The 57184-nt window shown below is 64.9% G+C and carries 50 protein-coding genes and 2 pseudogenes (2 of these 52 running past the window's edge); 26 read left to right on the top strand and 26 right to left on the bottom strand.

Annotated elements, in window-relative coordinates; translation table 11 throughout:
* The 7 genes and pseudogenes from AB4850_RS07630 to AB4850_RS07600 all read left to right on the top strand — a co-directional run.
* Positions 1 to 1380 (top strand): annotated as a pseudogene (locus tag AB4850_RS07630) (DddA-like double-stranded DNA deaminase toxin) (it extends 2903 nt beyond the left edge of the window).
* A gap of 1 nt (position 1381) precedes the next feature.
* Positions 1382 to 1753 (top strand): hypothetical protein, encoded by a 372-nt coding sequence (locus tag AB4850_RS07625; protein ID WP_414439214.1) that lies wholly within the window; start codon positions 1382 to 1384, stop codon positions 1751 to 1753.
* A gap of 48 nt (positions 1754 to 1801) precedes the next feature.
* Entirely contained in the window at positions 1802 to 2800 is a 999-nt protein-coding gene (locus AB4850_RS07620) for a hypothetical protein (protein WP_414439213.1), read from the top strand.
* Positions 2801 to 3023: 223 nt separating this feature from the next.
* Entirely contained in the window at positions 3024 to 3371 is a 348-nt protein-coding gene (locus tag AB4850_RS07615; RefSeq protein WP_414439212.1) for a hypothetical protein, read from the top strand.
* A gap of 259 nt (positions 3372 to 3630) precedes the next feature.
* Entirely contained in the window at positions 3631 to 5589 is a 1959-nt protein-coding gene (locus tag AB4850_RS07610; protein WP_414441983.1) for a Xaa-Pro dipeptidyl-peptidase, read from the top strand.
* A gap of 123 nt (positions 5590 to 5712) precedes the next feature.
* Complete coding sequence (locus AB4850_RS07605) at positions 5713 to 7452, top strand: S10 family serine carboxypeptidase-like protein (RefSeq protein WP_414439211.1); 1740 nt, start codon at positions 5713 to 5715, stop codon at positions 7450 to 7452.
* Between the two features lie 17 nt (positions 7453 to 7469).
* The gene (locus tag AB4850_RS07600; RefSeq protein ID WP_414439210.1) at positions 7470 to 7871 is read left to right on the top strand and encodes a hypothetical protein; all 402 of its coding nucleotides are present in this window, start codon (positions 7470 to 7472) and stop codon (positions 7869 to 7871) included.
* Between the two features lie 176 nt (positions 7872 to 8047).
* Here AB4850_RS07600 and AB4850_RS07595 read toward each other — a convergent pair whose 3' ends face one another.
* Positions 8048 to 8590, bottom strand: coding sequence for a cysteine hydrolase family protein (locus tag AB4850_RS07595; protein WP_414439209.1), 543 nt, complete (start codon positions 8588 to 8590; stop codon positions 8048 to 8050).
* A gap of 123 nt (positions 8591 to 8713) precedes the next feature.
* Here AB4850_RS07595 and AB4850_RS07590 point away from each other — a divergent pair, with 123 nt between their 5' ends.
* The 4 genes and pseudogenes from AB4850_RS07590 to AB4850_RS07575 all read left to right on the top strand — a co-directional run bounded on the left by AB4850_RS07590 (position 8714) and on the right by AB4850_RS07575 (position 13288).
* Positions 8714 to 9682 (top strand): helix-turn-helix domain-containing protein, encoded by a 969-nt coding sequence (locus tag AB4850_RS07590; RefSeq protein WP_414439208.1) that lies wholly within the window; start codon positions 8714 to 8716, stop codon positions 9680 to 9682.
* A 991-nt stretch (positions 9683 to 10673) separates the two neighbouring features.
* A pseudogene (locus tag AB4850_RS07585) lies at positions 10674 to 11035 on the top strand (Xaa-Pro dipeptidyl-peptidase); the annotation flags it as partial.
* 94 nt (positions 11036 to 11129) lie between these two features.
* Positions 11130 to 12869 carry a S10 family serine carboxypeptidase-like protein gene (locus AB4850_RS07580; protein WP_414439207.1) on the top strand — a complete coding sequence of 580 codons (1740 nt, stop codon included), beginning with the start codon at positions 11130 to 11132 and terminating at the stop codon, positions 12867 to 12869.
* A 17-nt stretch (positions 12870 to 12886) separates the two neighbouring features.
* The gene (locus AB4850_RS07575) at positions 12887 to 13288 is read left to right on the top strand and encodes a hypothetical protein (RefSeq protein WP_414439206.1); all 402 of its coding nucleotides are present in this window, start codon (positions 12887 to 12889) and stop codon (positions 13286 to 13288) included.
* 121 nt (positions 13289 to 13409) lie between these two features.
* On the opposite strand, the gene AB4850_RS07570 is transcribed toward AB4850_RS07575, so the two are convergent.
* The 4 genes from AB4850_RS07570 to AB4850_RS07555 form a co-directional block, all read right to left on the bottom strand.
* Positions 13410 to 13796 (bottom strand): hypothetical protein, encoded by a 387-nt coding sequence (locus AB4850_RS07570; protein WP_414439205.1) that lies wholly within the window; start codon positions 13794 to 13796, stop codon positions 13410 to 13412.
* 278 nt (positions 13797 to 14074) lie between these two features.
* The gene (locus tag AB4850_RS07565; protein WP_414439204.1) at positions 14075 to 14299 is read right to left on the bottom strand and encodes a hypothetical protein; all 225 of its coding nucleotides are present in this window, start codon (positions 14297 to 14299) and stop codon (positions 14075 to 14077) included.
* Positions 14300 to 14463: 164 nt separating this feature from the next.
* Positions 14464 to 14730 (bottom strand): translation initiation factor IF-1, encoded by a 267-nt coding sequence (gene infA / locus AB4850_RS07560; RefSeq protein WP_414439203.1) that lies wholly within the window; start codon positions 14728 to 14730, stop codon positions 14464 to 14466.
* Positions 14731 to 15076: 346 nt separating this feature from the next.
* Positions 15077 to 15829: a TetR/AcrR family transcriptional regulator gene (locus AB4850_RS07555; protein WP_414439202.1), complete on the bottom strand. Its 753-nt coding sequence runs from the start codon at positions 15827 to 15829 to the stop codon at positions 15077 to 15079.
* 224 nt (positions 15830 to 16053) lie between these two features.
* On the opposite strand from AB4850_RS07555, the gene AB4850_RS07550 reads away from it, so the two are divergent.
* The 4 genes from AB4850_RS07550 (at position 16054) to AB4850_RS07535 (ending at position 21760) form a co-directional block, all read left to right on the top strand.
* Positions 16054 to 17235: an isovaleryl-CoA dehydrogenase gene (locus tag AB4850_RS07550; protein WP_414439201.1), complete on the top strand. Its 1182-nt coding sequence runs from the start codon at positions 16054 to 16056 to the stop codon at positions 17233 to 17235.
* A gap of 20 nt (positions 17236 to 17255) precedes the next feature.
* The gene (locus AB4850_RS07545) at positions 17256 to 18872 is read left to right on the top strand and encodes a carboxyl transferase domain-containing protein (protein WP_414439200.1); all 1617 of its coding nucleotides are present in this window, start codon (positions 17256 to 17258) and stop codon (positions 18870 to 18872) included.
* Between the two features lie 10 nt (positions 18873 to 18882).
* Positions 18883 to 19671, top strand: coding sequence for an enoyl-CoA hydratase/isomerase family protein (locus AB4850_RS07540; protein ID WP_414439199.1), 789 nt, complete (start codon positions 18883 to 18885; stop codon positions 19669 to 19671).
* A 67-nt stretch (positions 19672 to 19738) separates the two neighbouring features.
* Positions 19739 to 21760 (top strand): acetyl-CoA carboxylase biotin carboxylase subunit, encoded by a 2022-nt coding sequence (locus tag AB4850_RS07535; protein WP_414439198.1) that lies wholly within the window; start codon positions 19739 to 19741, stop codon positions 21758 to 21760.
* Positions 21761 to 21779: 19 nt separating this feature from the next.
* Here AB4850_RS07535 and AB4850_RS07530 read toward each other — a convergent pair whose 3' ends face one another.
* The 10 genes from AB4850_RS07530 to AB4850_RS07485 all read right to left on the bottom strand — a co-directional run bounded on the left by AB4850_RS07530 (position 21780) and on the right by AB4850_RS07485 (position 32511).
* Complete coding sequence (locus AB4850_RS07530) at positions 21780 to 22337, bottom strand: chalcone isomerase family protein (RefSeq protein ID WP_414439197.1); 558 nt, start codon at positions 22335 to 22337, stop codon at positions 21780 to 21782.
* Position 22338: 1 nt separating this feature from the next.
* The gene (locus AB4850_RS07525; RefSeq protein WP_414439196.1) at positions 22339 to 23550 is read right to left on the bottom strand and encodes a class I SAM-dependent methyltransferase; all 1212 of its coding nucleotides are present in this window, start codon (positions 23548 to 23550) and stop codon (positions 22339 to 22341) included.
* Positions 23547 to 24359 carry a DUF1365 domain-containing protein gene (locus AB4850_RS07520; RefSeq protein ID WP_414439195.1) on the bottom strand — a complete coding sequence of 271 codons (813 nt, stop codon included), beginning with the start codon at positions 24357 to 24359 and terminating at the stop codon, positions 23547 to 23549. The genes AB4850_RS07525 and AB4850_RS07520 overlap by 4 nt, the downstream gene beginning before the upstream one ends.
* A complete protein-coding gene (locus AB4850_RS07515) occupies positions 24356 to 25654 on the bottom strand; it encodes an NAD(P)/FAD-dependent oxidoreductase (protein WP_414439194.1) in 1299 nt (432 codons plus the stop codon). The genes AB4850_RS07520 and AB4850_RS07515 overlap by 4 nt, the downstream gene beginning before the upstream one ends.
* A 91-nt stretch (positions 25655 to 25745) precedes the next feature.
* The gene (locus tag AB4850_RS07510; protein WP_414439193.1) at positions 25746 to 26369 is read right to left on the bottom strand and encodes a lipocalin family protein; all 624 of its coding nucleotides are present in this window, start codon (positions 26367 to 26369) and stop codon (positions 25746 to 25748) included.
* Positions 26366 to 27460 carry a class I SAM-dependent methyltransferase gene (locus tag AB4850_RS07505; RefSeq protein WP_414439192.1) on the bottom strand — a complete coding sequence of 365 codons (1095 nt, stop codon included), beginning with the start codon at positions 27458 to 27460 and terminating at the stop codon, positions 26366 to 26368. Before AB4850_RS07505 ends, AB4850_RS07510 begins: the two co-directional genes overlap by 4 nt.
* Positions 27461 to 27485: 25 nt before the next feature.
* Positions 27486 to 28283 (bottom strand): DUF1295 domain-containing protein, encoded by a 798-nt coding sequence (locus tag AB4850_RS07500; protein WP_414439191.1) that lies wholly within the window; start codon positions 28281 to 28283, stop codon positions 27486 to 27488.
* A gap of 310 nt (positions 28284 to 28593) precedes the next feature.
* Positions 28594 to 30918 (bottom strand): P-loop ATPase, Sll1717 family, encoded by a 2325-nt coding sequence (locus AB4850_RS07495; RefSeq protein ID WP_414439190.1) that lies wholly within the window; start codon positions 30916 to 30918, stop codon positions 28594 to 28596.
* A 259-nt stretch (positions 30919 to 31177) separates the two neighbouring features.
* Complete coding sequence (locus tag AB4850_RS07490) at positions 31178 to 31948, bottom strand: anti-sigma factor domain-containing protein (RefSeq protein ID WP_414439189.1); 771 nt, start codon at positions 31946 to 31948, stop codon at positions 31178 to 31180.
* Positions 31945 to 32511 carry a sigma-70 family RNA polymerase sigma factor gene (locus tag AB4850_RS07485; protein ID WP_414441982.1) on the bottom strand — a complete coding sequence of 189 codons (567 nt, stop codon included), beginning with the start codon at positions 32509 to 32511 and terminating at the stop codon, positions 31945 to 31947. The genes AB4850_RS07490 and AB4850_RS07485 overlap by 4 nt, the downstream gene beginning before the upstream one ends.
* Before the next feature lie 364 nt (positions 32512 to 32875).
* Between AB4850_RS07485 and AB4850_RS07480 the strand changes: the two genes are divergently transcribed.
* The 3 genes from AB4850_RS07480 (at position 32876) to AB4850_RS07470 (ending at position 37244) form a co-directional block, all read left to right on the top strand.
* Complete coding sequence (locus AB4850_RS07480; protein WP_414441981.1) at positions 32876 to 35131, top strand: TonB-dependent siderophore receptor; 2256 nt, start codon at positions 32876 to 32878, stop codon at positions 35129 to 35131.
* A 24-nt stretch (positions 35132 to 35155) separates the two neighbouring features.
* Positions 35156 to 35782: a nicotinamide riboside transporter PnuC gene (gene pnuC, locus AB4850_RS07475; protein WP_414439188.1), complete on the top strand. Its 627-nt coding sequence runs from the start codon at positions 35156 to 35158 to the stop codon at positions 35780 to 35782.
* Between the two features lie 283 nt (positions 35783 to 36065).
* Positions 36066 to 37244 carry a phosphotransferase enzyme family protein gene (locus AB4850_RS07470; RefSeq protein WP_414439187.1) on the top strand — a complete coding sequence of 393 codons (1179 nt, stop codon included), beginning with the start codon at positions 36066 to 36068 and terminating at the stop codon, positions 37242 to 37244.
* 24 nt (positions 37245 to 37268) lie between these two features.
* Here AB4850_RS07470 and AB4850_RS07465 read toward each other — a convergent pair whose 3' ends face one another.
* Together AB4850_RS07465 and AB4850_RS07460 are read right to left on the bottom strand one after the other, a co-directional pair.
* Positions 37269 to 38360 (bottom strand): S1 family peptidase, encoded by a 1092-nt coding sequence (locus AB4850_RS07465; RefSeq protein WP_414439186.1) that lies wholly within the window; start codon positions 38358 to 38360, stop codon positions 37269 to 37271.
* A gap of 142 nt (positions 38361 to 38502) precedes the next feature.
* Complete coding sequence (locus AB4850_RS07460; RefSeq protein WP_414439185.1) at positions 38503 to 39468, bottom strand: hypothetical protein; 966 nt, start codon at positions 39466 to 39468, stop codon at positions 38503 to 38505.
* A gap of 493 nt (positions 39469 to 39961) precedes the next feature.
* On the opposite strand from AB4850_RS07460, the gene AB4850_RS07455 reads away from it, so the two are divergent.
* A complete protein-coding gene (locus tag AB4850_RS07455) occupies positions 39962 to 40930 on the top strand; it encodes a DUF3472 domain-containing protein (RefSeq protein WP_414439184.1) in 969 nt (322 codons plus the stop codon).
* Positions 40931 to 41059: 129 nt separating this feature from the next.
* Here the strand turns inward: AB4850_RS07455 and AB4850_RS07450 are convergent, their stop codons facing one another.
* From AB4850_RS07450 to AB4850_RS07430, 5 genes are all read right to left on the bottom strand, one after another.
* Complete coding sequence (locus AB4850_RS07450) at positions 41060 to 41917, bottom strand: putative DNA-binding domain-containing protein (protein ID WP_414439183.1); 858 nt, start codon at positions 41915 to 41917, stop codon at positions 41060 to 41062.
* Positions 41910 to 42932, bottom strand: coding sequence for a DUF692 domain-containing protein (locus AB4850_RS07445; RefSeq protein ID WP_414439182.1), 1023 nt, complete (start codon positions 42930 to 42932; stop codon positions 41910 to 41912). The genes AB4850_RS07450 and AB4850_RS07445 overlap by 8 nt, the downstream gene beginning before the upstream one ends.
* Before the next feature lie 14 nt (positions 42933 to 42946).
* Positions 42947 to 45037: a ferritin-like domain-containing protein gene (locus tag AB4850_RS07440; RefSeq protein ID WP_414439181.1), complete on the bottom strand. Its 2091-nt coding sequence runs from the start codon at positions 45035 to 45037 to the stop codon at positions 42947 to 42949.
* Positions 45038 to 45564: 527 nt separating this feature from the next.
* Positions 45565 to 46038 carry a hypothetical protein gene (locus tag AB4850_RS07435; protein ID WP_414439180.1) on the bottom strand — a complete coding sequence of 158 codons (474 nt, stop codon included), beginning with the start codon at positions 46036 to 46038 and terminating at the stop codon, positions 45565 to 45567.
* 207 nt (positions 46039 to 46245) lie between these two features.
* Positions 46246 to 46488, bottom strand: coding sequence for a hypothetical protein (locus AB4850_RS07430; protein ID WP_414439179.1), 243 nt, complete (start codon positions 46486 to 46488; stop codon positions 46246 to 46248).
* 290 nt (positions 46489 to 46778) lie between these two features.
* Between AB4850_RS07430 and AB4850_RS07425 the strand changes: the two genes are divergently transcribed.
* The 7 genes from AB4850_RS07425 (at position 46779) to AB4850_RS07395 (ending at position 51939) form a co-directional block, all read left to right on the top strand.
* Complete coding sequence (locus AB4850_RS07425) at positions 46779 to 47912, top strand: ABC transporter substrate-binding protein (RefSeq protein WP_414439178.1); 1134 nt, start codon at positions 46779 to 46781, stop codon at positions 47910 to 47912.
* Between the two features lie 29 nt (positions 47913 to 47941).
* Positions 47942 to 48901, top strand: a complete 960-nt coding sequence (locus tag AB4850_RS07420) for an ABC transporter permease (protein WP_414439177.1) — start codon at positions 47942 to 47944, stop codon at positions 48899 to 48901.
* Between the two features lie 25 nt (positions 48902 to 48926).
* A complete protein-coding gene (locus tag AB4850_RS07415) occupies positions 48927 to 49727 on the top strand; it encodes an ABC transporter ATP-binding protein (protein WP_414439176.1) in 801 nt (266 codons plus the stop codon).
* A 174-nt stretch (positions 49728 to 49901) separates the two neighbouring features.
* The gene (locus tag AB4850_RS07410; protein WP_414439175.1) at positions 49902 to 50216 is read left to right on the top strand and encodes a DUF4148 domain-containing protein; all 315 of its coding nucleotides are present in this window, start codon (positions 49902 to 49904) and stop codon (positions 50214 to 50216) included.
* Between the two features lie 14 nt (positions 50217 to 50230).
* Positions 50231 to 50785, top strand: a complete 555-nt coding sequence (locus AB4850_RS07405) for a c-type cytochrome (protein WP_414439174.1) — start codon at positions 50231 to 50233, stop codon at positions 50783 to 50785.
* Between the two features lie 132 nt (positions 50786 to 50917).
* The gene (locus AB4850_RS07400) at positions 50918 to 51346 is read left to right on the top strand and encodes a hypothetical protein (RefSeq protein ID WP_414439173.1); all 429 of its coding nucleotides are present in this window, start codon (positions 50918 to 50920) and stop codon (positions 51344 to 51346) included.
* Positions 51343 to 51939: a hypothetical protein gene (locus AB4850_RS07395; protein WP_414439172.1), complete on the top strand. Its 597-nt coding sequence runs from the start codon at positions 51343 to 51345 to the stop codon at positions 51937 to 51939. Before AB4850_RS07400 ends, AB4850_RS07395 begins: the two co-directional genes overlap by 4 nt.
* Before the next feature lie 135 nt (positions 51940 to 52074).
* On the opposite strand, the gene AB4850_RS07390 is transcribed toward AB4850_RS07395, so the two are convergent.
* The 4 genes from AB4850_RS07390 to AB4850_RS07375 form a co-directional block, all read right to left on the bottom strand.
* Entirely contained in the window at positions 52075 to 53181 is a 1107-nt protein-coding gene (locus tag AB4850_RS07390; protein WP_414439171.1) for a porin, read from the bottom strand.
* A gap of 149 nt (positions 53182 to 53330) precedes the next feature.
* Positions 53331 to 55265 carry a CocE/NonD family hydrolase gene (locus tag AB4850_RS07385; RefSeq protein WP_414439170.1) on the bottom strand — a complete coding sequence of 645 codons (1935 nt, stop codon included), beginning with the start codon at positions 55263 to 55265 and terminating at the stop codon, positions 53331 to 53333.
* On the bottom strand, positions 55262 to 56902 hold the full coding sequence (locus AB4850_RS07380; RefSeq protein WP_414439169.1) for an ABC transporter substrate-binding protein: 1641 nt from the start codon (positions 56900 to 56902) through the stop codon (positions 55262 to 55264). The genes AB4850_RS07385 and AB4850_RS07380 overlap by 4 nt, the downstream gene beginning before the upstream one ends.
* Positions 56899 to 57184, bottom strand: partial view of an ABC transporter ATP-binding protein gene (locus AB4850_RS07375; protein ID WP_414439168.1) — the final stretch only. It continues 728 nt past the right edge of the window; the window shows 286 of its 1014 coding nt (coding positions 729-1014); its start codon lies off the right edge, out of view — the gene reads right to left on this strand; its stop codon occupies positions 56899 to 56901. The genes AB4850_RS07380 and AB4850_RS07375 overlap by 4 nt, the downstream gene beginning before the upstream one ends.

Raw genomic sequence — 57184 nt, 5'->3', positions numbered from 1 at the left:
GGGGCAGGTCTGGCGCAACTACGGCTACGACGCCGCCGGCGAACTGGCCGAGAGCAACGACGGCCTGCGCGGCAGCACGCAGTACAGCTACGATCCGGCCGGCTACCTCACGCGCCGCGTGAATACCGCCGATCGCCAACTCGAATCGTTCGCCTGGGACGCCGCCGGCAACCTGCTCGACGATGCGCAACGCAGCAGCCGCGGCTATGTCGAGGGCAACCGGCTGCGCATGTGGCAGAACCTGCGCTTCGAGTACGACCCGTTCGGCAATCTGGCCACCAAGCTGCGCGGCGCGAACCAGCGCCAGCAGTTCACGTACGACGGGCAGGACCGCCTCGTGGCGGTGCGCACGCAGGACGCGCGCGGCGTGGTGGAGACGCGGTTTGCCTACGATCCGCTTGGGCGGCGTATCGCCAGAACGGATGTCGTTTTCGATATCAGCGGCACAAGGTTGCGCGCCGAGGCAACGGGGTTTGTGTGGGAAGGGTTGAGGCTCGCGCAGGAGGTTCGCGAAACCGGCGTGAGCAGCTATATATATAACCCCGATGCACCTTACGAACCCGCTGCGCGGGTTGATGCGGTGCGAGCCGAAGCACTCGCGAATGCCGCAATCGACAAGGCCAAGCATGCCGCGCGTATCTTTCACTTTCATACCGATCAGGCGGGTGCCCCCCAGGAAGCAACGAACGAGGCGGGCGATATCGTCTGGGCCGGACGCTATTCCGCTTGGGGCAAGGTCGTGCCGAACCAGGCACAGCCGGCTCCTGCACGGATCGATCAGCCACTCCGTTACGCCGGGCAATATGCTGATGAGCGTACCGGGTTGCATTACAACACGTTCCGTTTCTATGATCCGGATGTCGGACGGTTTATCAATCAGGATCCGATAGGCTTGATGGGGGGCTGAACCTCTACCAGTACGCACCCAATTCAAATGCATGGACCGATTGGTGGGGGCTGGCCGGGAGCTATACTCTCGGCTCCTATCAGATTTCTGCGCCACAACTGCCGGCTTACAACGGGCAGACCGTCGGGACCTTCTATTATGTCAGTGACACGGGCGGGCTTGAATCCAGAACATTTTCGTCCGGAGGCCCTACCCCGTATCCGAATTACGCCAATGCCGGGCATGTGGAGGGCCAATCTGCTTTGTTCATGAGGGATAACGGGATTGCGGATGCTTTGGTGTTTCATAACAACCCGGAAGGGACATGCGGGTTTTGCGTCAACATGACCGAAACGTTGTTGCCAGAAAATTCAAAACTTACCGTTGTCCCGCCCGAAGGAGCGATACCGGTCAAGCGAGGCGCCACCGGCGAGCCTAGAACATTCACGGGAAACAGCAAATCTCCCAAGTCCCCCACCAAAGGAGCATGTTGATATGTATGCAGACGATTTTGATGGCGAAATTGAAATCGATAATTTGAATGAATTGGTTGAATTTCTCCACAAGAAACCAGCCTTCGATTCGAACAACTTTACGCTGACATTCGAGGATGATGGGTTTCCCCAGTTGAATATTTTCACCAAGAATGAAATTGCCGTCGTGTATTACATGGACGCTGGTGAAAATTTTGTATCGCAAGGTGAATCCCTGGTAGATGGAGTCGAGACATTCTATGAAAACAAGCTCGGGGGCGAAGTCCAACTCTCGAAAAGCTGCGTGGTGAGCAAAAAGGCAATGATTGAAGGGGCAACGCAATTTTTCTCTACAAAGCAACGCCCAGACTCCTTATCGTGGGACGAACTCTGAAATGGCATGTCATTGGTCTTGCAGCCCTGGTCATCGCGCTCGTGAAGTATGAAACAGCAAGATTTCGAGGTGCTCCAGACGGCGCGACGCCTGCACGACGTCGGCTTGAAGATCAGCGATTCGAATGGCGACACAACGTTGCCGGTATTCGATTTCGTGAAGCGGATGAACTACGAGAATCGCACCGTCCTGACGGTGGAGTGCGTGACGTCGCTTGCGGAAAGCAGCATCGGGAATTATGCGTTCGATAAATCGCATGGCGAACGTCATCGAATCTCGATCGATGCAGCAGGCAGCATCGGCTTCGACGAACAGGGCATGCAGATCGCCATACCGGCTGAGGTCGTCGGCACGGGCGAGTGGGAACTGAACGTCATCGCGTTCCTGCAAACCCCGGCGATCGGCAAGCAGGTCGGCTTGGACGAAGGGCGTCAGCGCTTGATCAAGTCGTCGGAGCTGCTGGTCGTCTACGTGGTGTTTTGCAAGATTCCGGGTACGCGGATTCAGCCCGCCGCGAATCGATATCTTTTCGACAGTTACGGGAATCTGGGGTTTGTCGCCGTTGATATACCGCGTTTCAATGCGTTCGTTCGCGACACGCTGGGCGCCGGGCGCCACAATATCGTCGACGCGCTCACCACGACGGAACTGGCCGGCGATTTGTTCGACCGCGGGTTGATGGTGCTGTGCTGGGGCATCACGCCGTGGCTGTACATGATCACGTCCCATGGTCCGGACGAATCGGTGATGTTCTTTCTCGACAACATCGCGCCTGCGTGTCGGGGAGCGTATTTTCTTGACGGAGCAATCGAGCGGGTGTCGGTTATTCCGGGGAATGCCTTGACTGATTGGGATACCGAATCGCCGGGCGGATGGCCGAGTTTGACGGTCGAGGGAGAGGGCGATGTCGTTCGGCTCGATCTTTATATCGCAAAGACGGTGGATGCCGCGACGGGTGGGTTTGTTCCGGTGCCTTACTTCAATTTGGTCAGAACGAGTGGCGAGAAGCGTTCGGAGCCGATTTTGAGTTTCGATGCCCTGGCCTGAGGGTGACGGGTTTGGCCATGCCTTTGATGTCCGTCTACCCGGAGCGAGCGATCGCGGCCGTGATTCGCTTACGCTGCGGTGACAAAGTATGTTCGCAATTCCTTTCCGCTAGCGCGAATTCGCGCGTCTAACTCTGCAACGTTCAAGTCGATATTGCCGGCGAAATGAGCGCGCGATTTTTCCAGAATCGAGCGATTGAAAATCGTCAAACGAGTATCTGTAAATGACGATGCGCCTCGGCAGATTTAGAAAATTTGAAATTCGATGTCATTGCCACCGGTCGGTGGGCGGATCGGCAACCTGGAATGCCAATGCGCCCGGCTCGTTTTCATTCGAGACCGGGCGTGTCGATGGCAGCACCTACACGGTCGTCTACGCCACCGGTAGGCCGCTCGCATCTCGGGACCATTGCGCGCCGGCAAGGGCTACCGCTGCCAGCGATGCCGCATCGTTCCGCAACGACATGGCATGGCTTGGGCAAACGTCGCATCCGTTTTTGAATGTCGGCGCGACCTCCATGCACACGGCCCAAGTTCGCCGCGGCGATTGTCTCCCCATGATTGGCAATTGATTTTTTAAACTGATTTAAGTCCGATACGCCAATAAATGGATGGGTGACGCGGAGGTTGCGGCCGCAACGGTCTGACAAATTGCGTGATCGTGATCTTTAATGCGGATCTCGTCATCTTGCCTGACGATTTGTCGACTTTTGTCTTGGAGCATTGCGTCGTTGATTCTGATGCTATTTCATTACGTTTTTATTACTTCTGATTGCTAAGTGCTTTCATGAAGTTTGTTTGTCCATACTAAAAAAGACGATCATGAAAAATGTGGAGACAAGGCTGCGAACGGGGATTGCTTTCGCCTTTAAATCCGGCATCCGGTTTGGGATTTTGCTCGTGCCGGCGGCAGTCCAACTGGCTGGGTGCGGCGATGACGAGACCTCGTCGTCACGCACGCACGGAGTCGCTCAGCCCGGGGCGTCGGGCCAGACGACACCGCCCATGACCGTGACGACGGCACCCGCGCCGGCGCCCTTTGCTCCGCCGACTCCGGTGGCGGCAGTGGGTGCGCAATATGAACGCTCACCCACCGATTTGCCCTATCCGAAGCTGGCCACGCTGTATCCGGGACATGACGGCCCCACCGTCGGCGACGGCATGGTTTTACCGTGGCTGTCGATGCGCTCGCCGCTGAAGCTGAACGTGAGGGTGCAAACGCCGTTTGACACCGATCAGGACGGTAAGCCAGACCAAATTGCACTGCGCATCGTGCAGCCTGCAGAAGTGGCGGAGGGGCTCAAGACCCCTGTCATCGTGCGTCCATCGGTGTATTACGCCGATCCGGATTACGCGGCAAAACAGCGTGCGCCATTTCTCGGCGAAGCGGACTACTTGCGGATGGGATTCACGATCATCTATGTCGATTCGATCGGCACCAATCAGTCGGACGGTTGCTGGTCGGTAATGGACCGGACCGAGCGCGAAGCGATGGCGAGTGTGGTGCGCTGGCTGACCGGCGATCCCGTTGCGCCGGGCTACGACGAGCAAGGCAAACCGGTCGCGGCGTCCTGGTCGACCAAACACGTTGCAATGGAGGGGATCTCGTACGGTGGCACCTTGCCGACAATGGTGGCCGCCACCGGCGTGCCGGGCCTCGAGGCAATCGTACCGGTGGCCGGTATCAGCAGCGGCTACGACTATTTCCGTTACAACGGTGTCGATCCGGCAGACCGAATCAAGCTCGGCCCTTACATGCAATGGGAACAGTCTGCCGCGCGCGCCTCGCTTTGCGAACCCGCGCGATTGAAGGCGGTGGTCGATTCCGACAACAAGACTTACGCGTACAACGATTTCTGGAAGGCACGCAATATCGTGTCGCGCGTCGACCAGATCCGGGCAGCCACGCTGATTGCGCAGGGGCAGGCCGACAACAACGTGAAGACGAAGAACGCGACTCAGTTGTACGACGCGCTCTATCGGGCCAGGAAACCGGTTCAGCTCTGGCTGCATAGCCGCGATCACAATGATCCTGCCTGGCAAAAGGAATGGCAAAAACAGATCTTGATGTGGTATTCGCGCTATCTGTTCGGCGTGAACAACGGCGTCGAGAAGCAACCCACCTATGTGCGCGAAACGCCTGCGGGCGACATTCCCTCCGGCACGACGCTGAACCCTCAACGAGACGACACGAGCAATTCGCTGGTTGGGCACTGTGACAACCCGGCTCACAGCACGAGAGACTGCATTCCGACGGGCGAACTTTTCATCAAGGAAGACGCGTGGCCAAAGACGGTCGATACGTCCTATTACCTACGCGACAACGGCCGCACGGGCGGATTGCTGACGCCCGGCACGACAGACGGAGCGCGGCTTGCCTCGGTCGATTTCAGCGAGACATCGGCCGTGACTTACGAGACGAAACCCCTTGCGAACGCGACCCGCTACGCCGGTGCGATTCGGGTAGCGATGCGCGCTCGCTTCGTGCCTGCCGTCACCAACATCAAGGCGACGCTGTCGGTGGACGGGAACGACGTCACGTGGGGTTGGGCGAATCCGCGCTTCTACAAGGGGCTGGACGTCGAGCAGGCGATCGCAGCGAACGCCGACTACGACTTCTCGTTGGAGATGATGCCGCGTGATTTCACGGTGCTGCCGGGTAGCAAGGTCAAGTTGAAAATCGAAGGCTATCAAGGCACCGCACTCGTCACGCTCGATTTGTTGCATACCACGCTCGAGATGCCGGTTGTACCGAAGGCACATGTTGCGGCAGTCATGATGGTGCAGTAGCGCAAGATTCGGCGCCGTTGCCGCCGGAAGGCTCGAATCGATCGGTTGCGTGATGGTTCGGGCCGGATCGTTGTAGTTGGCATTGCTAACTAATCGTAGTTGAATAATTACGGAGATTGACTGATGAATAAAAGGATGCCGGCATGGAGTGTGATCGCAACGCTTGCAGCCGCAACACTGGCCGCGTGCGGTGGCGATGACACATCGTCCACGACGCTGGGGCGCACCACGAGCGCACCGGCTGTCGCCCCGTCGAGCTCGGGCGCCACGTTGGTCGCATCGGAGCGGGATAGATTTGAAAAAATCGCCCCCGCCGACAAGGTGCTGAACGACGGCAACATCTACGATACGAAAAAAGACGGGTCGATCGCGCTATCCAAGGTCAATGAGGACTCCTCCGTCAAGCGGCACACCATTACGATCAACGGCAAGGTTCTGCCGTATGTCGCCCGAGCCGGGCATCTGGTCGCCTATCGCGGAAATGGAACCGGCAAGAAAGCCGAAGCGGCGATCTTTTACACCTCGTACACCCGAGATGGGCTGCCCAAGGAGAATCGCCCGGTCACGTTCTTATGGAACGGCGGCCCTGGCTCATCCTCCATTTGGCTGCACATGGGTTCGTGGGGGCCGAAACGTTTGAAGTCCGATGCGCCGACCATAGCCGACTCCACAAGGCAACCCGTCAGTTTCCCGTTCGAGGACAATGCGATTTCCATGCTCGATCAGTCGGACATCGTTTTCGTCGATCCGCCGGGTACGGGTCTTTCCACGGCGATCAGCCCGCTCAAGAACGGCGATCTGTGGGGGACCGACAGCGATGCCCAGGTGGTCGCGGATTTCATTGTTAGTTATACGAACAAATACAATCGGCAGAGCTCGCCGAAGTATTTGTACGGCGAATCCTATGGCGGTATCCGCACGCCGATCGTCGCCAACCTGCTGGAGCAGGCGGGTACCAGCGGCTACGCTGCCGATCCATCAGGAAAACCGGCCAAGGTCCTGGCGGGATTCATCCTCAACTCGCCACTCGTCGACTACAACTCCAATTGCGACATAGTTGATGGCGTGAGCTGTGAGGGATTTATTCCGTCCTACGCAATGACGGCGGATTACTTTAAAACGTCCACGAAGCGCGGCACGCAAACCCAGGAGCAGTATCTCGGCGAGTTGCGCACGCTGGCGAAAACCACGTTCCGGCCCACATCCGGCACGTATTTCGATTCAACAGGGAGGCCAAACAGCCAATGGAAGACGTACTCGGCAAGCGCGGAGGGGCAGGCGCGCCTGAACCGGTTGGCGGACTATACCGGCATTCCTGCCGAAACCTGGAAAAACAGCTTTAACTACAAACCGCGTTCATTCAGATCGGCGCAGGTTCCCGGATATACCCTGGGCCGCTATGACGCGCGCATGAAGGTGCCGAACGGAAACAGCTTCCAGGCGGACGAATACATCAACGTGGCGTTCCTCAACCAGGTCAAGACGTACTTCCCTGATTTCGTGAACTACAAGAGCACGTCAAGCTACGAACCGTCGAACAAAGCAACGATCCGCAACTGGGAATGGGAGCGAGCCGGTAGCAAACGCCATTATCCGCAGAGCATCACCGACATTCAGGCGGTCTTGACTGCCAACCCGGACGCCAAGCTGCTGATTCTCCATGGCTATCAGGACATAGCAACGCCGGGTTTTCAAACCGAGCTCGACCTCGAAGGGGTCAAGCTGAGCGATCGGATTCCGGTCAAGTGGTTCGAGGGCGGCCATATGATCTACAACGCTGAAATATCGCGCGAGCCGCTGAAACGGGCGATTGACAGCTATTACCAGTCGCCGGCGCGTGCTGCCGACGGCTCCTTACTGTAATCCAGGCGAGGACAGACATGAAAATCACGACGTTCCTTTTTTCCAGCACGGCCGCCATTGTCGTCGCAATGTCGAGCATCGGTGTGGCGTTTGCCTATGACGACTTGCCGAAACCGCCGCCTCCGCCAGAAGGCTGGGTCCCGCCGCCCAAACAATCTGAAAACTCCGTGATGCAGGACGTGGAGAGCCAAATTGCGCAACGATTCACCACCGCGACGGGCGGCAATCCCAATGGGATGCTGTCGCAGCAGCAAGCCAGGGCTGCCGGCTGGGGCTTGGTCAGCGATCATTTTTCCGAGATCGATCGGGCCGGAAGCGGGTACGTTCGACTCGACGATGTATTGCGATTCATGTCGGAGCGCACACCGCAACGCATCATGCGCATGAAGAACGCGGGGAAACTCGACCAGCGCTCCTGACGTGTGGAAGGTTCCTCGCCCGCTGCGGCGGGCGAGGAATCACGTTGATGGGGGGCGATGTCGAGGCGCTGCTAGGTGTCGTCGAGCATCGTCTGCAGTTGCATTGGCCGTTATCGCGATCGTAATCCTGGCGTCGGCGTGCTCAAGCTGGACTGCCGACAAGCAAAATTTCGATATCAGATAGGTTCACCGGCAGCGCCCCCGAACGCCACCTCAGCCGTTTCCACCGCCACCCGCGTCGACATCGCGTTCACGGCGAACTTGTGAATCAACTCGCTGACCGTCGTGCAGCAATCCGACAACACGGTCACGCCGTATTTCTCCGCCGACTTCGAGATCGCCGTATGGGTCACGCAGTTCTGCGTCATCATCCCGCCAATTAGCAGATCGTCGACGCCGAGGCGTTGCAAGGTGTCATCGAGCGTGGTCTGCCAGAAACTGTCGGCAAATGCCTTGACGACGACCGGCGCATCGGGCGCGGCAGCCCGGATACGGGGATGAATTTCCACGCCTGCGGTATCCGCATCGAACAAGCCGCTGCGTGGCCCTTGGCTCACGTGCTGGACGAGAATCACCGGAATACCCAGCGCATGCGCCTTGCCGATCGCCTGCTCGGCGTTGGCCAGCGTTGCCTCGGGGTTCCAGAGCGGCAAGGCGCCGTCGGGGAAATAGTCGTTCTGCAGGTCGATAACGACCAGTGCGCGTTTGCGATTCGTCATGCGTGTGCCTCGAGGGTGGGGGTGAACGAGGCCTCATCATGGCGTCCGAACGCACATTCAGCGAGTGGCCCACATGTCGTTTGACGATAGAATCGGGCCAATCTGATTTTCCTGAGGCATGCCGTGTCGCCACCCGTCATCGCGGTCGTCGCTTTCGACCGGATCAGCCCGTTTCACCTGTCGGTGCCGTGCATCGCGTTCGAGTCCGAGAAAACCGACGAGCCGCCGCATACGCTGAAAGTCTGCGCCGCCGAACCGGGGCCGTTGCGTACCACGGCCGGCTTCGAGATCGTCGCGCGGCACGGTTTGTCGGCGCTGCGCACGGCCGACATCGTCATCGTCCCGACTTGGCGCGATCCCGACGAACGGCCGCCCGAGCGCCTGCTTCGTGAATTGGCGGCGGCGCATCGGCGCGGCGCGCATCTGGTGGGCTTGTGCCTCGGCGCCTATGTGCTGGCGGCGGCCGGGTTGCTGGACGGCCGCCGTGCGACCACGCACTGGGCCTTTGCCGAGCACTTCGCGGCGCGTTATCCAGCGGTGCTGCTGGCGCCCGACGTGCTGTATGTCGAGGACGCGAACGTCCTGACCTCGGCCGGGTCTGCCGCCGGCATCGATTGTTGTCTGCATATCCTGCGTCAGCGCTACGGCTGCGAAGTCGCGAATCGGGTGGCGCGGCGGCTCGTGGTGCCGCCGCATCGGCAAGGCGGCCAGGCGCAGTTCGTCGAGTTGCCGGTGCCGGCCGCGGAGGGCGGCTCGCGGCTGTCGGCGCTGCTGGATTGGACGAGAGGGAATCTGGCTCAGGCGCACACGCTGGATTCGCTGGCGAATCGCGTGCTGATGAGCCGACGGACGTTCACGCGTCATTTCCGGCAACTGACCGGCACGACGGTGAATGCGTGGTTGACACGCGAGCGGCTCGCGCTGGCGCAGCGCTTGCTGGAAACGACGGCGATGCCGGTCGAGCACGTGGCGGATGCCACGGGGTTCGGCTCGGCGGTGTCGATGCGCCAGCATTTTTCGCGGGCATTCGGGGTGTCGCCCGCCGCGTGGCGGACGACGTTTACGGGAGCGGGAGAGGGTGACCGGCGTTAACGGCGGTGCCTGGCCTGTCAAACCTCACACGTCCACCACCAACCTCGCCCGCACCGCGCGAATCCGCCGATCCACGAAATACCCGCCGCCTTCCGTATAACGCGGCATCACGCGACCGCAAATCAAAACGAGCCCGCAACTTTTCCAGAACCGAGTGTTGGAAATCGTCAAACGAGTATCTGTAAATGACGAAGCGCCTCGGCATATTTGGGAAATTTGAAATTCGATGTCATTGCAGGCGGTCGGTGGACGGATCAGCAATTTGGAATGCCAATGCGTCCGGCTCGTTTCATTCGAGGAGCCTTGCCGACGATCATGGAACCGAAGACCGGAAGCTGCGTGTTCGCGGCGGCTGCTACGCTGCCTGAACGGCTTGTCGGCGGAGGCGAACGCAGCCGGTAAGCCGCTCGCGTCTAGGGAGCATTGCGCCCGGCAAGGGCTACGGCTGCCGTCGATGCCGCATCCATCGTGCACACGGGATTGAGCACACAGAGCGCCCAAGTTTCGGCCGCTACGGTCTGACAAATCGCGTGATCGTAATCTTTAATACGAATCTCGTCGTCTTGCCCGGCAATTTGTCGACTTTTGTCATGGAGCATTGCACCGTTAATTAGGATGCTATTTCATTACGTTTTTATTGCTTTTGGTTGCAAACTGATTTCAGTTTGTTTGGTCATACTAAAAAAGACGATCATGAAAAGCGTGGAGACAAGGCTGCGGACGGGGATTGCTTTCGTCGTTAAATCCGGCGTTCGGCTTGGGATTTTTCTCGTGCCGGCAGCCAGTCCAACTGGCTGGATGCGGCGATGACGAGACCTCGTCGTCACGCACGCACGGAGTCGCTCAGCCCCGGGGCGTCGAGCCAAACGACATCGCTCCGGGGCATGACGGCCCACCGTCAACGACGGCATGGTTTTACCGTGGCTGTCGATGCGCTTGCCGCTGAAGCTCCTGTCATCGTGCGGCCGTCGGTGTATTACGCCGATAACCCCTTGCGAACGCGACCCGCTACGCCGGTGCGATTCGGGGGCGATGCGTGCTCGCTTCGTGCCTGCCGTCACCAACATCAAGGCGACGCTGTCAGTGGACGGGAACGACGTCATGTGGGGTTGGGCGAATCCGCGCTTCTACAAGGGGCTGGACGTCGAGCAGGCGATCGCAGCGAACGCCGACTACGACTTCTCGTTGGAGATGATGCCGCGTGATTTCACGGTGCTGCCGGGGAGCAAGGTCAAGTTGAAAATCGAAGGCTATCAAGGCACCGCACTCGTCACGCTCGATTTGTTGCATACCACGCTCGAGATGCCGGTCGTGCCGAAGGCACATGTTGCGGCAGTCATGATGGTGCAGTAAGGCTCGAATCGATCGGTTGCGTGATGGTTCGGGCCGGATCGTTGTAGTTGGCATGACTAACTAATCGCAGTTGAATAATTACGGAGATTGACTGATGAATAAAAGGATGCCGGCATGGAGTGTGATCGCAACGCTCGCAGCCGCAACACTGGCCGCGTGCGGTGGCGACGACACATCGTCCACGACGCTGGGGCGCACCACGAGCGCACCGGCTGTCGCCCCGTCGAGCTCGGGCGCCACGTTGGTCGCATCGGAGCGGGATAGATTTGAAAAAATCGCTCCGGCCGACAAGGTGTTGAACGACAGCAACATCTACGATACGAAAAAAGACGGGTCGATCGCGCTATCCAAGGTCAATGAGGACTCGTCCGTCAAGCGGCACACCATTACGATCAACGGCAAGGTTCTGCCGTATGTCGCCCGCGCTGGGCATCTGATCGCCTATCGCGGAAATGGAACCGGCAAGAAAGCCGAAGCGGCGATCTTTTACACCTCGTACACCCGAGATGGGCTGCCCAAGGAGAATCGCCCGGTCACGTTCCTATGGAACGGCGGCCCTGGCTCATCCTCCATCTGGCTGCACATGGGTTCGTGGGGGCCGAAACGTTTGAAGTCCGATGCGCCGACCATAGCCGACTCCACAAGGCAGCCCGTCAGTTTCCCGTTCGAGGACAATGCGATTTCCATGCTCGATCAGTCGGATATCGTTTTCGTCGATCCGCCGGGTACGGGTCTTTCCACGGCGATCAGCCCGCTCAAGAACGGCGATCTGTGGGGGACCGACAGCGATGCCCAGGTGGTCGCGGATTTTATTGTTAGTTATACGAACAAATACAATCGGCAGAGCTCGCCGAAGTATTTGTACGGCGAATCCTATGGCGGTATCCGCACGCCGATCGTCGCCAACCTGCTGGAGCAGGCTGGCACCAGCGGCTACGCTGCCGACCCGTCCGGAAAACCAGCCAAGGTCATGGCGGGATTCATCCTCAATTCGCCGATCGTTGACTACAATTCCAATTGCGACACGGCTCCTGGCGTGAGCTGTGAGGGATATATCCCGTCCTATGCAATGACGGCGGATTACTTTAAAACGTCCGTGAAGCGTGGCACGCAAACCCAGGAGCAGTATCTCGGCGAGTTGCGCACGCTGGCGAAAACCACGTTCCGGCCCACATTCGGCACGTATTTCGATTCAAACGGCGAGCCGAACAGCCAATGGAAGACGTACTCGGAGAGTGCCGAGGGGCAGGCGCGCCTGAACCGGTTGGCGGACTATACCGGCATTCGTGCCGAAACCTGGAAAAACAGCTTTAACTACGATCCGAGTTCATTCAGCACGACGCTGGTTCCCGGATATACCCTGGGCGTCTATGACGCGCGCATGAAGGTGAAGAACGGAAGCCAATTCAATGCGGACAATTACATCGACGTGGCGTTTCTCAACCAGGTCAAGACGTACTTCCCTGACTTCGTGAACTACAAGAGCACATCAAGCTACGAACCGTCGAACGAAGCAACCATCCACAACTGGAAATGGCAGCGAACCAATAGCAAAGACTGGAACCCGCAGAGCATCACTGACATCCAGGCGGTCTTGACTGCCAACCCGGACGCCAAGCTGCTGATTCTCCACGGCTACCAGGACATCGCCACACCGGGTTTTCAAACCGAGCTTGACCTCGAAGGGGTCAAGCTGAGCGACCGGATTCCGGTCAAGTGGTTCGAGGGCGGCCATATGATCTACAACACTGAAATATCGCGCGAACCGCTGAAACAGGCGATTGACAGCTATTACCAGTCGCCGGCGCGTGTTGCCGACGGCTCCTTACTGTAATCCAGGCGAGGACAGACATGAAAATCACGACGTTCATTTTTTTCAGTACGGCCGCCACTGTCGTCGCAATGTCGAGCATCGGCGTGGCGTTTGCCTATGACGACTTGCCGAAGCCGCCGCCTCCGCCGGAAGGCTGGGTCCCGCCGCCCAAACAATCGGAGCACTCCGTGACGCAGGACGTGGAGAACCAGATCGCGCAACGATTTACCACCGCGGCCGGCGGCAATCCCAATGGGCTGTTGTCGCAACAGCAAGCCAGGGCTGCCGGCTGGGGCTTGGTCAGCGATCATTTTTCCGAGATCGATCGCGCCGGAACCGGGTACGTTCGGCTCGACGATGTATTGCGATTCATGTCGGAGCGCACACCGCAACGCATCATGCGCATGAAGAACGCGGGGAAACTCGACCAGCGATCCTGACGCGTGGAAGGTTCCTCGCCCGCCGCGGCGGGCGAGGAATCACGTTGATGAGGGGCGATGTCGAGGCGCTGCAAGGTGTCGTCGAGCATCGTCTGCGAACTGACAGCGAACGTGTGCAATCTCAAACGTCCACCACCAACGCCGCCCGCACCGCTCGAATCCGCCGATCCACGAAATACCCGCCGCCTTCCGTATAACGCAGCATCACGCGACCGCAAGCCTGGCAGGCCCACACGTCGCATTGGTTATACGGAAAAAATCGCGGCGCGATCGGCGCCTCGGGCGACCAGTAACGAACGCCGTCGGGCAGGTACTCGTCGTAAGACGGCTCCCGCCCGTCGTCGTCCCGCAACGTGCCGACTTGCGCCAGCAGCGTTTCATCGAGCGACAGCGGTTGCGATTGCCAGCCGTCGAGCGGCGTCTTGTGGCAAGCACAATCGGCGCGCTGGGTGGCTTCGGCGCGTTCGGCCAGCGCGCGCAAGGCGCTGGCGTCAAGGGGCGGGGTCATCGGTCGGTCTGCCGTGAAATCGGGTCGAGACCGACAAGTGTAGACGGATATGCGTCGACGAGCGCAGCGGATTGGCGAGCGGGCCAATGATCGCGCGTCACGAAAACGGGAAATCAGGGTGAGACGGGATGCGGCCTGGAGGGGAAGGCGATCGCCTGAGCGCGAAACGCTAACGGGGCCGGCTGCATGCGGCTGACATCTGAAAACTGCGGAAAACTGCGAAAAAACTACGACGAAACCGGGAAGATCAGGAGCGTTGAATCGGACGCGGCGCGGGTTCAGCCACGCGTATCGATCCAATTGCGTGCCCAGCGAGCGGAATGTCGCAACGCGGCGGCTTCGGAGCCGAAATAATCGAGTGTGTAGAACTCGTAGGAGGCGGGCTCGCTGCGAATGTTGGTGCGTTCGAGCGTCAGGTTGGACGAAAAGCTGCCGTCGGGAAGACGATGGGCCGACGGTTTAACGGCGTAGCCGCGATAGTTCTTGAGTGTGTTGTTTTGCATGATGAATCAGTAATGTGTTGGACATGGTGTGTCGTGAGAGAAGTTCGGCATACGCCGCGGAATGATCGGGAATCCGGAGATTCGCTAGTGATCTGCGCCGAGACATGTCCGCGTCGGCGGGCCGGGCACTAGCGCGTGCCAGGCCCGCCGACGCGGGCGAAAACTCAGCGTCGGAAGCTGCGGGCAGGCGGCGCGCCGGACATGGCACGCTCGTCCTTGTGACGGTAGTTGATACGGCCTTTGGTCAGGTCGTACATCGACATCTCGAGTCGAACGCGATCGCCGGCCAGAATGCGGATGTGATTCTTCCGCAGGCGGCCCGACGCGTAGGCGGCCACGACAGCGCCGTTTTCGAGCGTCACGCGATAGCGGCTGTCGGGCAGTACTTCATCGACAACGCCATCCAGTTCCAGCAGCTCTTCCTTTGCCAAATTGATTTCTCCAATGACCGGGTTGATGTTGAGTCGTACGTCGCCCGTCGTGCAACGGGCGCTCCGCACATGTACCGGACAGCGGTATGAATGGCGAGACATCCCGGATGCGGCGTCGAACAGGCAATCGACGGAAAACTAGGTTTGCTTGAGCGGACTTCCGGCCGGTAGCGCCGTAAAGGACTGGACCGATGCCGCTTCTCAGACCGCGTGCAATGTTCGGCACGCGAAAAGAATCAAGGAGGGAGAGGACAACGAATACCGCAGTCTAGCGGTCAGTGATGAGCAGCAATCACGCTTCTTTGATACTTTATTCGCCAGACGTTACACCCTATGACTTGATCAGTCAAGCCATTTCGCCGGCTGGCCCGTTGCTTGCTGCTCCCGTCCGGTGCTCCAGGCGGCCCACGGCGGCACGCACCTCGCGGCCGAATTCGGCCAGCGCGTCGAGGTCGGGCGCCGGCGGTTGCAGCGCCGCCCACAGCACCTCGATCAATTGATCGGCGGTGCGCTCGGTATCGAGCGTGCGCCGCCCGAGGATCGCGTCCCACAGCACATGCTCGATCGGCCCGAACACCAGCGAGCGCAGCAGGCTCAACGGCATGTCGCGGCGGATCAGGCCATCGTCGCGGCCGCGCGCGAGCAGGTTCATCAGCGGGGCGGTGTAGCGGCGTTGCAGTTCACCGAGTTCGTCACCGAGCATCTGCTGCTTGGCGCGGCCCTCGGACAGCACCAGCGCGCACAACCCGGTGCCGTTCACGAGCATCAGCCGCAAATGCGTGCGCACCACGAACGCGAACTGCTCGCGCAACGGCGCGCCGGCCGGCATGCCTGCCTCGAACGTGGCGATGTTCTCGTCGTACCAGTCGGCAATCACGCGCGCGCACAGCTCGCGCTTGCCACGGAAATAGCTGAACACGGTGGCCTCGGACACGCCCACCCGCTGCGCGATCTCGGCGGCGGTGGCGTGCTCGTACCCCTTCTCGGCGAACACCTCGCGCCCGGCGCGCAGGATGTCCTGCACGCGCTGCTGCGATTTGCGTCCGGCGGGCGCGCGGCTGCCGTCGGGACGGTCGGTCTTGAGGGGCAGGTCGGACATGGCGAGTGAACACGAAACGAAGCAATGCGAGCGATGATAGCCGACATCGCCATGAAATTTGAGTGACACTCAAAAAATCATTGACGCCGAAACGACCGCCGCGCGACACTAGCCGCCATCAATCGGCATCGTTCAATCGATCGGCGCCCGGAAAATCCTGAGCACAACTCAGAATGCATCACCCACCGGATCGGCCGAACGCACTTTCTGGAATCGGAGGAGACATGATCAACCTGCCCGGCGTGCAATTCATGCTCGGTGAAGACATCGAGATGCTGCGCGACGCGATCGCCGCGTTCGCAGCCAAGGAAATCGCGCCGCGCGCGGCCGAGATCGACCGCAGCGACCAATTCCCGATGGACCTTTGGCGCAAGTTCGGCGACCTGGGCGTGCTCGGCATGACGGTCGACGAGGAATACGGCGGCGCGAACCTCGGCTACACCGCCCACATGGTGGCGATGGAGGAAATCTCGCGCGCCTCGGCTTCGGTCGGCCTGTCCTACGGCGCGCACTCCAACCTGTGCGTGAACCAGATCAACCGCAACGGCAACGAGGCGCAGAAGCGCCGCTATCTGCCGAAGCTGATCTCGGGCGAGCACGTGGGCGCGCTGGCGATGAGCGAGCCGAACGCCGGTTCGGACGTGGTCAGCATGAAGCTGCGGGCCGACAAGCGCGGCAGCCACTACGTGCTGAACGGCACCAAGATGTGGATCACGAACGGCCCCGATTGCGACACGCTGGTGGTCTACGCGAAAACGGACCTCGAAGCCGGCGCGCGCGGCATGACGGCGTTCATCGTCGAGAAGGGCATGAAGGGCTTCTCGGTGGCGCAGAAGCTCGACAAGCTCGGCATGCGCGGCTCGCACACGGGCGAACTGGTGTTTCAGGATGTCGAGGTGCCCGAGGAAAACGTGCTGGGCGAAGTGGGCAGCGGCGTCAAGGTGCTGATGAGCGGGCTCGATTACGAGCGCGCGGTGCTGGCGGGCGGCCCGACCGGCATCATGGCGGCCTGCCTCGACGCGGTGGTGCCGTATATCCACGATCGCAAGCAGTTCGGCCAGTCGATCGGCGAATTCCAGCTGATCCAGGGCAAGCTGGCCGACATGTACACCACCTTCCAGGCCTGCCGCGCGTATTTGTACGCGGTCGGCCGCCATCTCGATGCCGCCGGCAGCGGGCACGTGCGGCAAGCGCGCAAGGATTGCGCGGGCGTGATCCTCTACACGGCCGAGCGCGCCACCTGGATGGCCGGCGAGGCGATCCAGATCCTCGGCGGCAACGGCTACATCAACGAATACCCGGTCGGCCGGCTCTGGCGCGACGCCAAGCTGTATGAAATCGGCGCGGGCACCAGCGAGATCCGCCGCATGCTGATCGGCCGCGAACTGTTCGCGGAAACGGCCTGAGCCGCCGCGGAGCCGACACGATGCCGATCCTCGAATCGAAACTGAACCCCCGCTCCGACGAATTCCGCGCCAACCAGGCGGCGCTCGACGCGCTGGTGGCCGACCTGCGCGAGAAGATCGAGCGGCTCGCCCAAGGCGGCGGCCAGGCCGCCCGCGACAAGCACGTCGCGCGCGGCAAGCTGCTGCCGCGCGAGCGCATCGCGCTGCTGCTGGACCCGGGCACGCCGTTCCTGGAGCTGTCGCAACTGGCCGCCTACGGCATGTACAACGACGATGCGCCGGGCGCCGGCATCATCACCGGCATCGGCCGCATCGCCGGGCGCGAGTGCGTGATCGTCTGCAACGACGCCACCGTGAAGGGCGGCACGTACTACCCCGTCACCGTCAAGAAGCACGTGCGCGCGCAGGAAATCGCGGCCGAGAACCGGCTGCCGTGCGTCTATCTGGTCGATTCGGGCGGCGCGAACCTGCCGAACCAGGACGACGTGTTCCCCGACCGCGACCACTTCGGCCGCATCTTCTACAACCAGGCGAACCTGTCGGCGGCCGGCATCGCGCAGATCGCCGTGGTGATGGGCTCGTGCACGGCGGGCGGCGCCTACGTGCCGGCCATGAGCGACGAATCGGTGATCGTCAAGGAACAGGGCACCATCTTCCTGGGCGGCCCGCCGCTCGTGAAGGCGGCCACCGGCGAGGAAGTCAGCGCCGAGGATCTGGGCGGCGGCGACGTGCACACGCGGCTGTCGGGCGTGGCGGACCATCTGGCGCAGAACGACGCGCACGCGCTGTCGATCGCGCGCTCGATCGTCGGCAACCTCGGCGCGAAGGCGGCCCCGGCGCACGACCGGTTTGCGGCGGCCGAACCGTTGCCGCCGCGTTACGCGCCGGCCGAGCTGGCCGGCGTGATCCCCGCCGACACGCGCAAGCCGTTCGACGTGCGCGAGGTGATCGCGCGCATCGTCGACGATTCCGCGTTCGACGAATTCAAGGCCCGCTTCGGCACCACGCTCGTGACCGGCTTCGCGCGCATCTGGGGCCGCCCGGTCGGGATCGTCGCCAACAACGGCATCCTGTTCTCGGAATCGGCCGTCAAGGGCGCGCACTTCATCGAGCTGTGCTGCCAGCGCAAGATCCCGCTGGTGTTCCTGCAGAACATCACGGGCTTCATGGTGGGCCGCAAGTACGAGAACGAGGGCATCGCGCGCCACGGCGCGAAGATGGTCACGGCGGTGGCCACCGCCAAGGTGCCGAAGTTCACGGTGATCATCGGCGGCTCGTTCGGCGCGGGCAATTACGGCATGTGCGGGCGGGCGTTCTCGCCGCGCTTCCTGTGGATGTGGCCGAACGCGCGCATTTCGGTGATGGGCGGCGATCAGGCCGCCTCGGTGCTGGCCACGGTGCGCCGCGACGGCATCGAGGCCAAGGGCGGCAGTTGGTCGGCCGACGAGGAAGCCGCGTTCAAGACGCCGATCCGCGAGCAGTACGAACGGCAGGGCCACCCGTATTACGCCAGCGCGCGGCTGTGGGACGACGGCGTGATCGAGCCGGCGCAAACGCGCGACGTGCTCGGCCTCGGCCTGGCCGCTGCGGAAAACGCACCCGTCGAGGACACGCGCTTCGGCGTGTTCCGCATGTAAGGAGGCCGGCATGTCGAACTACGAGACGATCCGCGTCACGCACGCGCACCGCATCGCCACCGTCACGCTGGCGCGGCCCGAGGTGCGCAACGCGTTCAACGAAACGATGATCGCCGAGTTGAGCGCCGCGTTCGGCGCGCTCGATGCAGATGACGGCGTGCGCGCCGTGGTGCTGGCGGCCGAGGGGCCGGCGTTCTGCGCCGGCGCGGACCTGAACTGGATGCGCAAGATGGCCGGCTACGGCGACGACGAGAACCGCGCCGACGCGCGGCGGCTCGCTCGCATGCTGGAGGGGGTCTACCGCTGCGGCAAGCCGGTGATCGCGCGGGTGCACGGCGACGTGTACGCGGGCGGCGTCGGGCTGGTGGCCGCCTGCGACATCGCGATCGCCGCGCAGCCGGCGCGCTTCTGCCTGTCGGAAGCGCGGCTCGGGCTGATCCCGGCCACCATCGCGCCGTACGTGGTGCGCGCGCTCGGCGAACGGGCCGCGCGCCGCTATGTCATGACCGCCGAGGTGTTCGACAGCGCGCGCGCGGCGCAACTGGGCCTGATCCACGAGGCGGTGGCGGCCGACGCGCTCGACACGACCGTCGCGCAACTGGCCGACGCGCTGTGCGCCAACGGCCCCGACGCCGTGCGCGCCGGCAAGCGGCTGGTGGCCGACGTGGCCGGCCGCGCGCTCGACGACGCGCTGATCGACGACACCGCCGACCGGATCGCCGCCACGCGCGCCGGCGCCGAGGCGCGCGAAGGCATCGCCGCGTTCCTCGAAAAACGCACGCCGGCCTGGCGCGCATGACGGGCCACCGCGCCTCGACTGCCCCGACGCCTGCTCGCCAAAACCCGACAACCGAACCCCGACCATCATGTTCGACAAGATCCTGATCGCCAATCGCGGCGAAATCGCCTGCCGCGTGGCCGCGACCTGCCGCCGGATGGGCATCGCGAGCGTCGCCGTCTACTCGGACGCCGACGCGAACGCCAAACACGTCGCCGCCTGCGACGAAGCCGTGCCGATCGGCGGCGCGGCCGCCGCCGACAGCTACCTGCGCGGCGAGCACATCGTGGCCGCCGCGCTCGCCACCGGCGCGCAGGCGATCCACCCCGGCTACGGCTTCCTGTCCGAGAACGAGGCGTTCGCGCAGGCCTGCGCGGCGGCCGGCCTGGTGTTCATCGGGCCGCCCGTCGACGCGATCGCCGCGATGGGCTCGAAGGCCGCCGCCAAGGCGCTGATGCAGCGCGCCGGCGTGCCGCTGGTGCCCGGCTATCACGGCGACGACCAGGACCCGGCGCTGCTGCACCGCGAGGCCGACGCGATCGGCTACCCGGTGCTGCTGAAGGCCAGCGCGGGCGGCGGCGGCAAGGGCATGCGGGTGGTCGAGCGCTCGGCCGATTTCCCGGCCGCGCTCGCCTCGTGCCAGCGCGAGGCGGCCAGCAGCTTCGGCAACGATCGCGTGCTGATTGAGAAATACCTGCAACGCCCGCGCCATGTGGAGGTGCAGGTGTTCGGCGACACGCATGGCCACACCGTCTACCTGTTCGATCGCGATTGCTCGGTGCAGCGCCGTCACCAGAAGGTGCTGGAGGAAGCGCCCGCGCCGGGCCTGCCCGACGCGCAGCGCCGCGCGATGGGCGAGGCCGCCGTGGCGGCGGCGCGCGCCGTCGGCTACGTGGGCGCGGGCACCGTCGAATTCATCGTCACGGGCGAGCAGTTCTACTTCATGGAGATGAACACGCGCCTGCAGGTCGAGCATCCCGTCACGGAGATGGTCAGCGGGCTCGATCTGGTCGAATGGCAGTTGCGGGCCGCCTCGGGCGAGCCGTTGCCGCTCGGGCAGGCCGAATTGAAGGCCAGCGGCCATGCGATCGAGGCGCGCCTGTATGCCGAGAACCCGGCGCGCGGCTTCCTGCCGTCCACCGGCACGCTGCGCCACCTGCGCCTGCCGGACGGCGTGGAGTTCGCGACCGGCGCGGCCGTGCGGGTGGACAGCGGCGTACGCGAGGGCGACGCGATCACGCCGTTCTACGATCCGATGATCGCCAAGCTGATCGTGCACGGCGCGGATCGCGAGGAAGCGCTGAAGCGGATGGCGCGCGCGCTGCGCGAGTGCGAGGCGGTGGGGCTGTCGACCAATGCCGCCTTCCTGCAGCGGATCGTGGCCAGCGAGCCGTTCGCCACCGGCGATCTCGATACGGGCCTGATCGAGCGTCATCATGACGCGCTGTTCGCGCCGCAACCGCTGTCGCCGGTGGCCGTCGCGCTGGCCTGCGCGGCCTTGCTGGCGCGCGACGGTGCGCAGGCGCAAGCGCAAGGAACCGGTGGCGTCGCCACCGGCTCGCCGTGGGCCGCGCTCGGCAACTGGCGGCTCAACGGCGCGTACCGCCGCACGCTCGACTGGCAGTTGCGCGAACGCGAAAGCGGCCTGCGCGTCGAGTACACGCAAGGCGCGGCGGGTGCGCAACTGACGGTGGGCGACGCCGGCCCGCTGCCGTTCACGTGGTCGCGCGGCGCGACGCCGCTCGATTTCGTCGTGACGATCGGCACCCAGCGCGGCACCGGCCGGGTGGTGGTCGAAGGCGAGGCGTTCCACGTGTTCGCGCAGGGCAGCGCCGAGACGTTCGACTGGGCCGATCCGCTGACCCACGCCGGCGACGCCGAACAGGGCGGCGGCCGCCTGACCGCGCCGATGCCGGGCAAGGTGATCGCCGTGCTGGTCGAGCCGGGGCAGGCCGTGGAAGCCGGCGCGCCGCTGCTCGTGATGGAGGCGATGAAGATGGAGCACACCATCGGCGCGCCGAGCGCGGGCGTGGTGGCCGAGGTGCTGTATGCCGTGGGCGATCAGGTGGCCGACGGCGCGCAGTTGATCCGGCTCGACGCGGCAAGCTGAACGCCTTGCCGCGCCGGCTTCAGGGCTGCTCGCCGAGCAGCCGGCGGCGCAGGCGCTCGGCCCGGGTATGCGGATCGAGCCAGATGCCGAAGAACGCCGCCGCGAACGCCGGATCGTCGATATCGGCCTTCAGCGTGTCGTTCGCATAGAAGCGCGCGCCGTGGCCGGGCAGGTAGACGCCGCATAAGCGGTCGCCCGGGCCGACGTCCTGGAACGCGCGGCGCATGTCGGCCCGCCACGCCGCGAGCGTCGCTTCGGGCAGCGGGGCGGGCGCGAGGCGGCGAATCTCGTCCATGCCAACTTCCACCAGCCGTTCGGCGTGGATCTTGCGCCGGTAGGTCAGTGCCAGCGCGAACGGCACGTCCGGGCTGGTCGGCGCGCGGCTGGCCCACAGCGCCGCGTCGTAGAGACAAAACCCCAGCACGCAAAACTCGCCCGAGCCGATCAGGCGGGCCGCCGGCACGTCGTTGCGGCAATCGGCCGGCGCGTCGGCGCTGGCGAACGCGAAGGCCGTGGCCGCCGCCATCGCCATGCCGAGCAGGCCGTGCGCCGTCCTCCCCCAAGCCCGCGCGCGCATCTCAGCCGTCCCGTTCGATCAGGAAATGCATGACGCCGGTGCGCGCCTCGGCGAACCCGGCCTCGCAATACGCGAGGTAGAGCCGCCAGGTGCGCACGAACGTTTCGTCATAGCCGAGCGCGCGCACCGCGTCGAGCCGCGCCTCGAACGCCTGCCGCCACAGTTGCAGCGTGTGCGCGTAATCCTGGCCGAAGCTGAGGGTGGCCCGGGCGCTCAAGCCGCCGCGCTGCGCGGCGCGCACGAACCGCTCCGGGCTCGGCAGCATGCCGCCCGGAAACACGAACTCGCGGATGAAATCGCTCGACGCCCGATAGGCCGGGAAACACGCGTCATCGATCGTGATGGTCTGCACCAGCGCCCGGCCGCCCGGCACGAGGCGCTCGCGCAGCGTCGCGAAATAGCCGGGCCAGAACGCCTCGCCCACCGCTTCGAACATCTCGATCGACACGATCGCGTCGTAGTGCCCGTCGAGATCGCGGTAGTCGCACAACTCGGCGCTGGCCAAGCCGTCGAGGCCTGCCGCGTGAATCCGCTCGGCCGCCAGCGCCTGCTGGCTCGGCGAGATCGTCACGCCGCGCACGGCGATGCCGAGCCGCGCCGCATGCAGCGCGAAGCCGCCCCAGCCGCAGCCGATCTCCAGCACGCGCATGCCGGGCTTCAACCCGAGCGTGTCGACGATGCGCTGGTACTTGGCGTGCTGCGCGTCGGCCAGCGGGCGGGCCTGATCGCCATCGAAGCAGGCCGCCGAGTACGTCCAGGTGTCGTCGAGCCACAGCGCGTAGAACGGGTTGCCGATGTCGTAATGCGCGTGGATGTTGCGCCGGCTGCCCGCGCGCGTGTTCGGCCGCAGCCGGTGCCGCAGGTTGTACCAGAGCCGCGCCAGCCGGCCGCCGTGTACGGTGCGCGAGACGGCAGCCTCGTTGCGCATCGCCAGCCGCAGCAGCGCCGTGAAATCGGGCGAATCGAGCCAGCCGGCGCGATAGGCTTCCGCGAAACCGATGTCGCCCGAGCGCAGGATCGCGCGGCAGGCGCGCCAGTCGAGCAGGCGCAGCACGGCGCTCGGCCCCTGGTGCGGATCGCCGAACACGAATTGCGCGCCCTCGGGCGTCGACAGCGTCAAGTGACCGACGCGCGCGCGCCGCAGCAAGCCGAAAAAGAGCCGCACGGACAGCCCCGCCGCGGCAGGAGTCGAAAACGAACGCAGCAGGGTCATGACGAGGTCTCCCGGTCGTGAAGCGAGGATGGTGCGGATGGGGTGGATTCGGCAGCAGGCGGCGAGGGCGGATGCGCGCCGTGAAACGGCACGCGCTTGAGCCACAGCCGCAGCGCCTGCCAATGGATGCGAAACAGCACGCCGACGATGTCGAACGGCTGGCGCGCCAGCGCCCGCCACGCCTGCCGCCCCGTGAACGGCTGCGCGCGCAGCGCCAGCGCGGTGCGCAGCAGCAGGCCTTGGTCGTCGTGGTAATCGATCGTGATGGCCAGCCGCTCGCCGTGCTCGCGCACGCGGAACACGTAGCGGCCCGCCACTTCGCAGAACGGCGAGACGTGGAACGCCTTGCGGCAGACGAGTTCGGTGGCCGCGTCGATCGGCGCGTGGCTGGGCGCGCTCAACAGATAGCCGTGATGGCCGCCGAAGGTATTGCGCACGTCGGCATACAGCGCCCGCAGCGCACCCGAGCTGTCGTGACACAGCCAGAACCCGACCGGATTGAACGCATGGCCGAACACGCGCGGCATGCTGATGAGCCGGATTTCGCCGTCGGCCGGAATGCCGGCCTCGGCCAGTTGGGCGCGCATCCATGGCCCCAACGGCTGGCCGTCGCGCGGGCCGAAATCGCGCATGGCGAGGCCGAGCGGCGCGCGGCGGTCGATGCCGAACCAGCGTCGCTCGATTTGCGCGAGGCGGCCCACGTCGCAGCCGAGATACAGCACCGGATAGTCGAAACGGTGCCGCGCCGGGCGCAGGCGCTCGTGCATGACGCGGCCGGTCAGGAACTGCGCGGCGGCTCGGGCAGTCATGGCGTGGCCCATTGCGGCAGCACGTCGAACGCGGCGGCCACCCGCAACGCCGATTTCAGGCCGTCTTCATGGAAGCCATAGCCGGCCCAGGCGCCCGCGTACCACGTATGGCGACGGCCTTGCAGCTTGGGCAGGCGCTGCTGCGCGTCGATCGCGGCCTGATCGAGCAGCGGATGCTCGTACTGATACTGGCCGAGCACGCTGCGCTCGGCCGGCGGCTCGAACGGATTGAGCGTGACGATCACCGGCTGCTTGAACGGCAGCGGCTGCAATTGATTGATCAGATAGCTGACGCAGGTTTCCTGCGTGCCGTCCGCGCCTTGCCGCCCGAGGTAATTCCACGCCGACCACACGCTGCGCCGGCGCGGCAGCAGGCGCGCGTCGGTATGCAGCGTGGCGAGATTGCGGCGATAACGCACCGCGCCGAGCACGTTGCGTTCGGCCTCGTCGGCATCCACCAGCAAGCGCAGGCTGGTGGGCGCGTGGCTGGCCAGCACCACGGCGTCGAAGTGCTCGTTGCCGCCCGCGTCGGTGGCCACCGTCACGCCGTCCGGCTCGCGGCGCACGGCCAGCACGGGCGTGTTCAGGCGCACGTCGTCGAGCGTGGCCAGGATGCGCCGCACGTAGTCGCGGCCGCCGCCCACCACCGTCTTCCAGGCCGGGCGGTTGTTGACCTGCAACAGCGCGTGGTTCAGGCAGAAGCGCAGGAACGTGGCGGCCGGGAAGCGCAGCACGTCGTCGGCCTCGCTGGACCAGATCGCCGCCGCCATCGGCAGCAGGTAATGGCGCTGGAACGGCGTGCCGTAACGGCCCTCGGCCAGCAGTTCGCCGACCGAGCAGCGCGTGCGCAACGCCACGTCGAGCTGCGCCAGCGCCGATGCGTTGAAGCGCAGGATGTCGCGCAACATGCCGAGGAACGCCGGCGACAGCAGGTTCTGGCGCTGCGCGAACACCGTGTTCAGGTTGGTGCCCGCCCATTCGAGGCGGCCGCTGTCGAGCGACACCGAGAACGACATGTCGGTTTGGTGCGACTGCACGCCCAGTTCATCGAACAGCGCGATCAGGTTCGGGTAGGTGCGGTCGTTGAACACCAGGAAGCCGGTATCGACCGGATGGCGCTGGCCGTCCAGTTCGACATCCACCGTATTGGTATGGCCGCCCGCGTAGCCGGCTGCCTCGAACAGGGTCACGTGGTGACGGCGGCCCAGCAGATAGGCGCTGGCCAGCCCGGCGATGCCGGCGCCGACCACGGCGATGCGTTGTCCGGGCCGCCGTGCGGCGGCTTGATGATCCATGGCGTTCCTGCTCCTGATTCCTGATGACGAACTCGGGGGGCTACAGGGACAGATACGGACGACTCGCCCCCACGGATGCAGCCGCGTGCGATCAATCCTTGCCGTCGGGCCGCGCGAAGCCCGGCTGGCCGATTTGCGCGGGCGTTTGCGCGACCTGGCGGAAGCGCGCCGTGTCGTAGCCCATCGCGTCGAGCCGCGCCAGCAGCGCCTGATAGGTGGCCGCGTCGATCTGCGGTTCGCGCGCGAGGATCCAGCCGAGCGATTTGCCGGGGTAGCCGAGGATCGTGTAGCGGTAGTCCGGATCGACGTAGAGCGTCAACTGGCTCACGTACACCGGCCAGAACAGCCGCACGCGCCAGGCCCCGCCGCCGCTGCCCGGCTGCACAGTGTCGACGAAGCTGTGGGTGGTTTCCGGCGCGTCGAAGCTGCCCTTGCGGCCTGCGAAACCGTCGTCGATCCGGCCGTCCTCGCGCAGCGCCCAGTGCACGCGGCTGCCCACGAAGCCGCGTTCCGCGAAATAAGGGATGTTCGCGATCACGTACCAGCGGCCCATGTAGCGCGGCAGATCGACCGGCACCGTTTGCAGCGGCACCGCCGCGCGCGGGTTCGGGTTCGGCGGGTCGTTCGAGCAGGCGGACAGCGCCGGCAGCAGCGCGGCGGCCGCCGCGACGAGCACACTCGCGCGGGCCAGGCGCAACAGGCGTGCGCGGCTCATCGCGACACCTGGCGCTTTTCGAGCAGGCAGTGCGCCACGCCCCATTCGCGGCCGTGCGCATAGCCGAACAGTTCCGCCACCGCCATGTAGAACATGCGCCAGCGCTGGAACCACAGCGCTGCGTCCGCGCCGTAGACGCCCTCGAACACCGGCATCACCGCTTCGCGCTCGTCGTCCAGCGAGGCCAGCCATTGCTCGGCGGTGCGCGCGTAGTGGCGGCCGTCGAGCCACCATTGGCGCGAGACGCGCAGATCGTCCTGGAAGTGCAGCAGCAGCGTGGCCGACGGCATCGTGCCGCCCGTGAAGAAATGGCGCGACATCCAGTCCGTGCCGTCCTGAGAATCGAAGTGATAGGCCGCCGTGCGGTGCGCGAAGTGATGGACGAACAGCCGGCCGTCGTCGTGCAGCCAGCTCGCGATCTTGGCCAGCAGCGCGCCGTAGTTCTTCATGTGCTCGAACATCTCGATCGACACCACGCGGTCGAAGCCGCGTTCGTCCGGCGCGAAATCGAAATCCGCGATGTTGCCCGTGACGATGCGCAGGTTCGTCAGGCCGCGCTCCGCCGCGCGGCGCTCGATGAAGCGGCGCTGGCCGTGCGAATTCGACAGCCCGACGATGCGGGCCGCCGGATAGCGCTCCGCCAGCCACAGCGACAGCGAACCCCAGCCGCAGCCCAGATCGAGGATGCGCTGGCCGTCCGCCAGGCCCGCGCGCTCGGCATAGCATTCGAGCATCGCGTCCTCGCCTTGCGCGAGCGTTTCCGTGCCGCGCGGGTAGTAGCCGCACGAGTATTTGAGGCGCGGGCCGAGGTGCTGCTCGAAGAAGGTGTCCGGCACTTCGTAGTGCTGGCGGTTGGCGGCTTGCGTGTCGATCGCGATCGGGCTCGCGCGCAGTTCGGCCAGCAGGTGCTGGAGGGCGTCCGCGCTGCGTTCGCCGTCGTGCGCGAATGCTTCGCGCAGGCGGGTGCGCATCAATTGGCGCATGCCGGCGCGGATCAACATGTCGGGCAGCCAGCCGCGTTCGCAGCACTGGATCAGCCAGGGTTCCGGGGCGTGCGGCGCGGGCGTGGGGTTGGTAGCGGTCGTGCTCATCGTGAGGCTCCTTGCGGTTGAGGGCTCAGCGCGGGCCGGCAGGCGGCGAGCGGCGCGGCGGCCAGGGGATCAGGGCGCTAGTGGTGCGGATGTAGTCGTCGTAGCCGGGGCGGGTGTGGATCAGGCGGGCTTCGAGTAGCGGGATGCCGGATAGCTTCATGAGTAGCCAGGCCATGACGAAGGGGGGGATCAGGGTCAGCCAGCCCCAGGGCAGACGGATCGCCAGGGCGGTGTAGGCGAACCAGTGCAGGCATTCGAAGAAGTAGTTCGGGTGGCGGGAGTAGCGCCAGAGGCCGGTGCGGCAGACTTCGCCTTTGTTTTGGCGGTTGGCGGTGAAACGGGCTAGTTGGCGATCTGCTACTCCTTCTCCTATTACTGACACGAGCCAGATTGCGATGGCGGCTATGGCGTCGGGAGCAGCGACGGGCTCGGGGCGGAAGGCTGGGACGAAGAAGGCGATGGCCAGGATTAGGGCGACTAGCGCCTGGAGTTGGAAGAACCAGAAGAAGCGGGAAGGGGCTGCGGTGCCCCATTGGTCGCGGAATTGGCGGTAACGGGCGTCTTCGGGGTGGCCGAAGTTGCGTTGCCAGAGATGGTGGGCGAGGCGTAGGCCCCAGAGGGTGCCGCCGATGGCTATGAGCAAGCGGTTTGAGGGGGCGCCGGTGCCGGTTAAGGCGGTCAGGATTGCGACCAGCGCCAAGCCGAAGGCCCAGACTGGGTCGATCATGCCGGCGTTCTGGCTGCGGAGTTGCCAGAGCCAGACGGCTGAAAACAACGCGATCAGGGTTGCGGCGGATAGGGCGACGGACAGGGGGAGGGGCATGAGGGGTCCGGGGTTGGGGGGGCTCATGGGGAGGTACGGATGGGGGCGGGGGATGGATGCAGGGGAGAAAAAAGCCTGCGGTTGATGCGCGGTTTTTGGGGGGAGATTTCTGAGAAGGACGCGAGAGTGTCCGAATTTGGGGCTGTCAGAATTTCCGGGACTGTCAGAATTTCCGTGTTCGACTCCGAGCGAAAAGCCAACAACTCTTTTCGATCCGGAGTCGCCACTTGAACCATAGCGCTGGCTAGACCGTTTCCTAACTACAACCGCCGCCGAGACAGAAGTTATGTAGTCCGCGACGGCAAACGCATTATGGCCGCGAGATTCCTAACGCGTCCCGAAACGCTGGGTTTATTGCGAATTGCGCGTCTCCCCCCTGCTTTTGCGCCCGAGCAGTGAGGATTTTAGAGTCATAATTTACGTCGAAAATGTATTGCACTTCTTCGCCAACAAGCAAGCCTAGAACGCCATAGTAAATGAGAAAAGAGAACACCTTTCCAGTGGCGTCCGACTGAACACCTACGGATCGCAGCGTTTCCTCGATTTCAGAACGACTCGCAACCGGTTTGTGATCAAGGAATCCATAAAGAACATCCGGAGTTTCTGGGAACACGTCAGACAACTCGTGATCCAATTCAATCAACAGATCTTGCGAATAAGCTTTGATACCTTTTTCGATATCGGATTCCTCAATTTTGTTATGTGAGAAATTGTTTGCAAATCCTTTGCTATGAGAAAATATTTTCAACAAATTTCGCGGACGCATCAAAGACCGCTCTATCATAAATGCGGATGTTTCCTCTCCTCGGTAATGAGAGATGCACACTTGCCGCCAGATTTTCTCAAAATCTCGGTCGCCTCCAGTTGCTTTCGCATTCGCAACCAGCCTAAGTCTCAACATCTCTCTCAACATGTCGGGATCGGTCCAATCCAACACCGCACGCATATCTTTACCGTAGTCCGCGCTCTCCTTCATCAGTAATTCATACACATCATTGCGAATGAATATCAAGCACGATAAACGTTGATCGTGCTTGCGCATCTCGCGCTCCAATTTTCGGCCCGCCTCAACTAGACAACGAAGAACAATGGTGTCGATAACGTCAACTCCGGAAGCATTCCAACCTTTATCAAGATTGTCAAATAATATCCATATTGATTGTTTTTCATCAAGATAATCTGACAAACTCTGCCGCAGCGCCCTAATATCATGCGAGTACACTAAAGAAGTTACATCCTCAACTGTGAGTCGAGTGTCCGGTTTGTCACCGTAGCGTGATCTATATTCAAGTGCAATTCGATTTGATAACGTTAGAAGTCGCTCAGAAAAGTCGCCCTCCGTCGAAAAGCTTTCAACCTTATATGCCACCTCCAATCGCACGTATTTGTCGAAAAGATCGTGATTATGCTTATGTATAACGCGATCTTTTTCTAATACTTTGTAGGCAACTTCGAGCAAAAGCAAATATTCCCAGAACGCAGTGATAAGGTGCTGGCGCGACCCTTCCGTTAAATATGTCAGAAGATCTTCTTTGAGTTTAATTAATTGATATCCTTCGGGCTTCAAGTCCACCATTACGTTGCGTTTGTCGTTTCTGATTCTGTCGCGAAGTTGCAAAAATAGTGCCGTTTTGCCAGACCCTTTTCGACCTACCACTAAGTTTACTTCCCCTCGAAGCGCTCGATTGAACTGATCGGTTTGCATGTAATAGTCCGATAGTGTCGTCATTTCGTTTTCAGCCGTCGGATCACCAAACGTCAAGTTTTGAAGAAAAGTGTCTGCCGTTTTTGCTGGGGGTTCTACTTGCTGAAGGTAGTCTGTTACATCCAAGACTAAGCTAGCGATGTGCTCTGCAATATCGTCCGGGTGACCATAGATTTTCACGTCGTCCCGTACATCCAACGGAGATATAAAGTCCGCGGGTGCTAAAATCAACGTCGGGCGCTCCATCCCCTGCGCGAGTCCCGCAACAAACATTGTTCGAACATTGTGGATCTGGGCCCAATCCTTGTCCTCCCGTTCAAAGGAAACAAGAACCCCGGCTGATGAGGCTACTTGCCTTATGGCATCAACGGCCGAAAGGCGCGAGTCTTCAGTTGGATTAAAGCTTCTGTATTTATAACGCGCCTTCTTCAGGCGTGAGGTCATCATGGTTGCTGCAGTACCCTTAAACGGCGGCTCGACGACATAGGCCGGTGCTTTCGTATCAATCGGGCTTTGAACTGAAAGAGGGGTTTCTCCTATCTCGCCCGTCAATCGGTGCGCCAACGATTCGTCGTCTTCGTACTCAGAGAACCCAAGCGTGTCGAAAATTCCGATCCGTTTTGCAATCTCGCGATCACCCTTTATCTTCGAGTGCCTAATTAAGAAAACTCTTTTTGATTTTCCGATTGCGTAGCCAATCTCATAAACCACGTTAAGGTTTAGATAGGTGATGTCAGCAACAACGAAAGCTGATTCATCTATTTTTTCAATAATTGGTGAGATCAACGGTGTGCCCGCGATATCATTGAACTCCCATCGTTCGTACCTAACGTCTTGAGTTTTTGCCGTCACTTTCTTTATGGCGTTGCGCAAAATCTCCAGCAAAGACTGATCTTTGGACGGATAAGCAACGAAGGCAAGCTTGGTCATTTGTTACGCCGTTATGGTCGCGGGATTGTTCTTATCATCTCACATTAGATACGTCTTGGCCAAAGCGCGTAGGCAATCAGAAAGTGTTCGGCAGTCGAACGATTTTATTAGTTGTAGCTGTCGTCCGGCGCCTGGTTGTCCGAGCAATGTGGCTTGGCCGACTGCACACGGCCTACAATTTATCTTCTAAACCGTCAGTAAAACAAAAAGCCCGCTCATAAGAGCGAGCTTTTTTACCAACAACTTAACTACATCCCCCTCAAGAAACCCGCAGCGCCCCACTAGCAATCACCGGCCCAGTCGGCTGCCCCGTAACCGACCCACCTTCCGGCTCAACCGAAACCGCCAACGTAGCACTCGCAACCAACTGCGCCACGATCTTCGCCGGCAGCGCCATCGAAGCTGGCGCATCCGCCGGGAACACGCCCAGCGCAATCGGTTTCTCCCCATTAGGAATCAACCAAAGCTCCGTCGACCGCCCACTTGCCACTTGCGGATGCACTGCCGGCACCACGACCATATTCCCGCGCTGCAAATCGACCGTAGCCGTCCAGTGCGCAACGCCGTCGGTACGGGCGAGGGTAGCGACCAGATACCCGCTCGGCTGCGAAGAAGAACCAGAAGATCCAGAAGGAGCCGAAACCCCGCCAGACGGAGCCTCCCGCAACACCCCCAAATTCACCGCCAACAAAACCACCACCGCGACACTCGCCCCGACCCCCACCCAGCGCCACAAATCGAGCGAATTCCACCACCCACCACCCCGCGCAGGTTGGGCCACAGAAATCGGCGCACCCGGCAAAAATCCCAAATCACGCCGAATCCGCGTCCAAACCCGCTCAGGCGGTTCAACCGCAGCAAGCTCATCAGCCAGCGGCGCCAGCCGCACCAACCAGGCATCGAGCGTCGCCCGCAACACCGCATCGCGTCGAACATCACGCTCAAGCTGCCGGCGCGAGTCGGAATCAAGCACACCAAGCGCGTACTCAGCGCAGCGCAGGTCGTCGTCGGAGAAGGCAGGGGTATTCATCGCTCGAGGCACAGCTTCAGTTGCAGGAGACTGCGGCGGATCCAGCTTTTCATCGTGCCGAGCGGCACGCGCAGGCGTTCAGCCAGTTCGGCATAAGTCGCACCCGTAAAGAACGCTTCGCGGATCGCACCACGCTGCTGCGCTTCGAGCGCCTGCAGGCACTGCTCGAGCCGGCGGCGTGCCTCGCTCGATTCGGCCAGTTCGGCGGGAGTGGGGGAGTCATCTTCGATGGCGTCGGCCTGCTCGTCGTCGAGCGGGCTTTCGCGATGCTGGCGCAGGCGATCGATGCAGCGGTTGCGGGCCAGCGTGAGCAGCCAGGTCATGGCGCTGCCGCGCGTCGGGTCGAAGCTGTCGGCACGACGCCAGGCGCTGGTGTAGACCTCCTGCAGCAGATCCTCGGCCTCGCTGCGGTCATGCACCATCCGCGCGATCACGGCGAAAACGCGCGACGAACTGAGACGGTAAAGCGCCTCGAACGCCGGCTGGTCGCCCTGGGCGACACGTTGCAAAGCCTGGTTGAGCTGGGCGCGCCGCGCCTCGTCGGCATCGGGACTCTCGGTCATGTCGGGCGTGATCTTGACGCGCGGATTCGCTGCCGCGCTGCGTCGTGGCTGAAGTGTCACGAAATATAGCATCGGCGGTGCGCCGCCGTATATCGTGCCGCTCCAGCCTGCGTGTCTGATCGTCATGGTGGCGCGTCCGTCGTTACCGATACCTGTACATACGGACGAACCGGCACGCAGGATGCAGCCGATTGCGCAACCGGCGCGTCGCGAACCGTTGCCTGGCCGCATCGGCCGGCCTGTGGCGGCCCGCCGCTGCGCTATGATCACGCCTTTTACGCGCCCCGCCCGGCGCGGGCCGCGGGTTAGCCCCCGGTTTGAGCGGTTTCCCTGTTACTCCCCTGATTTCCAGATGACTCGACGAATGCCCGCGGCTGCGCTGCGGAAACTCCCGCGACCGCGCACGTTGCAGCGGCAACTCGGCCTCGGCTTGACCGTGATGGCGGCCCACGCCGTCGCCGCCCCGGCCGATGCGCCGGCCGCCGCGCCGGTGCCGGCCTCCGAAACGCGTACCGGCAAGGACGACGTTACCGCCACCCGCGTGCTGCCGGCGGTAGCCGTGTCGGGCCGGGCGGATACATCGTGGCGCGCACGCACGGCGTCAGTCACGGGCCGCGACGACGCGTCGATCCTCAACACGCCGGCCTCGGTCACGGTGGTGACAGCCGCGCAGATCGCCGACCAGCAAGCGAAGACGGTAGCCGACGTGCTGCGCAACGACGCCTCGGTCAACGCGGACTACACGCCGGTGGGCTATTACGGCAACTTCACGATCCGCGGCTTCCCGCTCGATCCGGCCAGCGCGCTGCGGCTGGACGGCCTCGCGCTGTCGGGCGAGCAGAACGTGCCGCTGGAAAACAAGGCGCGCGTGGAGATCCTGAAAGGGCTGGCGGCGATCGACAGCGGCGTGCTGTCGCCGGGCGGGGTGGTCAACTTCGTCAGCAAGCGGCCGGAGAACGTGTCGAGCGTGACGGCGGGCGTGGACAGCCGCGGCTCGACCTCGGCCTCGGTGGACCTGGGCCGCCGCTTCGGCCCGGACAATCAGTTCGGGTTCCGGATCAACGCGGCGAAGGAAAACATCCACTCGTACGTGGACGACGCGAACGGCCGCCGCACGTTCGGCTCGATCGCGGCGGACTGGAACATCACGCCGCGCGCGAGCCTGCAGGTCAACGCCGAATTCCAGCAGTGGATCCAGCGCTCGGTGTCGGGCTATCAACTGCTGGGCGGCACGGTGGTGCCGCCGGCGGCCTCCACCTCGAAGCTGCTCGGCGTGCAGCCGTGGGCCAAGCCGGTCACGACCGACGCGCTGAACCTCAACGCCCGCTTCGACTACGCGTTCGACAACGACTGGCGCGCCTACGTCACGGGCGGCCGCAGCCGCACGATGATCGACGACAACGTGGCGTTCGCCTACGGCTGCGGCTATTCGCCGAGCTGCGGCGCGGGCGGCACCTCGCCGTTCTTCTTCGCGTCGAACGGCGATTTCGACGTGTACGACTACCGCAGCCCCGGCGAATACCGCCGCAACGACGAAGTGCGCGCGGCCGTGTCGGGCAAGTTCACGACCGGCCCGCTGCGTCATGACGTGCTGTTCGGGGTGGGCGCATTGCATCGCGTGGTGCGGCTGTCGGATGCCGTCTACGACTACGTGGGCACCGACAATATCTACGGCCCCGATCAGGCGTTCGCGCCGTCGCCGAACGAGGCGAGCGTGTCGTATCCGCAGCTCGACGCGTGGCAGGTGTCGCTGTTCGCGTCCGACAAGATCAGCCTGGGCGATCACTGGCAGGTGCTGCTGGGCGGCCGTCAGGTGCTGCTGCGCCAGCGCGCCTGGACCAGCCAGGACGGCGACACCGCCCGCACCGATCGCACCAAGTTCCTGCCGCAACTGGCGCTGGTCTACAAGCCGGTCACGCCGCTGACGTTCTACGGCTCGTACAGCAAGGATCTGTCGCTCGGCGATCAGGCGCCGGTGCGCGCCAGCAATGCCTACGCGTTCCTGCCGCCGATCGAATCGAACGCCTATGAAGTGGGCGCGAAATACGACTGGGCCAACCGCCTGACGCTGACGGCGGCGGCGTTCACGATCAGCCGGCCGTTCCAGTTCGCGCAGCCTGACTCGTCGGACGCCGGTTACACGTTCGTGCAGCAGGGCCGCGAACGCCACGACGGCATCGAGCTGGGCGCGTCGGGCCAGGTAACCGAGCGGCTCGCGCTGAACGCGTCGCTGACGGCGATCCGCGCGCGCGCCTACGATTCGGGTTCGCCCGCCTACGAAGGCCATCAGGTGATCAACACGCCGCCGCTGCGCGCCACGCTGAACGCCGACTACGCGGTGCCGGGCCTGCCGGGCTTCCATTTGCTCGGCGGCCTCGAATACAGCGCCGGCCGCACGGCCAACGAGGAAGGCACGGCGCGCGTGCCGGGCTGGATCGTGGTGAACGCGGGCGCGCGCTACAGCACCAAGCTCGGCGGGCACCGCATCACGGCGCGGTTGTGGGTCGACAACCTGTTCAACCGCTATTACTGGCGCGATGCCGGCGAGCAGCAGGGCGACGCCTACCTGTTCCTCGGCGCGCCGCGCACGGCGCGGATGTCGGTCACGTACGACTTCTGAGCGCCGCGCGCCCCGGAGCCTCCCATGTCACCTCTCGAAATTGCCGGTGTGATCGTCAGTGCGCTGGCGATCTGGCTGACGGCGCGGCGCAACATGCTGTGCTGGCCGATCGGGCTGGCGTCGGTCGCGCTGTACGCGTGGATCTTCCTCGACGCCAAGCTGTATTCGGACATGCTGCTGCAAGGCGCATTCGCCGCGCTGCAACTGTTTGGCTGGTATCGCTGGCTGGTGCAGCGGCGCGCATCGGCCGGCCAGCCCGGCGAGGGCGAGCAGCCGGTGCTGCCCGAGCGCGACGTCGGCCTGCGCCGCCTCGCGCCGGGGCTGCTCGCGGCCGTGGTGCTCAGTGTGCTGCTGGGCAGCGCGATGGCGCACTGGACCGACGCCTCGCTGCCGTATGTCGATGCCACGCTGACGGCGTTCAGCCTCGTCGCCCAATACTGGACGGCGCGCCGCTATATCGCGTCGTGGCAGCTGTGGCTGGTGGTGGACGTGATCTACGTGGGCATGTTCGTCTACAAGGCGCTGTATCTGACGGCCGGGCTGTATGCGCTGTTCGTGGTGCTGGCCGCGATCGGCTGGCGCGATTGGGCGAGGGCGCTGGCGCGCGCGGATGCCGAAGCGGCTGCTGTGCGGCTGGAGGCGAGCCGATGAGGCGCGTCGCGGCCGGTCGGTCGTGCCAGCCGCTTGGGCCTGTTGGCTCGGCGCGGATGCGCGTGAGCGTCGATTTCCTCCGAGGCTTGGTCAATCCATCGGCCGACTTGACCTGCCGACGCAGCGAGGCCAGGCATGAGCGCTGATGTCCCCCGAGCCTCGGTCAACTCGATTGGCCAATTTGGCCTCCCGGCGCAGCGAGGCCAGGCATGAGCACCGATTGCCCCCGACGCTCGGTCAATTCCGCCGGCCGTCTTGGCCTCCCGGCGCAACAAGGCCGCACATGAACCCCGATTCCCCCCGCGACCCTTCCGAGGACGGCGCACCCGCGCCGCTCCAGTTCACTGTCGATGGCGAAACGGCCGAACGCGACTGGCCGTTGATCACGCGCGCCGAAGTGGCCGGGCTGCTGGCCGATTTCCCGCAAGCGCCGGAACTCGCGCGGCTGTCCTGGCACAGCCCGCGCCCGTTCTCGGCCGCCGTGCTGGCCAGCGCAGGCGACGGCGCGGAACTGTTCGTCAAGCGTCACCACGCGGCGATCCGCGACGTGGCCGGCTTGGAGGAAGAGCACCGCTTCATGGCGCACCTGCGCGCGCAAGGCGTGCCGGTGGCCGAGGTGCTGACCGACACGGCCGGCCGTACCGCCGTCGCGCGTGGCGACTGGACCTACGAGGTGCACCGCGTGTCGCCCGGCGTGGATACCTATCGCGGCGTGATGTCGTGGAAGCCGTTCTTTCACACGGCCCACGCGGCGGCGGCCGGGCGCATGCTGGCCACGCTGCATCGCGCGGCAGCCGCTTACGACGCGCCTGCGCGCGAGTTGCGGCCCCTGTTGACGAGCTTTCGCGTGTTGTCCTCGCCCGACCTGGGCGCGGCGCTCGACGCTTGGGTGCACGCGCAGCCGGGCCTGGCGCGCGCGCTCGACGGCCGCGATTGGCACGCCGACGTGATGCGCGAGATCGCGCCGTTTCATCGCGAACTCGTGCCGCTGCTCGACACGCTCGCGCCGTGCTGGACCCACGGCGACTGGCACGCCTCGAACCTGCTCTGGACCGGCGACGATCCCGCCGCCGAAGTGGTCAGCGTGCTCGATTTCGGCCTGAGCGACCGCACCTGCGCCGTGCTCGATCTCGCCACGGCGATCGAGCGCAACCTCGTCGATTGGCTGGCACCGGCGGAATCGCGCCGCATCGAGTTCGCGCAACTCGACGCGCTGCTCGACGGTTACGAATCGGTGCAGCCGCTCACGCGCGATGCCCACCGCGCGCTGATCGCGCTGCTGCCGATCGCGCATGCCGAGTTCGCGCTGTCGGAAGTGGAGTATTTCAACGGGATACTGTCGTCGCCGGTGGGCACCGAGGCGGCCTACGACGGCTACCTGATCGGCCATGCGCGCTGGTTCGCCGGGCCGGATGGCCAGCGGCTGCTGGACGCGCTGCGCGCGCGGATGCCGGCCGCCTGAGCGCAGCCCGCCGCGCGTCGGGCGTTATTGCGCGGGCGGTTTCGGTTGCGGCTGAGGCTGCGTGGCCTGTGCCGGGTTCCACACCACGGCGTTGTCCACCGCGTAGAAGCGGTACGTCACATGCGCCTGCTGCCATTGCTGCTGGAACTGCGCCAGCTCGGCCGAGGTGGAAATCGAACCGAACTTGCCGTCGCTCGTGAACACGAACGCGCGCGGCGGCGCGAGCAGCAGGAATTGCCGGTAGGCCAGCACCACCGGGGCCTTCTGGGCCGCCGGCACGGGCAGGGCGTTCAGGTCCGAGATCGCCGCGAAGCCGCTGCCGAGCGCGTGCCCGTCGGGCGAGAACTGGATGCCCACGCTCTTCATCGTGGCCTGCCAGGCGGCCACTTCCTTCCCATAACGGTCGGGCAGTTGCGCGACCCATTCGGCCGGATACGAAAACGCGAAATTCTCGGTGGCGGTGGCCACCGAGCGCACCACGCCGATCAGCCGGCCCTGTTCGTCGAACAGGCCGCCGCCGCTCGACCCGCTGGCCACCGGCGTGGACGACTGGATGATCGGCACCTGGCTCTCCGGCTCCTGGCGCAGCGAGGAGATCAGCCCGTCGGTCAGCGACAGCTCCAGCCCGCGCGGGCTCGAAATCACATACACGCGCTGCCCGACGCGCAGCGTGCTGATCGGCGCGATCGGCACCGGCTGGCGATCGATGCCGCCCGCCACGCGCAGCAGGCACATGTCGCGGCGATTGTCGGGGTCGCGCAGCACTTCGTCCACGTTGACGGTGTCGGGGCCATTGGTCAGCTTGATGTCGATGGCCTTCTCGACCACATGGCAGGCCGTGATGAAACGGCCCGGCGCGATCAATACCGCGCTGCCGATCATGAACTGGTTGTTTTCGGGTTGGGCCGCCTTGACCGTCCAGATCTTCGGCGAGACGGTGGCGAACACCTGTTCGGCGTGCGTCGCGCCCGGCTGCGGGGCGGCTTGGGAAGCTTGGGGCGCTTGGGAAGTTTGCGGCGGGGCGGGCTGCTGGGCGAGCGCGCCGGTGCCGATCCCGGCGAGCAGCCAGAGCGCATGACGCCAGGCCGCGGCGCTGTGTTTCCTGTCGATGCGCATGTGAGGTTCCTCGTGGAGCAACGATGCGGTGGCGATCCGTCAGGCAAGGCGCGGCGGGAAACACGGGCAGATCGGGCCACCGATTATAGTCGGTGGCGCCGTGGGGATGCGGAAGCGGGAAGGCAGTGAAAGGCGCGTGGCCTCAGCCGATCTCGGTAAAGCGCGCGCTGTCGAGCGGCAGCTTCAGGCGCGCCGCCATGCGCTCGAACGCGCGATCCCAGCCGGCCGACTGCGGCACATGGCGGTCGTAGATCTCGCCGAGCTTGCGGAACAGCGCCTCGCTCGGCATGCCGCCGTGCTGCTGGTAAGCCGCGTGCCATTCCTGGATGCAGGCCAGCGGCATGGCCACCGCCGCGTCGCGCACGAACGCGGCGCGATCGATGTCGCTCGCCATCGCCTGCGCGGTGAAGCGCAGCGTCTGGTACACCGATTCGCCCTCGTCGGTCAGGCGCTCGTGACGGTAAGAGGCCGGGTCGGCCGCGTGTTCGCGCGGGCCGCGCCGGGCGTGCGTGACCTCGTGGATGATGGTCAGCGCGGCCAGCGTCGCGTTCTCCATCATCTGCGTATTGAGCAGGATCGTGCCCACGCCGCGCTGCGGCTCGCGTTCGTATTTGACAGTGCCGCTGCGCGCGTCGTAATACGGCGCGGCGTTGCGGATGGTGCAGGACGTCTCCCGCGTCGGATGGAGGCTGAAGCCGGCCTGCCGCGCCCACTGCAGGCACTGCGCCACCATCGGCCAGCGCGCGGCCGCGCGCGAGCCGTCGTATTTCATCTCGTCGAAGGGCGGGCGGCGCGCCGGCGCCGTCGCGAGGCCGTGCGAGCGGACCAGCATCATCGTGCGCAGATGCGGGCTGGGCGGCGCAGAGGCGGCTCGGCTGGCCGAGGCAGGTTCCCCGGTCTCGTTCACGGAGGTGGACAGCACCGGGCGGGCCGTGATCCGGCGCGTCGCGCCGTTTCGGTCCGGGCCGGTGGCCGGCAGGTCCGCCAGCGGGCCGCCGGCCCGTGCGGTGGGGGTGCCCGGCGCGGGCGCAGGGCCGGCGTGCGGCGCGGCGTCCGCATGGGTGTCGTGATTCGCTTTGAGGTCCGATGTTCGCGAAATAGTGGCCATCGTCGTGTGCAATCCAGTGTTCGGCTGGCACCAGTTTGCGAGTGGCGTGCGGCGGCGTTCGCCGGAAATGCGAACCGGCATGGCCGTGAGCGAAGCGTGGCGGCATGAAATCGGCGCGATGCGATGCCACCGCGTCGTATTTGCCGACGAGGCGGCGAACCGGAAGCGAACCGGCAATTCCGACCGGTCCAGTCCACTTTGAACCCACACGCTGATCGAGCGCTCAGGTCAGCATGAAGTCTCGGATAGCGCCCGAGAATGCATTCCTCGCAGGTTGGAGAAATCACCTCACGGCCCGATGACTTTCTTCCCTGGTTAATAAGACAGTTATCCTCGATGACTTGCCTCAAAATACGAGATTGCGGAATAAGGTAAGCTCCGCTCGGCTGGAGGGGGGGCTTTGCAGTCCCGGTAAACGTATCGGGATAAATATCCCCTTCCCGGCAAAGAGCGACGATTCTACGGGACAAGTTTTTATTATTTGGAGTGTTGAGTGAAATTCAAGAATTTCTTAAAAGCATTTATCCTGGCATCGATATTTTCATCATCGGTATCGTGGGCCATCACCACCACCCCATCGGGATCCTTCATACTCAGCAAAAACAACAATTCAAGCATTGATTTCACCTTCAATATTCAGAGCGACCCGGGCAACAAAAGCTATGTCTTTTGGGCTCAGCAATTTGCGTTCGAAGGCGGATCAGATGGATATCTTGGTTTGCAACGGAGCGGAGCAACCAAGAAAATTATCTTTTCCATCTGGGACACGAAGTCATCGGTTGCCTTGATGCAAGGCGCCGTTGCGGAGCCATTCGACGGCGAGGGAATCGGACAGCATGTGATCGCTCCTTTCGACTGGCAGCTGGGGCACACGTACCGGTTCCGGCTTGAAAATGCCGGAGGAACCGGGCCTTGGTGGGAAGTATCGATTACTGATCTGGAGACCAACGATCACTGGGATCTCGGCAAGATTCAGGCTCAAGCAGGGTGGGGCAATTTGGCGGCGTATGTTTCGACGTTTACCGAGGTGTACGTCAATGGTGAAAGTTGCGAACGGATTCCGTATGCACGCGCGGCATTCGGCTTTCCAACCTCGGATAACGGAGTCGGGAGAGTTGCTCAGTTGGAGGCCGAGACCTACGGTAGTTTTTCCAACCCGTGTTCATTGCAGCAAGTCGCTGGCGCAAAAGACGGCGTGAACGTCGGCACGCGCTCCGACGTAGTCGGGCTGAACCTGGTGCATCAGATTGGCCTGAGCAACGGCCCGCAGCATTGGGGTGACTACGACCGACAAGGAAAAATCGGTTCGATCTTCAAGTATCAAAACCCCTATTCACATAAAACCGAATACTTCAAGCTCAAGGCATTGGGTAGTGACAATCGATACTTCTACTTTCCGACAAACGAGACGGATAACACCTACTGGCAATACCTGGGTACAACCGAACCTTCCTATAACTGACCTGTATTTCGCACTTGGGGCAAAACCAATAAGTAGGGGGATCGGAAATACCTCCGTGTGAGCGGGTCGAATCGGAGCCTTCGATCGACTACTTGGCCGCTGATAGCTCAGCCATCGGCGGCCAAACGCTCAGGCTAACCTGACGAGGCTGGCCGCCTGCGCCGTGGGCAGCCACAGCGCGAGCCGCGCATGCAGCTCGCTCTCGCTCAGGCCGGTACGGCGCGCCGCGGCGCGCACGCAATCGGCCAGCGTGCCGGGCCGCCGCGCCACGCGCCGCAGCGCGAAGAACTGCCAGTCGGCCAGCGGCTCCATCGACACGCGGAACCGGTGGCGGCGGATCGCGACATGGTTCGCCTGCCGCGCGGGCGGCTCGTCCGGTCGCTGGCCGCGCAGCCAGGGGCGGATGCCGTCGGCCGCGTGGCGCAACGTCAGCAGCCGCGTGGTGGCGGGCAGGGCGACCGTGCACGACGCGCCGGTCAGCAACGGCAGCACGTCCATCGCCACCGCGCCGCGCACTGGGTTGTCGATTCCGGCCGCGCGGCCCGATTCGGCGATCGCGCGTTCGAGCCGCGCCAGGTCGAGCGGAAACGACTGCGACGCGGGCCGGCCCGCGCCACCGCCCGTGCGCCGTTGCGAGCCGAGCAGGAACGCCGGAAACGCCGCGCCGAGCGCATGCAGCGTGGGCGAGCGCGACGGATGCCGATGCAGATACGCCCGCGCGAAAAAGCGGAACAGCGTCGGGCCGAGCAGGCGCAACAGCGCCGGATATTCCGCTTCGAGGCAGCCGATCAAGCGCAGCCAGTAACCGTCCGCGTACACGGCGAGCCGCGTGAGCGGATCGACGCCGCCCGGCACCGCGATCACGGCCGCGATGCCCGCACCTTCGTGCTGCGCGGCCTGCGCCAGCCCGGCGTCGAGGCCGCCCGGGTGCGTGGTGGCCATCTGCATCCAGCGCTGGATCGCCGCCATCGACATCGCGTCATTCATCGATCAGCTCCGGCGCGGGGAAATGCAACGGCGTGGAGAGCGCTGCCTCGGGCAGCGCGGCTTGCCCGGCCGGCAGGTCGGCATCGCCCAGGCGCTCGCCGGCCGCCACGCGGCGCGCCTTGTCGAGCTCGGCCAGCAACGTGTCGTAGTCGGGCAGGTTGGCGTCCCATTCGAGCAGCGTGGAGACGCCGCCCGTCAGCCGCTGCGCCAGTGCGTACAAATCCCACACCGGCCCGGGCACCGGCTGATCGTGCGTGTCGATCAGCATGTCGCCGTGTTGGATATGGCCGGCCAGATGGATCTGCACGATCTGGTCGTGCGGCAGCGCGTACAGGTAGGCCACCGGGTCGAAGCGATGATTGACCGCGCTGACATACACGTTGTTGACGTCGAGCAGCAGCCCGCAGCCGGTGCGCCGTGCCAGCCGCGCGAGGAAATCGCATTCGGGCATCGTGGACGCGCGGAACTGCACGTAGCTCGACGGGTTCTCCAGCACGAGCGGGCGGCCCAGCCATTGCTGCACGGCATCCACGCGCGCGCTCACGTGATCGAGCGACGCGTCGGTCAGCGGCATCGGCAGCAGGTCGTGCGAGTTGTGCGAACCGAGGCCGGTCCAGCACAGATGATCGGACACCCACACCGCGCGCACGTCGTCCATCAGGCGGCGCAGTCGGCTCAGGTAGCCGAGGTCGAGCGGCGTATCCGAACCGATCGACAGCGACACCCCATGCATGACGATCGGCACCTCGGCGGCGATCCGGTCGAGCATCGCGCGCTGATGGCCGGCATCCTCGAAATAGTTCTCCGAAATGATTTCGAACCAGCCCACGCGCGCGCCGCCGGCGAGGATCGCCGGCAGGTGCTGCGGCCGCAGGCCGACCCCGAAGCCCAGGTCGGGCAGGCCCAGGCGCGGGGCGCGTTTCGATCCCGGCCCCGGTGCGAAGGCCGGCGCCACGCCGGCCCCCGGGGGCCACGCCCCCGGGCCGGCGCCGTCGGCATCGACGGTCAAGCTCATGCGTGGTGCTCCGATCAGGTCGACGGCGGCAGCGCGATGCGCAGCGTGGTGGCCGTCGGCTTGGCCGGGGCCGTCTGCTGGCGATGCGCCCAGACCTTCTCCAGCGCGCCCCAGGCGATGTCGTACACCGAATCGCCCTTCGCGAACGCGAGCGTTTCGAACGACGTGCCGTCCGGCGTCGTCAGCGGCACCATCTTGCCTTCGGCGTCGTAGTCGTACAGCTTCATGGTGCTGCTGGTGGGGTAGAGCTGCGAGGCCGAGATCGGCACCGCGCAACCGCCGAAGCTCTTGCAGAGGTTGTCGGCCGGTGCGCTGTACAGCGTCGGCGCGCCGCAACCGCCACCGATCTTCGCGGCGGATTGCGTGCTCGACGATTGCGAGCAGTTGCCGCCGCCCGTGACCGGCTGCACGAAGCCGCAGCCGCCTTGCGTCGCGCACAGGTTCGAGCCCTTGCAGCTGTGATACACGGCATGCGCGGCGCAATCGCCGCCGGTGGCGTCGAGCGACAGCGACTGGCAGGCGTGCATCGTGTCCGAGCGGCCGGCCGCTTGAGGCGCGTTCGGCGCGCGCAGCGTCGGCGCTTCGCCGTACACGGCCCAGTAAAGCGCCATGCGGTCGCCCGAACCCACCATCGACGGGAACGGGAATGCCACCGCCGCGTCCTCCCACGAATCGCTCAACACAGTGGTGATGCCGGCCAGCGCACCCTTCACCACGTTGTCGAGTTCGGCGCGCGGCGTGCCGAGCTTGAGATCGTTCAGCGCGGCGGCCACATCGGCCGGCTTCGGGATGCTCGGGTTCGCGCCGGCCTCGCTCCAGCTCGGCGTGGTCAGCAACGCGGCGGTCCACTCGTGGCCGCTGGCGTGCCAGTGCGTCCAGGTTTCGAGGTGCTGCACGTAGGCGGCGATCTGCTCGAAACGCTCGTGGTGGTCGAAGCCGCCGTTGTCGGCGCGGGCCGTGGCGTCGTCGCTTTGCGAGGCTTGCTCGCCCGTATCCGTATAGCTCGGGTAATCCTGTTCGAGCGCTTCCTTGCTCGGCTGGAAGCGCGGCAGCACGCTCTTGAGCGTCAGCAGGTTCGACGCGTCGTTCAGGCGCGCGGTGTCCTGCACCATCGCCACGAAGGTGTTGACCGTCGGCCAGTCGATGCCGCCTTCGCCCTGGTCGCAGATCGCCCACATCATGCCGATCGCCTGCAGGTGCGCCTGGGCCGGCTGGGTGGTGGTCAGCATCGGCGTGACGCCCGGGTATTCGGCCATCGGGTGCTTGTCCGGCGTGGTGCTGTTGAACAGGTCGCGCTGGCCGATCGGCTGATCCGAGCCTTCGGTGCGCACCAGCATCTTCTCGAACAGCGTGACGTTGTCGGTGTAGCGGATCGTCGTGTATTGCAGCAGGCAGTAGTACATCCAGCCGATCGTGCCGAACAGCGGCAGGTCGGTTTCGGTCTTCTGCGCCGTCCAGTTGGCGAACGGCACGGTCGGGAAGTACTTGCCGTGCGCGTCGGGGTTGATCTTCTCGAGCGCCGTGTCGTGGTTCTGCTCGATGATCTCGAACAGCGTGACCTGGTCGGCCGTCAGCGCGGCCAGGTCCACCTTCAGCTTGCGGCCCGGCACGCCTTCGTTGATGTCGGTCAGATCGAGGATGTGCGGGATGACCGTCTTGTCCGGGCCGTAGCAGGTCCAGTTGTATTCGGCGTCCTGCAGCGCGGCGCTGTTGAAGTTCGGCTTGACGCCGAGCGCGGCCGAGAGGTTCGCGGCTATCTGCAGATGCAGCATCTCGTCGATGAAGACCGAGAACACCAGGTTGTAGGCCTTCTGGTTGGCGACGGCGGTATCGGTGTCGGGGCCGGCCGGAATCTGGCCGATCGAGCGGCCCGGCCAGACGCGGCCCTGGTAGTAATCGATGCCCTTCGAGTTGATCGCGTGCGTGCCCTGGATCGACTTCATCGCGCACATGTAGAGCGGGATGGTGAACAGTTCGACGTTCACCGCGGCTTGCAGCAGCGCGGTCAGCGCGGCCTTGTCGGCGTCGAGCTGGTCGAGCGGCTGGCCGACGATCTGGGAGGGGTGATCGGGAATCAGGCCCGAAGCGGAGTGTGCCGTGGTCATTGCCTACCTCTGTGGGAATTTTCCGCGTTAACCCTTGAATGGCAACGTCGGATTGCTTTTATAAAGGCCGGTTTGCTGCGTGGATGAAGACATCCGTGTTACCTCGCGCAGCGGGGGATTTTCAATTCGTATGGCCCCGTGAATTGAAACACCCGAACATGACTGCCGTGTTACTCCATTCGCATACCGCGCGATGGCGCAAGCCTACACCGCCAAAAAGGCGCGTCACAAGCGATTTTCATGACAACGTCATTTTGTGATGGCGAAAGATAATCGCATGGCGCCTATTTATTTTAATGAATGGCCGCCGCTGAATTTTCCATTGCTGCCATTATTTTTATTGTGCGCAGCGAGAATTGATCGCACGAAAACGTTTGGCATTGAAGGGCGCCAACACAAGTTCGCCGGGCAATCGAATTTTATTTGGGGCGGCGTGGTTGTCGTTCGCAAGGGGGAACATGGCGATCGGCGCGTTGCGAGTGCGGCAAGCTCGGGTTTCGGCTTGCCGCACCGGGAAAGCCGGCCGCTCAAGCCTTGCGGATCACGGCTTCGTCCTTCGCCTGCATCGGCACGATCGTGCTGTAGTACGGCCAGATGTACGGGCCGCCCGCCCCCTGATTCAGGTCCTGATGAATCGACGTATAACCCTCGATCGCCGGCGGCGACGAGCTGTCGATTACAAGCAGCGTGATCGCGGTAATCGGCTTTTTGTTCGGCTCGTTGGTCTTCCACGTCATGTAGATGAATTTCCCGCCCGCGCCGGCCTTCAGGTCTTGTGGGTTCCATTCCCAGCCCGACGGCGGATTGGACTGCGCCTGGTCGTAGGCCACGAAATTCAGCGACGTGACCGGATTGCTGTCGCCGGTTTGATAGCCGATATAGATATATTCGCCGCCCACGCCGGTATTCGTATCGGTGGTAATGAAATCCCACGGGCGTTGGTACTGCGGGCCCGGGTTCTTGCCGGCTTGCGTCGTCAGAGCGTTAATCGGACTGGTCATTTTTTCACCCCTCTCAAGGTTTAAGTTGAGAAGTTAGTATATTAAAGGCATTGGAATTATCAATTGGGAGTCTTTTCGTTTTAATTGGCTGTCCCGGTATCGCAGGACGCGACGTAATTCAAAATCGAAAACGGATTATGGCTGATGCTGAAACCGTTGATTTTGTCATTCACGTTATCGATTCGCCGGTTAGGTTTCCGGCATTGATTAATGGCACAGCGCCGTCGAACTCAAGCGCAACGCTTCCGCGATATCGCCGGGCCGCGCCGGCAACGGGCCATACGCATCGGAGAACGCCTCCCCGCCGAAGCCGGGCGAGGGCGCGGAATCGGCATGCAGCGTCAGCGTGCCGGCCAGCAGCGCGAGCGCCACACCCGCCATCGGCAACCAGCGCGCGGCGCGATGCGTGCGATGTGCGTTGCCGTGTTCGTCGTCATGTCGATGCCGCATTGTCCCGGGTTCGCAAGATGAAGTGGAATTGCCTCGCGCGAGCGTCGCGAATCGACGCGATGGCGTCGCATGGCACGCTTGAACGGCATGCGAAACCCCCTGCACGGAGCCGCCCGATTCTAGTCACCCAGGCCCCGCTACCCCAACCAACGAGCGGCACTAAGCTTAGCGCTGCCCCCGGATGTCAATAGCTGAAATGGTGCTTTGACAGCCGATTCGCGGCGCTTCTAGCATTCGGCTTTTCCGAACCATTCGGAATCCTCCCTATCATCGTTCCCCGGGGACTCGCCATGCACCGCCCATCCTCCGCTCTCCGCGCCACGACCTTCCTCAAACGCGTGCTGTCGCGCCGCACGCCGCTCGCGCTGGCCGTCACGGCCACGCTCGGCGCGGCGGCGGCCGTGACCGCGTTCGCGGCATCCGGCCCGGCCGAGCCGAAAGCGGCGCTGACCTCCATCACGCTGCAACTCGACCCGATCACCGCGATCGCGCAGGACAAGGGCTTCCTGAAGGCCGAATACGCGAAGATCGGCGTCAAGCAGGTCACGCTGGTGGCGCCCGGCACCGCGCAGATGATCGGCGCGGAAGCGGCGCAATTGAATGGCGGCGGCATCGCCGTTGCGCAGCGGATGATCTATCCGGCCGTGGTGCACCGCGCCAACGGGCTGGACGCAGTGATCGTGTGGGAATCGCAGCCGTCGGACAAGTTCCGCACGCCGATCCTCGCGCGCGCCGACAACGACAAGATCAACGGCATCAAGGATCTCGACGGCAAGAAGTTCGCCAGCAGCCGCGTGAGCTGCTACTGGACGGCGCCATTCGAGGCGCTGACCAAGGCCGGCCTGCCGCTCGACAGCCGCACCTCGCACGGCCGTATCCGCTACCAGTCGATCGATTCGACCACGGTGGTCACGGCGGCGCTGCTGAGTGGCGCGATCGACGCCACGGCCATGCACCTCGGCACCTCGAACGCCGCCGCGCTGTATCTGGCGCATCAGGTCAAGGTGGTGGGCCGCTCGCCCGATCACGGCGAATACGTGGACGGCGCGGGCCGCGTGTCGTACTTCGCGATGCGCTCGTTCGCCGATCAATACCCGCAGGCGATCCGCGCGTTCCTGAGCGCGATGCAGCAGGCCCGCAGCTGGGCGCTCGCGCATCCCGACGACGCCGCGCAGATCGTCGCGCGCGACACGCGCGTGCCGGTGGATATCGCGCGCTTCCAGATCACCGATCCGTCCGAGTTCTTCTTCATGGCGGGCGAGCCGGATGCGAAGAACGTGCGCTCGACCATCAAGCGCTTCCAGGCCTGGTACGTGGAGCACGGCGACGACATCCTGACCGAACGCCATCTGAGCGACCCGCAGATCGACGCGCTCGTCGACGACCGCTTCTTCGCGGGCGGCCAATACTCGATCTACCAGTGAGCGAGCCGGCTCGCCACGCGGAGAACACCATGGCAAATGCGGCGACGCGGCAGCAGGCGCGCGCGGGGCTGGGCGGGCCGGTGCGGCGCGATTCGCATCGGGCGGCCGGCGACCATCACGGCAAGCACGATCAGCACGATGCGCCGGACGACGCCAGCACGCCCGCCGCCCGGCAATCCGAACCCCGCACCCAACCGGGCCGCGACCGCCTCACGCTGGCGCGCCTGGGCTGGCTGGCCTGGCCGTGGATCCTGCCGGTGCTGATCGTCGGCTTGTGGAGCATCGCGAGCACCCGCCACTGGATTCCGGCCGTGTTCCTGCCCACGCCATGGCGCACCGCCACCTCGTTCTGGGACATGCTGGTGCGCGATTCGTATCTGCACGATTTCGGCGTCAGCGTCTCGCTGGTGCTGCAATCGTTCGTGTACGGCGCGGCGGCCGCGATCGCGCTCGGCTTCACGGCCGGGCTGGTCCGGCCCGTCGAACGCTTCTTCGGGCCGACGCTCGACACGATCCGGCATATCCCCGGCATCGCCTGGTTTCCGCTGATCGTGCTGTGGCTCGGCGTAGGCGCGCCGGCCAAGACCCTGGTGATCGCCAAGACGGTGTTCTTCCCGGTGTTCCTCAATACGCTGCAGGGCATCCGCAACGCCGATGCGCGCCATATCGAACTGGGCCGCGTGCTGACGCTGACGCGCCTGCAGATGCTGCGCTACATCCTGATTCCGTCGGCGCTGCCGACCATCATGGTCAGCCTGCGCTACAGCGCGGGCCTCGCATGGGCGATGGTGGTGGTGGCCGAGGGGCTGGCCGGGCAGCAGGGCATCGGCTTCCTGATCTTCCGCGCGCAATCGCTGCTGATGACCGACCAGTTGCTGGTGTGCATGGTGACGATCGGCGTGGTGGGCTTCCTGATCGATCGCGGCATGTACGCGGTGCAGCGTCATGCGCTGCGCTGGAAGGCGTCCGCGTCGCCCGGCGCGCAATAAATCAACCCGAACGGAGCACCCAGCCATGCCGGTTGCCACCCTCGGCCGCGCCGCGCGGCCGCCCGAGGCGGGCGAGCCCGCCCATCATCCGCTGCACATTCGCGGCCTGACCAAGCGCTTCACGTCGCAGGGCCGCACCCGCACCGTGCTCGACGGCATCGAACTCGACGTCGCGCCCGGCGAATTCGTCAGCGTGGTCGGCCCGAGCGGTTGCGGGAAATCGACGCTGCTGCGCGTGCTGGCCGGCCTCGACGACGATTACGACGGCAGCTTGCGGCTCGGCGCGGCCGAAGTGCGTGGGCCGAGCCTGTCGCGCGGCATCGTGTTCCAGGATCACCGGTTGCTGCCGTGGCTCACGCTGGAGCAGAACGTGGCGCTGGCGATGAAGAACGTGGATCTCGACGACGCCACCAAGCGCGAGCGCGTGCGCGCCCATCTCGAACTGGTGGGCCTGGACGGCAGCCGCGACGCGTGGCCGGGCGAACTGTCGGGCGGCATGGCGCAGCGCGGCGCGATCGCCCGCGCGCTGGTCACCGCGCCGGACGTGCTGCTGCTCGACGAGCCGCTCAGCGCGCTCGATGCGCTGACGCGCGCGCGGCTGCAGGACGCGCTGCTGGAGATCTGGCAGCGGCAGCGCGTGACGATGGTGCTGGTCACGCACGATATCGAGGAAGCGCTGTACCTGAGCCAGCGGATCGTCGTGCTGTCGGCCAACCCGGGGCGCGTCGAGCGGATCGTGGACGTGCCGATCGATTACCCGCGCGACCGCGCGAGCTATGCGTTCGCCGACATGCGGCGCGAGGTGGGGGCGGCGATCGCAGCGTAAATCGAGGCGCAAGCACGCCTTGTCGGCAGAAAAATGACAAAACGGTAATGAACACGTCAGCGTGACGGGGTCATGACACGGTGAGAATGCCTTATCGGCCGCGTGGGCCATCGACACGACAGCGCATGACGCGCTCGGCCGGCTCGCCCTTCGTGGGCGGACAAGGAGCTTCCGATGCGATTCCCGATCCGGGCGGCCAAGGCCGCTGTCATGCTGCTGGCCGCCTTCGCCGGCCTGTATTCCCAAGCGAGCCATGCGCAACTGACGCGCGCCCAGGTGCGCGCCGACCTCGTGCGCGTCGAACAGGCGGGCTTCGATCCACTCGGCGAGACGCTCGATTTCCCGGCCGACATCCAGGCCGCCGAGGCGAAGCTGGCGGCGTCCGATGCGGCATCACCTGGCGCCGCCACGCCGCTGGCGGTCGCGAGCCGGGCCGATGCCGTCGTCATCGGTGCGAGCGCGGGCGCGGCAGCGCCGCAATCGCATTGACCCGGCGGCACGGCATGGCGCATTCACCGCTTTCCCGGCGTTCCCGCTTCCCGTTCAAGGCTGTCGGCCTGACGCTGGCCGCCGTTGCGGCCACCGCCGCGGCCGGCGCGCTCGGGGTGATCTATTCCGGTTGGTACGACGTTTCCGCGATCCCGCCGCACGATCCGATCGTGGCCTGGGCGCTGCACTCCACCTACGAGAACTCGCTGCATCGGCACGCGCGGGGCATCGTCGCGCCGCCCGACCTGATGAGCGACGCCAACATCGCGGCCGGCGCGCGGCGCTACGCGGCCACCTGCGTGGCCTGCCACGGCGCGCCGGGCGAACCGCCCGGGCCGATCGCGCGCGGCATCCTGCCTGGCGCGCCGTTGTTGCTCGACGCGAAGCGCCGCAACACGCCGCCGCTGATGTTCTGGACCATCCGCAACGGCGTGCGCATGACGGCCATGCCGGCGTTCGGCAAGACGTTCAGCGATCAGGACATCTGGCAACTCGCGGCGTTCCTCAAGCACGCGCGTGGCATGTCGGCCGCCGATTACGCCCGGTTGAGCGCCGCGCCGGGCCGGTAGCGCATCGCTTTCAATTCAGTTCGTTGTCCGTTCGATTTCGCTTTCTTTCTGATACATTGCGTGTCGCGCCGCCCGGCTCGTTCATGACAAACCGCGTGGCGCGCATAACGACATCACACTGAGAGAACAACCATGTTGCGAAATCGAATCGGGCGAGCCTCGGCGGGGGCCGTGCTGGCCGCGTCGTGCATGCTGGCGGCCAGCGCCGCCCAGGCCGCCGGGCTGGACATCCACGATGCGCGCCTGCAGGACCTGTATGCGCGCTACGCACAGGCCGACTACGAGGTCGACGACCTGCCGGAATTCGGCGACGGCAAGCACGTGCGCTTCGACGGCGTGGTCGTCGAACACGCGGAAGGCCTCGACGGCGGCAATATCTTCGTGGCCGGCGATCCGGCCAAGCCCACGGAAGCCGTCGCGCGCCTCGGCGCATTCGACGACGCCACCGACGCGCAGATGAAGGCGCTGCCGGTCGGCAAGCGCTTCAAGGCGATCTGCGTGCTGCAAGCCACCTCCGGCACGCACTACCTCGCGCTGACCGACTGCGTGGTGAAATCATGAGCGGCGCGTTCCGATTCCGCCTCGCGGGCGCCGCGACTGCGCTGTCGATGCTGCTGGCGATGCCGGCCAGCCATGCCGCCTCAGCCGTTCCCTCGGCCTCGCTCGATTCCCGCGCACTGCTCGACAAGATCGTGCAGTGCCGCGCCTCCTACGACGAACTGGCCGAATTCAACGATCGCGTCGATCAGCACCGCGTGAAGCTGCGCGAAGCTAAGGCGCAGGATCTTGCGCCGGGGCCGGCGTGGACCGTCACGCCGCCGCTCACGACGCTCGGCGTCAAGAGCAGCACGGTGGTGCTGAACAGCCGCAGCACGGTGCTGCTGATCGTGCCGTCGGCGCATCCGTATAACGACGTGCTCGCGCTCGTACCGGGCAACGGGATGGAGGTCGAGCTGAAGATGGGCACGGATGCGATCGTCCGCAAGGACATCGACGACCGCGCCCTGCGCGCGTTCACGGTGGACACGACGCATTACGCGGCCGGTTGCGTGTATGACGAACGCAAGATGCTGCTGGCCCGCGCCGCGCGCTACAACGCCTCGCCGGAACGGCAGGCCGAGAAGAAGGCGCTCGAACGGGCGCTCGATCAGTAAGCGGTTGGGCGGCTCGGAGCCGGCGCCGCGCCCGCATGGGTGCGGCGCCGGTTTCCGTTTCAGGGCCGCGCGATCTCGCGGGCCAAGCGCACCACCGTCACGCCGGGCGCGTCCTTCGGCGCACGCGGCCCCGCGTCAGAACTTGTGCCGAATGCCCGTCACGGCCAGGAACTGCGACGCGCCGCTCGATGCGCCACTGGTGCCTTCGATCTGCGCCACCGCGTTGCTGGCGTGCTGGTAGAGCAGGTCGATATAGATGTCGGTGCGTTTCGACAGGAAATACTGGAGCGCCGTGTTGGTCTGCCAGTAGTGCCACGAGCCGACCGCGCCGTTGGTCGACACGTTCGTATACGTCTCGCCCACGGCCGCGTGCAGTGCCGGCGTGATCGCGTAGCGCAGGCTGGCCTCGGCGTTCTGGTAGGTCTGGTGCTGGCTGGCCGGCGTCAGTTCGAAACGGGTATTGGTGTACATCAGCCCGAGCGTCGCGCGCCCCATCTCGTACAGCCCGCCCAAGCCCCAGATGCGCTGGTTCGTGATGCCCTTCAGGAACGTGAAGTAGTTGTCGGACGGAATCGCGCCGGTGGTGTCGGTAGCCGGATGGTCGAGCACCACGTAGGCCGCGCCGAGCCGCCACGGGCCGCCCGTCCAGTTCGCGCCCACGCTGTACGAGCGGTTGGTCGCGAACGAGGCCGCGTTGCCCGACAGCGCGTACATCGTGTTGACCTGCAGCCCGTAAATCGTCGGCGTGACGTACTTGATCGAATTGTCGGTGCGAAACGAGTTGTTGATGTCGTCGGTGTCGAACGGGTGGGTGGCGTACTGCACCATATCGGTGGCCATCTGCAGCGGTTCGAGCGAATCCTGCGACGCGTTGTACTGGCGGCCCAGCGTGATCGTGCCGTAGCGCGCCGTGGCGATCCCCACCCAGGCCTGCCGCCCGAACATGCGGCCGTTCGCGCTGGCCACGCCGGTCTGCAGGTTGAAACCGTTCTCCAGCCGGAAGATCGCGCGGTTGCCGCCGCCCAGATCCTCGCTGCCGAGAAAGCCCCAGCGCGAGCCTTGCTCGCTGCCCGCCGTGGCCTGGTAGTTGGCGTGGCCGCCCTGGTTGCTCGTGTAGGTGAAGCCGCCGTCCACGATGCCGTACAGCGTGACGCTCGATTGCGCCTGCGCCGCGCCGGCCGCCAGGCCGAGCCCGAGGCCGCCGGCCGCGATGCGGATGGCCCGCAACGATGCTGTTTTCATGATGTTTTCCCCTGTTTCAAGCACTACGGTTGACGTTGTTGACTACTCTGTACTGCGAACTAAAGACGAGCCGATCCGCCCCATGGCGCCGCGTCGTGCGCGGCGTGGGGTGGCGAATCAGGCGGGAAGGCCCGGCAGCCCGGGCCGGTTCAGGCGGTGTGCGGCGGCAGCGCGAGCGCGTCGAGTTGCGCGGTGTCCACGATCGGCAGCACGAGCTGCGACGGGGTGCCCGCACCGAGCCACACGCGGTTGACGGCCACGCGCGGCGCGCGGGCCAGCGCGGGGGCTTCGCCGCTGTTCGGGTTCACGTCGAAGTGCGGGAAGTTGCTGCTGGAGATGTCGATGCGGATGCGGTGGCCGCGCGCGAAACGGTTCGCGGTGGCGAACGGCTCGATCGCAATCTCGTACACACGGCCGGCTTCGAGCAGCTCGGGCGCTTCCCACGACGCATGGAAGCGGCAGCGGAAAATGCCGTCGGTCAGGTTCATCGCATAGCCGTCCGGGTAATCGGCGTTGGGCGGGCACACGTCGATCAGCTTGGCCGTGAAATCGGTGTCGGGCGCGTCGCTCGATACCCACAGCCGCACGCGGATCGGGCCGGCCACCGCCACGTCGTGTTCAAGCGGCGGCGTCTGGAACACCAGCACGTCGGGCCGCGCGGCGAGCGGCCGGCCCGGCGCCTGCACGCCGAAGAAGCCGGGCAGCTCGCGCTGGTCGAACGCGCCGCCCTCGAACACCGGCGCGCCCGAGGTCAGCGCACCGCCGATGGTGGGCACCGGGCGCGCGGGGTCGAACGCGTAGGCGATCGAGGTTTGCGCGTCGTCGGCTGCGGCCGGATCGCGGGTAAGGGAGCCGTCGGCGCGCAGGTGAAACGGCACCGCTTGCGTGCCGGGCAGCGGCCATGACGGCGCACCGATCCAGCGCCCGCCGTGCGACATGCGGCCGTCGGCGTTGCGGCGGCCGCTGCCGCCGCCCATCACGAAGATGCGGGCCACCGGCTCGACGGCGCGCGGCGCGTCCGCCGGCTTGAGCCAGCGGTCGAACCAGCGCGCGCGCATCGCGAGCCAATCCTCGGCCAGCTCGCCTTCGATCGCCGCATGCTCGCCGAAATCGACGTCGCCGCTGTAGCGCACGTTGCGGTCGCCGTGCAGCCACGGCCCCATGATCAGATACGCGGGCGCCTCGGGCACATCCGACAGCGCCGCGAAATTCGCCAGCGTGCTCTGCACGTAGGCGTCGTACCAGCTCGACATCCAGATCGCCGGCACGCGCCGCATCGCGCCGTAGAAATGCTCGGCGCAGATGCCGGGCTGGCGCCAGTAGTCGTCATAGGCGTCGCGCGTCCATTGCTCGAACAGGTAATGCTCGTAGTCCGGCACGCTGGCCAGCGGCGAATGGCCGGGCCGCCAGGGCATGCGCGCGAACCAGTCGCGCAGGTCGTGCCCGGCCAGCGCCGCAGCCACCAGCGGATCGGCCTCGGCGGCCGGGCTGTTGCGCGCGCGGTTGAACGCCCAGGTGGCCTGCTTCAGCTCGAACGCGCCGCCCTGGCGGATGCCGCAGTGGTAGCCGTTCGCGAAGCCGCCCGAATCGAGCACCATGCAGGCCAGCGCGGGCGGGTTCAGGCAGGCGGCGGCCAGTTGCGTGTGCGCCGCGTACGACAGGCCCATCGTGCCGACCCGCCCGTCGGACCAGGGCTGCTCGGCGATCCAGGCCATCGTGTCGAAGCCGTCGGGGCCTTCCGCGATGTATTTCTCGAACGCGCCTTCGGAGCCGTAGCGGCCCCGGCAATCCTGCATCACCACCGCATAACCGCGCGCCGCGAAATAGCGCGCCACGTCGGCGCGGTTCATCGGCGGCGCGCCGTGGTGGATCTCCGAGCGCGACAGGTCGGTCTTGCCGTACGGCGTGCGTTCGAGAATGGCCGGCAGCGGCGCGTCGATGCCCACCCGGTAGCCGGGCGGCAGGTACACGTCGGTGGCGAGGCGCACGCCGTCGCGCATCGGCACCATCAGGTCGGCCAGCCCGGCCGCCGGCGAGGCGGCAACATCGGGGAAAGCGGCGGTCGGCGAAGCGGAAAACGTCATGGTCGGGTCTCTACGTAGAGCAGGGAAGTGCGTTCGGCCTGGTTCGGATGAAAGATCACGCCGCCGCGCGCCGCCCAGTAATCGACGGGGAAATAGAGCGGCACGATCGCGTAATCGCGGAAGGCGACATCGGCCGCGTCGGCCAGCAATTGGCGGCGCGCGGTGGTGTCGAAGGTTTGCGAGGCCTGTTGCAGCAGCGCGTCCACGCGCGGGTTCGAATAACGCGTGCGGTTGAACGCGCCGGTGCCGGCCGCCGTTGAATGGGTGGCGATCACGTTGGTCAGCGCGATCGCCGAATCGCTGGTGCTGTTGCCGAAGCTGAACACGAACGCGCTGTAGGCCCGCTTCGCGGCGGCCCCGGCGTACACGTTGTACGGCTGCGTGACCACGTCGTCGATGCGGATGCCGCCGCGCGCCAGCATCTGGCCGAGCACCTGGCCCAGATCGCCGTCGCTCGCGAAGCGGTCGTTCGATGCATGCAGCGTGAGCCGGAAGCCCTGCGGATAGCCGGCCTCGGCCAGCAGGCGGCGCGCGCCGGCCGGGTCGAAGGCATCGGGCGTCAGGCGCGGGTCGTGGCCGCCGAGGCCGGGCGGCGCGATCTGCGCGGCCGGCAGCGCCGCGCCGTTGAGCAGGTAGCGCGCGATCGCCTCGCGATCGATCATCTTCGAAATGGCCTCGCGCACCCGCACGTCGCGCAGCGGGTTTGCGCCCGCCTGCGCGCCGCCGGCCGGGTTCGCCGCGACATGCACGAACGGCGACACCGGGCGCGAGCCGTCGAGCGCCAGATAGATCAGCCGCGCGGACGGCCCCGAGAACAGCGTCACGTCGCGCGTGTGGCGCAGGCGATCGAGCGTGACCGGCGGCACGTTGTCGATCAAATCGACCGAGCCGGACATCAGCGCCGAGAGCCGCGCCGCGTCGTTGGCCACGAAGCGCAGCGTCGCGTGGTCGAACGCGGGGCGCTTGCCCCAGTAATACGGGTTGCGTTCGAGTACCAGCCGGTCGCCCGGAATCCAGCGCACCAGCCGGTACGGGCCGGTGCCCACCGCCACGGCCGGGTTGCGGTAATCGCTGCTGGCGTGGCCGGCCGCGGCGTGCCGCGACGCGATGTACACCAGCCCGACCTGCTCGACGAAGGCCGGCGACGGCGTTTTCGTCACGATCCGCAAGGTCAGTGCATCGATCACGTCGATGCGCGCGATCTCGGCCACCGCGCCCGAGAACGGCGCGGGGCTGTTCGGCACGTGGCGCGCGCGTTGCAGCGACCAGGCCACGTCGTCGGCCGTCAGCGGCGAGCCGTCCGAGAAGCGCACGCCGGGGCGCAGATGGAATTCCCAGGTGGTCGGATCGAGGTTGCGCCACGATTGCGCGAGGCCGGGCCGCACCTGCAGGTTTTCGTCCTGCGAGATCAGGCGCTCGAACAGGTTCTCGGCCGTCTGCATGTTGTTCTGCGTGCGCGAGAACAGCGGATCGAGCGAGGCCGGCTCGGAGGCCAGCGCCATCGTGATGTCGCGATGAGCGGCATCGGCGGCCTGCGCGGGAGCCGCGCCCGCCAGCGCGGCGGCCAGCCAGGCGGCGAGCGTCAGCCGCACCGGCAACCCGCGCCGCGCGTTCGCCGAAAAACGGAGACGCATCATGCCGCCTCCACGAGATGGCAGGCGCTCCAGTGCCCGCTGGCGGTTTCGCGCAGCAGCGGCCGCTCGCTGCGGCAGCGCGCGTTCGCGTGCGGGCAGCGCGGATGGAAATGACAGCCGGACGGCGGCGCGAGCGGCGAGGGCAGCTCGCCGCGAATCGATTCGAAGCGATGCCGGCGGTTCGCGAGCCGCGGCACCTGGCCGAGCAGCGCGATCGTGTACGGATGCTGCGGCCGCGCGAACAGGGCCTCGGTGGGGGCGGTTTCCACCACGCGCCCGAGATAC

Origin of the sequence: Burkholderia sp. 22PA0106, assembly GCF_047497155.1 — a bacterium.
In the GTDB taxonomy this organism is placed as follows: domain Bacteria; phylum Pseudomonadota; class Gammaproteobacteria; order Burkholderiales; family Burkholderiaceae; genus Burkholderia.
Note: the sequence above shows the minus strand (reverse complement) of the source record. Positions and strands in the feature narration are given on the sequence as shown.

Bases quoted from the DNA above. Each gene is read 5' to 3' on its own strand.
- AB4850_RS07625 (WP_414439214.1), top strand. From the start codon at position 1,382: ATGTATGCAGACGATTTTGATGGCGAAATTGAAATCGATAATTTGAAT.
- AB4850_RS07620 (WP_414439213.1), top strand. From the start codon at position 1,802: ATGAAACAGCAAGATTTCGAGGTGCTCCAGACGGCGCGACGCCTGCAC.
- AB4850_RS07615 (WP_414439212.1), top strand. From the start codon at position 3,024: ATGACGATGCGCCTCGGCAGATTTAGAAAATTTGAAATTCGATGTCAT.
- AB4850_RS07605 (WP_414439211.1), top strand. From the start codon at position 5,713: ATGAATAAAAGGATGCCGGCATGGAGTGTGATCGCAACGCTTGCAGCC.
- AB4850_RS07600 (WP_414439210.1), top strand. From the start codon at position 7,470: ATGAAAATCACGACGTTCCTTTTTTCCAGCACGGCCGCCATTGTCGTC.
- AB4850_RS07595 (WP_414439209.1), bottom strand. From the start codon at position 8,590: ATGACGAATCGCAAACGCGCACTGGTCGTTATCGACCTGCAGAACGAC.
- AB4850_RS07580 (WP_414439207.1), top strand. From the start codon at position 11,130: ATGAATAAAAGGATGCCGGCATGGAGTGTGATCGCAACGCTCGCAGCC.
- AB4850_RS07575 (WP_414439206.1), top strand. From the start codon at position 12,887: ATGAAAATCACGACGTTCATTTTTTTCAGTACGGCCGCCACTGTCGTC.
- AB4850_RS07570 (WP_414439205.1), bottom strand. From the start codon at position 13,796: ATGACCCCGCCCCTTGACGCCAGCGCCTTGCGCGCGCTGGCCGAACGC.
- AB4850_RS07565 (WP_414439204.1), bottom strand. From the start codon at position 14,299: ATGCAAAACAACACACTCAAGAACTATCGCGGCTACGCCGTTAAACCG.
- AB4850_RS07555 (WP_414439202.1), bottom strand. From the start codon at position 15,829: ATGTCCGACCTGCCCCTCAAGACCGACCGTCCCGACGGCAGCCGCGCG.
- AB4850_RS07550 (WP_414439201.1), top strand. From the start codon at position 16,054: ATGATCAACCTGCCCGGCGTGCAATTCATGCTCGGTGAAGACATCGAG.
- AB4850_RS07545 (WP_414439200.1), top strand. From the start codon at position 17,256: ATGCCGATCCTCGAATCGAAACTGAACCCCCGCTCCGACGAATTCCGC.
- AB4850_RS07540 (WP_414439199.1), top strand. From the start codon at position 18,883: ATGTCGAACTACGAGACGATCCGCGTCACGCACGCGCACCGCATCGCC.
- AB4850_RS07535 (WP_414439198.1), top strand. From the start codon at position 19,739: ATGTTCGACAAGATCCTGATCGCCAATCGCGGCGAAATCGCCTGCCGC.
- AB4850_RS07530 (WP_414439197.1), bottom strand. From the start codon at position 22,337: ATGCGCGCGCGGGCTTGGGGGAGGACGGCGCACGGCCTGCTCGGCATG.
- AB4850_RS07525 (WP_414439196.1), bottom strand. From the start codon at position 23,550: ATGACCCTGCTGCGTTCGTTTTCGACTCCTGCCGCGGCGGGGCTGTCC.
- AB4850_RS07520 (WP_414439195.1), bottom strand. From the start codon at position 24,359: ATGACTGCCCGAGCCGCCGCGCAGTTCCTGACCGGCCGCGTCATGCAC.
- AB4850_RS07515 (WP_414439194.1), bottom strand. From the start codon at position 25,654: ATGGATCATCAAGCCGCCGCACGGCGGCCCGGACAACGCATCGCCGTG.
- AB4850_RS07510 (WP_414439193.1), bottom strand. From the start codon at position 26,369: ATGAGCCGCGCACGCCTGTTGCGCCTGGCCCGCGCGAGTGTGCTCGTC.
- AB4850_RS07505 (WP_414439192.1), bottom strand. From the start codon at position 27,460: ATGAGCACGACCGCTACCAACCCCACGCCCGCGCCGCACGCCCCGGAA.
- AB4850_RS07500 (WP_414439191.1), bottom strand. From the start codon at position 28,283: ATGCCCCTCCCCCTGTCCGTCGCCCTATCCGCCGCAACCCTGATCGCG.
- AB4850_RS07495 (WP_414439190.1), bottom strand. From the start codon at position 30,918: ATGACCAAGCTTGCCTTCGTTGCTTATCCGTCCAAAGATCAGTCTTTG.
- AB4850_RS07490 (WP_414439189.1), bottom strand. From the start codon at position 31,948: ATGAATACCCCTGCCTTCTCCGACGACGACCTGCGCTGCGCTGAGTAC.
- AB4850_RS07485 (WP_414441982.1), bottom strand. From the start codon at position 32,511: ATGACCGAGAGTCCCGATGCCGACGAGGCGCGGCGCGCCCAGCTCAAC.
- AB4850_RS07480 (WP_414441981.1), top strand. From the start codon at position 32,876: ATGCCCGCGGCTGCGCTGCGGAAACTCCCGCGACCGCGCACGTTGCAG.
- pnuC (WP_414439188.1), top strand. From the start codon at position 35,156: ATGTCACCTCTCGAAATTGCCGGTGTGATCGTCAGTGCGCTGGCGATC.
- AB4850_RS07470 (WP_414439187.1), top strand. From the start codon at position 36,066: ATGAACCCCGATTCCCCCCGCGACCCTTCCGAGGACGGCGCACCCGCG.
- AB4850_RS07465 (WP_414439186.1), bottom strand. From the start codon at position 38,360: ATGCGCATCGACAGGAAACACAGCGCCGCGGCCTGGCGTCATGCGCTC.
- AB4850_RS07460 (WP_414439185.1), bottom strand. From the start codon at position 39,468: ATGGCCACTATTTCGCGAACATCGGACCTCAAAGCGAATCACGACACC.
- AB4850_RS07450 (WP_414439183.1), bottom strand. From the start codon at position 41,917: ATGAATGACGCGATGTCGATGGCGGCGATCCAGCGCTGGATGCAGATG.
- AB4850_RS07445 (WP_414439182.1), bottom strand. From the start codon at position 42,932: ATGAGCTTGACCGTCGATGCCGACGGCGCCGGCCCGGGGGCGTGGCCC.
- AB4850_RS07440 (WP_414439181.1), bottom strand. From the start codon at position 45,037: ATGACCACGGCACACTCCGCTTCGGGCCTGATTCCCGATCACCCCTCC.
- AB4850_RS07435 (WP_414439180.1), bottom strand. From the start codon at position 46,038: ATGACCAGTCCGATTAACGCTCTGACGACGCAAGCCGGCAAGAACCCG.
- AB4850_RS07430 (WP_414439179.1), bottom strand. From the start codon at position 46,488: ATGCGGCATCGACATGACGACGAACACGGCAACGCACATCGCACGCAT.
- AB4850_RS07425 (WP_414439178.1), top strand. From the start codon at position 46,779: ATGCACCGCCCATCCTCCGCTCTCCGCGCCACGACCTTCCTCAAACGC.
- AB4850_RS07420 (WP_414439177.1), top strand. From the start codon at position 47,942: ATGGCAAATGCGGCGACGCGGCAGCAGGCGCGCGCGGGGCTGGGCGGG.
- AB4850_RS07415 (WP_414439176.1), top strand. From the start codon at position 48,927: ATGCCGGTTGCCACCCTCGGCCGCGCCGCGCGGCCGCCCGAGGCGGGC.
- AB4850_RS07410 (WP_414439175.1), top strand. From the start codon at position 49,902: ATGCGATTCCCGATCCGGGCGGCCAAGGCCGCTGTCATGCTGCTGGCC.
- AB4850_RS07405 (WP_414439174.1), top strand. From the start codon at position 50,231: ATGGCGCATTCACCGCTTTCCCGGCGTTCCCGCTTCCCGTTCAAGGCT.
- AB4850_RS07400 (WP_414439173.1), top strand. From the start codon at position 50,918: ATGTTGCGAAATCGAATCGGGCGAGCCTCGGCGGGGGCCGTGCTGGCC.
- AB4850_RS07395 (WP_414439172.1), top strand. From the start codon at position 51,343: ATGAGCGGCGCGTTCCGATTCCGCCTCGCGGGCGCCGCGACTGCGCTG.
- AB4850_RS07390 (WP_414439171.1), bottom strand. From the start codon at position 53,181: ATGAAAACAGCATCGTTGCGGGCCATCCGCATCGCGGCCGGCGGCCTC.
- AB4850_RS07385 (WP_414439170.1), bottom strand. From the start codon at position 55,265: ATGACGTTTTCCGCTTCGCCGACCGCCGCTTTCCCCGATGTTGCCGCC.
- AB4850_RS07380 (WP_414439169.1), bottom strand. From the start codon at position 56,902: ATGATGCGTCTCCGTTTTTCGGCGAACGCGCGGCGCGGGTTGCCGGTG.